Below are 54120 nucleotides of genomic sequence, written 5' to 3'. Positions count from 1 at the left end.
ATGGATCTCCTTGGTCGCTTTCCAGACCAGGAACAGGCCACCAGCGATCAGGATCATGTCGCGCCAGGAGAAGGCTTTGCCGAAGACCGAGAACACCGGCGCGGTGAGCTGCACGATGAAGGCTACGGTCGAGAGCAGAGCAAGGCGCAGGATCAGCGCCAAGCCGATGCCGATCCGGCGGCCGCGCGCACGCTGATGCTCCGGCAGCTTGTTGGTCAGGATTGAGATGAAGATGAGGTTGTCGATACCGAGGACGACCTCCATGGCGATCAGGGCGCCGAGCGCCGCCCATATGGCTGGGTCGGCGGCGAGCGTCATAAGGGCATCCATGGAAATCGTGAACCTCGCGGGAATGGCGCGCCGGGACGGGCGCCTCTGGCGAGGTCGAGATGGAAAGCGACTAGCTGCTTCGCAAGCGGCTGCGCGAATTAACAATAAAAAAGAGCCCCGGAGGGCTCTTTTCTGTCTCTCGTGCCTGGCGGATGCCGCTCAGGCGTTCGGAGCGCCCTGCTGCGCCTGCATCTCCTCGAGACGCTGGCGGTAGAGCTGGGCGAAGTCGATCGGGTCGATATACAGCGGCGGGAAGCCGCCATTGCGCACGGCATCGGCGACGATCGCGCGGGCGAAGGGGAAGAGCAGGCGCGGGCAGTCGATCATCACGACCGCATGCAGCTGCTCCTGCGGCACGCCGAGGATACGGAAGACGCCGGCATAGCTGAGCTCGAACGCAAACAGCGTCTCGTCGTTCAGCGTCGCCTTGCCTTCGAGCGTCAGGATCGTCTCGATGTCGTTCTCGCCGAGCGCGTTGGCGTGGACATTGACCTGGAGGCCGATCTGCGGCCCGCCCTGCTGTTGCTGCTGCTGGGTCAGCGAGCGCGGAGCATTGGGGTTCTCAAAGGAGAAATCCTTGATGTACTGGACCAGCGTGTTGAGGCTGGGCCCCTGCTGGTCGGCGGCGCCGGCGCCGTTGCCGTTTTCGTTGGCCATCGATCCCATCATTATCTGCACAAAACCATCGGGAAATTCCGTGCCGTGGCCGGAACTGCCCGGGCAAGGCGGCAGCGCCGGGCCCGCGTCGGCTATCATGGCGGCGGGGCCGGCACAAGCGAAGCGCGCTTTCGCGCCCTTGTCGCACCCCGGGGGTGGATGTTACGAGCCTCCTTCACCATATCCGTTCGATGACGGGCGACGTAAGTGCGCTCGCGCGGGAACGAGTTTTCGAGGTTCGGATCAGCCGGCGATGCAGAATTTCGATATGACGACCCTGGTCTTCCTGGCCCTGGCCGTTTTCGTCGCCTGGAAACTGCGCTCGGTTCTGGGCCAGAAGACCGGGCACGAGAAGCCGCCGGTCGATCCGTTCGCGCGGCGCGAGGCGCCGCCGATGCGGCCCGACCAGCCGGGTAATGGCGAGCGACGCGACAATGTCGTCCGGCTGCCGGGCGCCGCCAACGATGCTGCGGCTGCCCCAGTGGCTGATGGCGAACGCTGGAAGGGCATTGCTGAGCCGGGCTCGCCAATCGCCCTCGGCCTCGATGCGCTCGTCCGGCAGGAGCCGAGTTTCGAGCCTCAGGGCTTTCTCGGCGGCGCGAAATCGGCCTATGAGACCATCGTCACCGCCTTCGCCCGCGGCGACCGCAAGACCTTGAAGGGTCTGCTTGCCAAGGAAGTCTATGACGGCTTCGAGCAGGCGATCGCCGATCGTGAAAAGCGCGGCGAGAAGGCCGAATCCAACTTCGTCTCGATCGACAAGGCCGAGATCACCGGAGTCGACGTCAAGGGCAAGACAGGTCAGGTCACGATCGCCTTCGTCTCGCAGCTGATCAGCGTGGTCCGCGATGCGCAGGGCAATGCCGTCGACGGCAGTGCCGATGCGGTCTCCGAGGTCAACGACGTCTGGACCTTCTCGCGCCAGCTCGGCAGCCGCGATCCGAATTGGTTGCTGGTCGCCACCGAATCGGCCGCGTGATCCGTGCCGCCGGCTTCGTTCTGGGGCTCATGGCCGCAGGCATGGCGATGACCGGCGTGGAAGCTTCACCTCCACCTCTCCCGCAGGGCGCCCGGGCCGAACCCGTGGCGCCCGCTGTGCTTGCTGGCTGGAGCGCCGACGATCAGCGCGTCGTCCTGCGCCTTTTCGCGCAAGGCTGCGAGACCGACCCGCCACTGCGGCAGGGCGTGGTTCCACCTCCCGCTTTGCCGGCCTTGTGCACGAAAGCTGCAAGCCTGCTAGCCGGAGGCGAACCAAGCGAGGACGCGGCGCGTCGCTTCTTCGAGGACAACTTCACCTTCTGGCGCATCCGCCCGGCCGGCGCCGAGCGCGGCTTCATGACCGGCTATTTCGAGCCGGAGTTCGAAGGCACGCTGACCCGCTCGGACGCCTTCCCGACACCGCTCTACGGCCGCCCGGCCGATCTCGTAACCAAGATGTCGGGCGACAACTGGCCCGGCCTCGATCCCAGCCTGACCTCGGCGCGCCGGACGGCCAAGGGGCTGGAGCCCTTCCCCGACCGCGGGGCGATCGAAGAGGGTGCGCTCGCCGGCCAGGGGCTCGAAATCCTCTGGATGCGCGATCCCGTCGATCGCTTCGTCCTGCAGGTGCAGGGCTCCGGCCGGATCCGCTTGCCGGACGGCAAGGTGACGCGCCTCGTCTATTCCGGGCGGAACGGCCATCCCTATACCTCGCTCGGTCGCGAGCTCAGCCGGCGTGAGAGCATCCCGCCCGAGCAGATGACGATGGACAAGCTCATCGCGCGACTGAAGGTGGATGCCGGCTTTGCCCGCGAGCTGATCCGCCTCAACCGCTCCTTCGTTTTCTTCGCTCGTAACGATGCACTACCGGCCGATTCGGGTCCGATCGGCGGCGCCGGCCTGTCGCTGACGCCGCTCCGCAGCGTCGCGATCGACCGCTCGCTCTGGCCCTATGGCATGCCGGCATGGATCGACACCGAGATTCCCGACGGCAAGGGCGGCAGCGAAAAGCTCGCCCGGCTCGTCCTGGCCCAGGATACCGGCACGGCGATCGTCGGCCCGGCCCGGATCGATCTCTTCGTCGGCTCCGGTGCAGAGGCCGGCCATCGTGCCGGCCTGATCCGGCACCCCTTCGATTTCGTCGTACTCTGGCCGCGCTGAGCCATGCGGCGGCGTGGCAAGCTCCTCTCCGAAGCGGAACTCGCGCTCTGGCGTCAGGTCGCGCGTACGGTCAAGCCGCTGGCTGGTCGCGCGCCCGTCGAAGCCGAGCCGGAAGCGAACCCGGAAAAGCCGGCCCCGCCAGTGGAGAGCACCCAGCCTTCCCCAGCGCCGGCGCTCAAGGGCCGCCCGACGAAGCCCGCTCCGCCGCCGCTTGTGCCGCTGGAGCGGCGCATGCGCACGCAATTGCGCCGTGGCCAGCAGGGCGTCGAAGCGGTGATCGACCTGCATGGGCTGCGCCAGGACGAAGCGCATTCGGCCCTGCGCGGCTTCCTGCGCTTGCAGCAGCAGCGCGGCGCCAAGCTCGTGCTGGTGGTGACCGGCAAGGGTATCGCCGGCGATGTCGGATATGGTGAGGAACGCGGCATCCTGCGCCGCAATGTCCCGCACTGGCTGCGCCTGCCCGATCTGCGGCCGCTGGTGCTCGGCTTCGACGAGGCCGAGCAGCGCCATGGCGGCGCCGGCGCGCTCTATATCCGCCTGCGCCGCAGCCGGGAGCTGGACCGATGACGCCCTTCGGCCGCCGCGTCCGCGAATTGCGTGCAGCTCGCGGCGTCACCTTGGCGCAGATGGCGCAGGCGCTTGGCGTCACCCCCGCCTATCTCTCCGCGCTTGAGCACGGCAAACGCGGCCAGCCCACCTTCACCCTGATCCAGGGTGCGATCCATGTCCTCGGCGTGATCTGGGACGAGGCCGATGAACTGATCCGTCTCGCCGAGCTCTCCCATCCGCGTGTCGTGATCGACACCGCCGGCCTTGAACCGGAAGCGACCTTGTTCGCCAATCGCCTTGCCCACGAGGTGGAATGGCTCGGCCCGTCCGATATGGCCGCCCTGACCTCGATCCTCGACAGCGCCGCGCGCCGCCGCGGCAGCGCTTGACCCCGCCCGCCGGCAATGCCACACGCCGCCATTCTCCCGCCATCACGGACATCTCCATGACCTCAAAGCGCTATGACGTGCTCGCCCTCGGCAATGCCATTGTCGACGTCTTCGCCGCGGCGGAGGAAGACTTCCTGGCGCAGTATGCGCTCGTTAAAGGCTCGATGGCGCTGATCGACGAGCCGCGCGCGGAATTGCTCTACGGCGCAATGGGACCGGGCAAGGTGGTCTCGGGCGGCTCGGCCGCCAACACGATCGCCGGCCTCGCCTCCTTCGGCGGCAAGGGCGCCTTCATCGGCAAGGTCAAGGCCGACGAGCTCGGCAAGCTCTACCGACACGACCTGGCTTCGCTCGGCGTGGCTTTTGGTACGGAAGCTGCGACGGACGGCCCGGCGACGGCGCGCTCCTTCATCATCGTCACGCCCGATGGCGAGCGCACGATGAACACCTATCTCGGCGCCTGCCAGGGCCTGTCGCCGGCCGATGTCGACGCCGCAACGGTCGAGAATGCCGATATCGTCTATCTCGAGGGCTATCTCTGGGATCCGCCGGCGGCCAAGGACGCCTTCCGCAAGGCCTCCGAGCTCGCCCACAAGGCCGGCGGCCGTGTCGCCATCACCCTGTCGGACTCCTTCTGCGTCGACCGCTATCGCGACGAGTTCCTCGGCCTGATCCGCAATCGTATGGTCGATCTCGTCTTCGCCAACGAGCACGAGCTGAAGAGCCTCTACCAGAGCGCCGATTTCGACACGGCGCTGGCGGCCCTGCGGGCCGAGAACGTGCTTGCCGTCATCACCCGCTCGGAGAACGGCGCGCTGGCGCTGACGCCCGACGGCGTCGTCGCCGAGCCGGTCTTCCCGATCGAGCGCGTGGTCGATGCGACCGGCGCCGGCGATCTCTTTGCCGCCGGCTTCCTGCATGGCCTGACGACGAACCGCGAGGCGCGCGATTGCCTGCGGCTCGGCGCGATTGCCGCCGCCGAGGTCATCAGCCATGTCGGCGCGCGCCCGGACGTCAACCTGAAGACGCTCGCGGGCAATAACGGCCTGCTCTGAGGCAGAAAGGCGGCTGCTCAGGCCGCCCGCTTCAGCCCAACGGCGCCCCAGATCTCGCTGAGGGCGCCGACCAGCACGGCGATGTCTTCGTCCGAATGCAGCGGCGTCGGCGTGATCCGCAGCCGCTCGCTGCCGCGCGCTACGGTCGGATAGTTGATCGGCTGGACGTAGATCGAAAAGCGCTCCAGCAATTCGTCGCTGATCCGCTTGCACAGCGCGGCATCGCCGACCATCACCGGCACGATATGGCTCGGATTGATCAGATGCGGGATGCCGGCGTGGTCGAGTTGGCCGCGCAGCTTGCGCACCCGGTCCCGCTGGCCTTCGCGCTCGGCCGAGCTCGCCTTGAGATGCCGGATCGCGGCCAGCGCCCCGGCTGCCAGCGTCGGCGGCAGCGAGCTCGAGAAGATGAAGCCCGAGGCGAAGCTGCGGATGAAGTCGCACAACGCCGCCGAGCCGGTGACATAGCCGCCCATCACCCCGAAGGATTTCGCCAGCGTGCCCTCGATCAGGTCGAGCCGGTGGCTGAGCCCGTCGCGCTCGCTGACGCCGCCGCCGCGCGGGCCATACAGCCCAACAGCGTGGACTTCGTCGATATAGGTCATCGCGCCGAACTCATCGGCGAGATCGCAGAACTCGGCGATTGGCGCGATGTCGCCATCCATCGAATAGACCGACTCGAAGGCGATCAGCTTCGGGCGGCCAGGGGCGATACTCGCGAGCTTGCGGCGCAGGTCCTGCGCATCGTTATGGGCGAAGATCAGTTTCTCGGCGCGGGAATGCCGGATACCTTCGATCATCGAGGCATGGTTGGCGGCATCGGTCAGCACGACGCAACCGGGAATGCGCGCGGCCAGGGTCGAGAGCGAGGCCCAGTTCGACATGTAGCCCGAGTTGAACAGCAGCGCCGCCTCCTTGCCGTGCAAGTCGGCGAGCTCGCGCTCCAGGAGGACGTGATAGTGGTTGGTCCCGGCGATGTTGCGGGTGCCGCCGGCGCCGGCGCCGCAGCTGTCAAGCGCTTCGCGCATCGCCGCAAGCACGGCGGGATGCTGGCCCATGCCGAGATAATCGTTCGAGCACCAGACGGTGACCTCGCGCGGCCCGTCCGGACCGTGGAAGGCGGCGCGCGGAAAGCGGCCGGCGCGGCGCTCGAGATCGGCGAAGACGCGGTAGCGGCCCTCGGCCCTCAGGCTGTCGAGTTCGCTGCGGAAAAAGGCTTCGAAATCCATCGTGACGCTCCTGGCGGCACCTTTTAGGGATTCCAGGCGCTGCGTAAAGGCGCGCCAATGTCGCGCCGCAGCAAGCCACGGCAGCCCGATCCTAGCGCAGGCCGCGTCGCATCGTGCAAGGTGCTTTTCGTTTCCGGGCGGGAATGGGTCTTTCCCTTTGGCGCGATGGCCCGTTAGATCGGGACAAAGCTGACGAGGACAGGCCATGGCGGTAACGATCGACGGACGGACCCTGAAGGGCAAGCAGGTGCTGCGCGTGGCCCGGCCTGGCGCCTCCGGCCGCTATGAGAAGGCGAATCTCGCGCCGGCGGCGCGCGCAGCGATCGCGGCGACGCGCGCTCATATCGACGCCAACTTCATGAACGACGAAGCGCCGTTCATGTATTCCTTCAACACCGGCGTCGGCCTGTTCAAGGACCAGCGCGTGCTGATGTCGGAGATGACCGAATATCAGCGCAAGAGCGTCTACGCCCACGCCACCGGCATTGGCGAGCCCTTTGCGGAGGATGTGACGCGCGCGACGATGCTGTTGCGCGCCAATGCCTTCGCCTCGAACTATTCCGGCCCGCAGGTCGCTCTGGTCGAGCGCCTGCTCGCCTGTCTCAATGCCGGCGTCCATCCGGTGATCCCGCAAAAAGGCTCGGTCGGCGCCTCCGGCGACCTCGCCCCGCTTGCCCATATGTCTGCGGCGGTCTGCGGCTTCGAGGAAGGCGAGGCCGTCTATAAGGGCAGGCGGATGAAGGCGCGCGAGGCCCTCGCCAAGGCCGGTCTGGAGCCGGACTTCAAGCTCGGCGCCAAGGATGCGTCCGCTCTGATCAACGGCTCGACCGTCTCGCTGGCGCTCGGTGTGCTCGCCACGGAAGACGCAAAGCGCCTGATCAAGGCCGCGGATATCGGCCTCGCGCTCTCGCTCGAAGCCATGCGCGGCGAGCTCGCCGCCTTCGATCCGCGCGTCCATGCCGCCCGCCCGCATCCCGGCCAGGCGCTGGTCGCACGCAATCTGCTCAAGATCACGCAAGGCTCGAAGCGCTGCTCGGCCTCGGCCCGCGAGACGATCTACCCCGACGAGATCGGCCGCACGCCGGGCAAGCCGCCGGCGCCGCGCGTGCAGGACGTCTATTCGCTGCGCTGCGCCCCGCAGGTGCATGGCCCGGCGCGCGAGGCGCTCGACTATGTCAGCCGCATCATCGCGACTGAGACCAATTCGGCGACCGACAACCCTCTGATCTTCCCTGAGGATGATGGCTACTGCGTTATCTCCGGCGGCCATTTCCACGGCCAGTATGTCGCGCAGGCGATGGACCTGCTCGCCATCGCCATGACCGATCTCGGCTCGATCTGCGAGCGCCGCCTCGCCCGGCTGGTCGACCCGACCATGAGCTACGGCTTGCCGCGCAACCTGCTCGCCGGCAAGCGCGGCCTCAATACCGGCTTTGCCACCGTGCAGTGCTCGATGTCGGCGCTGGTGATGGAGAACCGTACGCTGTCCTCGCCCGGCTCGGTCGATTCGATCCCGGGCAAGTCCAACGCCGAGGACCATGTCTCGAACTCGACCTGGTGCGGTCGCAAGGCGCGCACCGTCGTCGAGAATGTCGAGATGATCATCGCCGCCGAGATCCTGATGGCCTGCCAGGCCCTCTCGCTGATCGCCGAGACCGCCAAGGCCCATCCGCTCGGCAAGGGCACGCAAGCCGCGCTCGACGCGTTGCGCGAGACGATCCCGCCGGCCCTCGATGGCGACCGCTGGTATGCCGCCGAGATGAACCAGGCGACGGCGCTGGTCCGCTCTGGCGCGATCGTCGAGGCGGTGGAGGCGGTGGTGGGCGCGTTGGAGTAAGGCACCGTCTAGCCGCGCGCGTCATGCTCGGCCTTGCGCCGAGCATCTCAGCCCAGACGAGGCTCCAGCCGGCGCCCTCTCGTCATGAGATTCTCGGGCCTGCGCTTCGCTCCGCCCGAGAATGACGCCTCCTAGTACAACGTCGCCCGGACCCGCTCCGGCAGCGCCTTGTCATAGGCCTCGCCGTCGAACGCTTCTGTCGCTGCTCGCGCCGAAATCTCTCGCAGGATCGTGCCGGCGCTGGGCAGCGCGCGCTTGTCGACCTGCGCCGCCGGGTTCCAGAGATCGGCGCGCACCACCGCCCGCGAGCACTGGAAGTAGGCGGCCTCGACAGTGACCACGATCACGCAGGCCGGCAGCTTCCCGGCCATTTCGAAGCGCGCGCACAGCTCCGGCTCGGTCGAGAGCACCGCGGTGCCGTTCACACGCAGCGTTTCGCCGTAACCGGGGATCAAAAAGAGCATTCCGATTCGATTGTCGGACAGAAGATTCTTCAATGAATCCAGACGGTTATTGCCTCTTCGGTCCGGAATCAGCAGCGTTTTCGCGTCGCTCACGGTGACAAAGCCCGGCAGATCCCCGCGCGGTGAGCAATCCAGGCCGTCCGGACCGTTGGTCGCGAGCACGAAGAATGGCGAGGCCGCGATCAGCGCGCCGTAGTTGGCGTCGATGTGATCGATCTCCTTGATCACCGAGGCCGGCGCAATCGGGTTCGGATAGAGCGCGGCAAGCTGTTCGGGCGAAGTGATGCGGTGCGCGGTCATGCTGGCCTCCAAAGCAATAAGTCTAGACTATTCGACTTTGCTGCAGCGCACCAGAGGGATCGGCAAAAGAAAACGCCCCGCACCTTTCGATGCGGGGCGTCTGATTCACGTGAAACGCGGATCGCGTATCAGTCGTCGGCGTTCTGGCGCTCGCGGGACTTCTCGGCCTCGCGCTCGGCCTTCAGCTTCTCGGTGATGTCCTCGCCGGTGGCCTGGTCGACCACCTTCATCGACAGGCGCACCTTGCCGCGCTCGTCCATGCCGAGGAACTTGACCTTGACCTTGTCGCCTTCCTTGACGACGTCCTGCACCTTCTGGACTCGCTTGGCAGCGAGCTCGGAGATATGGACGAGGCCGTCCTTGGCGCCAAAGAAGTTCACGAAGGCGCCGAACTCCATGACCTTCACGACGGTGCCGTCATAGATCATGCCCGGTTCGGCTTCCGAGACGATCGACTTGATCCACTTGATCGCCGCTTCGATCGACTTGCCGTCGGCCGAGGCGATCTTGATGGTGCCGTCGTCCTCGATGTTGACCTTGGCGCCGGTCTTCTCGACGATCTCGCGGATGACCTTGCCGCCCGAACCGATGACTTCGCGGATCTTGTCGACCGGGATCTTCATCGTCTCGATGCGCGGCGCATACTCGCCGAGCTGACCGCGCGCCACCGAGAGCGCCTTGTTCATCTCGCCGAGGATGTGGTCGCGACCGCCCTTGGCCTGGTCGAGGGCGACCTTCATGATCTCCTCGGTGATCCCGGCGATCTTGATGTCCATCTGCAGCGAGGTGATGCCCTCGGCCGTGCCGGCGACCTTGAAGTCCATGTCGCCGAGATGGTCCTCGTCGCCGAGGATGTCGGAGAGCACCGCGAAGCGCTCACCCTCGAGGATCAGGCCCATGGCGATGCCCGCGACCGGCGCCTTCAGCGGCACGCCGGCATCCATCAGCGCCAGCGAGGTGCCGCAGACGGTGGCCATCGAGGAGGAACCGTTCGACTCGGTGATCTCCGAGACGACGCGGATCGTGTAGGGGAACTCCGACTTCGCCGGCAGCATCGGGCGGATGGCGCGCCAAGCGAGCTTGCCATGGCCGATCTCGCGACGGCCGGGCGAACCCATGCGGCCAGCTTCACCAACCGAATAGGGAGGGAAGTTGTAGTGCAGCAGGAAGGTCTCCTTGTAGGTGCCTTCCAGCGAGTCGATGAACTGCTCGTCGTCGCCGGTGCCGAGCGTGGTCACGACCAGCGCCTGGGTCTCGCCGCGGGTGAACAGCGCCGAACCGTGGGTGCGCGGCAGGATGCCGGCTTCCGAGACGATCTTGCGGACAGTCTTCAGGTCACGGCCGTCGATGCGGACGCCGTCGTCGAGGATGGTCCAGCGCACGACCTTGGCCTGCGCCTCCTTGAACTGGCCGCCGACCTGCTCCTTGGTGAAGGTGGTCTTGCCGTCCGGCGTCTCCGAGATCAGCTCAGCGACCTTGGCCTTGGCGGCGTCGAGAGCCTTGTAGCGCTCGGCCTTGGTGGTGATCTTGTAGGCGGCGCGGATATCCGCATCGACCAGCTTGAGCACGGCTTCGAGCACGACGGAGTTGTCGGCCGGGGTGTAGTCGCGCGGCTCCTTGGCGGCCTTCTCGGCCAGGCGGATGATCGCGTCGATCACCGGCTGGAAGTGCTTGTGGCCGAACATCACGGCGCCGAGCATGACCTCCTCGGAGAGCTGCTTGGCCTCCGACTCGACCATCAGGACGGCGTCGGGCGTGCCGGCGACGACGAGGTCGAGCTGCGATTCCTTGATCTCGTCGACCAGCGGGTTGAGCTTGTAGGCGCCGTCGAAATAGCCGACGCGGGCAGCGCCGACCGGGCCCATGAAGGGCACGCCGGAGAGGGTCAGGGCAGCGGAGGCGGCGACCATGGCGACGATGTCGGGATCGTTCTCGAGGTCATGCTGCAGCACGGTGCAGACGACCTGCGTCTCGTTGCGGTAGCCCTCGACGAAGAGCGGGCGGATCGGCCGGTCGATCAGGCGCGAAACCAGCGTCTCCTTCTCGGTCGGGCGTCCCTCGCGCTTGAAATAGCCGCCCGGAATGCGGCCGGCGGCGAAGGTCTTTTCCTGGTAGTTCACGGTCAGCGGGAAGAAGTCGATCCCGGCCTTCGGCGACTTGGCGGAGACGACGGTCGCGAGCACGACGGTCTCGCCATAGGTCGCGAGCACGGCGGCGTCGGCCTGGCGGGCGATCTTGCCGGTTTCGAGGACGAGCTTGCGGCCGCCCCAGATCAGTTCTTCGGTTTGGATGTCGAACATCGGTTTTCTTTCGGTCGGATGCGATCCGTCCGGCGTCGCTCGAGCCCATGGGCAAGACGGCAAAACGTCCGGGATATGCTCGAAAGAAGCGGCGCCCGGGCGCTCGGCGATCCTGCCATGGACGTCGCTGACGCCGGCGGATCATGCGGTGCGCCGCCCCATGCGGCTGCCGCACTGAAGGGGGAACGTCGCGTCATTGCGGCGCTCCCGGAATAAGGCCGGTTACTCGGCCTCTAGTAGAACCGCCCGGAGCAGCGAGGCACCGGGCGGAAATTCGGTCTCGATCAGCGGCGGATGCCGAGCTTCTCGATCAGCGTCTTGTAGCGCGCTTCTTCCTTGCCCTTGAGGTAGTCGAGCAGGGAGCGGCGCTGCGAGACCAGCTTGAGCAGGCCGCGACGCGAATGGTTGTCCTTGGTGTGGGACTTGAAGTGGCCGGTCAGGTTGTTGATGCGCTCGGTGAGGATCGCGACCTGGACTTCCGGCGAACCGGTGTCGTTCGGCTTGGTGGCGTGTTCGTTGATGAGCGCGGTCTTGCGCTCGGCAGTGATCGACATCGTCATGTCCTTTGGTTGGGTGTTGATCTGGCGGGCCAGGCCGGGATGTCGTCCAGCAAGGTCCGAAGCCCGCATCCGCCTCATCGCGGAAGGGATGCGCAGCCGGCTGTTGGGCCGGTTGCCCGGGCATATACACGAAACTGGCGGAAAGGCTAGGGTTCTGGCGTCGTGGTTTGGAGAAGAGCATGCAGCAGGTTGAGGAAAGACAGGCTGTGCGCGCGCTTATCCTCACGCCGGACCGGGAGACCTTGCTCTTTCGCCTGCGGCCGCCGGGAGAGACGAGATGTTTCTGGATCGCGCCGGGCGGCGGGCTCGATCACGGCGAGACGATCGAGGACGGGTTGAAGCGCGAACTCCGCGAAGAACTCGGGCTGGTCGAATTCCGGATCGGAGCATTGGTCTGGCGCCGCCACCATACCTTCGACTGGGGCGCCCGCCGGATTTCGCAGCGCGAGGAATACCGCATCGTCGAGGTCGCCCGCTTCGATCCGGTCATGACCGACGAGGTCGAGGCGCAGAACGTCGTCGAGCACCGCTGGTGGCCGATTGCTGAGTTGGGCGAGGTCCGCGAACCGCTCACACCGTTGAGCCTGCCGGCAATCCTGGCGCGATATCTCGCCGAGGGCGCGCCCGATCCGGTCCCGCCGGAGGAAGTCCTGATAGACGACGAGCCTACTCGCTGACTCCGAGGCACTGCCCGCCGGAACCTCTGTCGGCTCCACAGGTTGACTCGCCGCAGGTCTCCAAACCGGGGTCGAGTATCATGCCAGCCATGCCGAAGGACCGTCTCATCGCCGCACTCGGCGCCCAGCTCAGGGCCGAGCGCGAGACCCGCGACGCGCTTGCCGACGTGATCGCCAATGGCCGGCTCGATCGCGAGGTCCTGCTTGCGATTCTCTCCGACCCGGTGCCGGTCGTGACTCTTGACGAGATCGTCCGCGCCGAAGCCTGGCTGCGCGGCCTGCCGCCGGCCTTCCCGGCCCGCCCGGCACTGAGGGCGGCCTGATGGCGCCCCGGCCGGCCTGGAAGGGCTATCTCAAGCTCTCGCTAGTCTCCTGCGCGGTCGAGTTGACCTCGGCGACCGACCATAGCGAGAAGGTCTCCTTCCGCGTCATCAACCGCAAGACCGGCAACACCGTGCGCCGTCAGTACATCGACAGCGTCAGCGGCAAGCCAGTCGACAGCGATGATGAGGTCAAGGGCTATGAGATCGGCGGCGACGAGTATCTCCTGATCGAAGAGGACGAGATCGACGCGGTCCAGATCGAGAGCTCGCACACGCTGTCGATCGAGCAATTCGTCGACCGCGCCGCGATCCCGCAGATCTATTTCGACCAGCCCCACTATCTCAGCCCATCCGACGAGATCTCGGAGGAGGCCTTCGCCGTGATCCGCGAGGCGATGGCGAAGCAGAGGAAGGCCGGCATCGCCCGCATCGTGCTCTATCGGCGCGAGCGCCCGGTGATGATCGAGCCTTTCGACAAGGGGCTGCTGCTGACCACGCTGCGCTACGACAAGACCGTGCGCCAGCCGGACGAGGTCTTCGATGGCCTGCGCAAGGGCAAGCTCGACGAGGAGCTGGTCGACCTCGCCACCCACATCATCGAGAAGAAGCAGGCGACGTTCGATCCCAGCGGCTTCGAAGACCGCTATGAGGAGGCGCTGCTCGACCTGATCGAGGCCAAGCGCAAGGGCAAGAAGCCGCCGGTGGCGAAGCCCGCAGAGCGTCCTTCCAATGTCGTCAACCTGTTCGAGGCGCTGAAGAAGAGTCTTGGAGAGGAGGGCGGCTCGTCCCGCAAATCATCCACTCGCGACAAGAAGCCAGCCGGCACCCGAAAGCCGACCAAAAAGCCCGCTGCCGGCAAGGCCAAGAAGAGCGCCTGACGCGCGTCGGAGGGCGCCATGGCCAATCTCGACCTCTACCGCTCGAAACGCGATTTCTCCCGCACCCGCGAGCCGAAAGGCGCCGCCAGCCGTCGGAAGGCAGCACAAGCCGGCGGTGCCTTCGTATTCCACAAGCACGCCGCCCGCCGCCTGCATTACGATCTCAGGCTCGAGCATGCCGGCGTGCTCTGGTCCTGGGCGGTGACGCGCGGGCCGAGCCTCGACCCGAGAGAGAAGCGCCTCGCCGTCCATGTCGAGGACCATCCGCTCGAATACGGCTCCTTCGAAGGCACGATTCCTGAGGGCGAGTACGGTGCCGGCTCGGTCGTCATATGGGACGAAGGCAAATGGATTCCGGAAGGCGATCCCGTTCGCGGCATGGAGAAGGGCCACCTCGCCTTCGCGCTCGAAGGCCATAAGCTCGCCGGCCGCTGGCATCTGGTGCGTTTGAAGCCCCGCCGCGGCGAGAAGCGCGACAACTGGCTGCTGATCAAGGTCGACGACGATTTCGCCCGCGACGACGAGGACATCTTGGAAACGGCGCCGGATTCGGTGAAGTCGGGCAGGAGCGTCGAGGAGGTCGGCGAGGATCCGGGCGGCGACGTCTGGTCGACCGACGAAAAGCCCGCGAAAGGCCGCAAGCCCAGTGTTGCCAAGCCCAAGACCGCAAAAGCTAAGACAGCAAAGGCCAAGGCTACTGGGCGTTCGGCAAAGACCGAAGGCGAGCCGCTACCGCGCTTCATCGAACCATGCCTCGCGACCCTGCAGGACAAGCCACCGGCCGGCGAAGCCTGGCTGCACGAGGTCAAGTTCGACGGTTACCGGCTGCAGGCGCGAATATCCGCCGGACAGGTCAAGCTGCTCACCCGCACCGGGCTCGATTGGACCGAACGCTTCGGCAAAACGATCGTCGACGCCTTCGCCGCGCTGCCCTGCGAGACGGCGCTGATCGACGGTGAAGTCGTTGCGTTGAGCGAGAACGGCATCTCGTCCTTTTCCGCGCTCCAGGCAGCGCTGTTGGAGGACAAGACCGCGAACCTTGTCTTCTTCGCCTTCGACCTGCTCTATCTCGACGGTGAGAACCTGCAGCCCGAGCCACTGCTCGCCCGCAAGGGACGGCTGGAGGAGCTGCTGAGCGCTGCGGGAGCGGATGCGCCTTTGCGTTATTCCGAGCATTTCATCGAGCCGGGCCAGACCATGCTGCGCCATGCCTGCCGCATGGGGCTGGAGGGCGTGATCTCCAAGCGCGCCGAGGCGTCCTATCGCAGCGGCCGCGGGCGCGACTGGATCAAGTCGAAATGCACGCAGCGCCAGGAATTCGTCATCGCCGGCTATGTCCCGTCCAAGGCCTCGCGCAACCAGCTCGGCTCGCTCGTTCTCGGCTATCATGAGGATGACGAGCTGAAGCCCGCCGGCCGGGTCGGCACCGGCTTCACCCGCAACTCAGCTGCTGCGCTGAAGAAAAAGCTCGATGCGATCACCGCGAAGGCCTCGCCTTTCCGGGGCGAAGCCGGACGCGAGCGTGGTATCGTCTGGGTGAAGCCCGAACTCGTCGCCGAGATCGCCTTCGGCTCCTGGACGGCCTCGAAGACCCTGCGGCACTCGGCCTTCCTCGGTCTGCGCGAGGACAAGCCGGCTGAGGAGGTGGTCGAGGAGAAGCCTGCCAAGGCTAAGTCGGACAAGGTGGCGAAGAAAACGGCGCGCAAGCCTGCAACTGGGCCGGAGACCACCGTGACGCTGAGCAATCCCGACAAGCCGCTCTGGCCCGATATCGGCTTCACCAAGCAGGATCTGCTCGACTATTACGCCAGCGTTTGGGAGCGCATGGCCCCCTTTGTGGTCGAAAGACCGCTCAGCCTGCTGCGTGCGCCAGATGGCGTCGGCGGCCAGGTCTTCTTCCAGAAGCATGCCGGCGCCGGCCTCCATAAGGCGGTCTCGCGGATGAAGGACAAGGATGGCGAAGAGCTGCTCTTCATCCGCGATTTCGACGGGCTCGCTGCACTCGTCCAGCTCGGCACGGTCGAAGTCCATGTCTGGGGCGCGACAATCGACGCGGTCGAGACGCCCGACCAGATCATCTTCGATCTCGACCCCGACCAGGGCGTGCCGATGGAGCGGGTGCGCGAGGGGGCACTGACCGTGCGCCAGCGCTTGGATGAGCTCGGCTTCGAGAGCTTCCTCAAGACCTCCGGCGGCAAGGGCTTCCACGTCGTGCTGCCGCTGAAGCCCAAGGCGGATTGGGACGAGGTCAAGGGCTTCGCCCGCGACTTCGCCAAGGCGATGGAGCAGGCGCAGCCAAAACTCTACACCGCGACCCTGTCGAAGAAGGCGCGCAAGGGCCGCATCTTCATCGACTATCTCCGCAATGGCCGCGGCTCGACTGCGATCGCGCCGTTCTCGACAAGAGCCCGTCCCGGCGCCGCCGTCGCCATGCCGGTCGCTTGGGAACTGCTGGAGAAGAGTCTGGCGCCCGATGCCTTCAAGGCGCCGGAGGTTACGAAGAAGGGCCCGCCCGACGACGCCTGGGCTGCATTCTTCAAGCCGAAGCGGTCGCTGAAGCGCTGATCAAGCGGCGATCTCACCTCGGTCATAGCGCCGCTGTGCCTCCTCGACCTCGCCGATATGAGCCTCCGCCCACTGTGTCAGCGCCGCAACCGTGCCGGCGAGCGTGCGCCCAAGCGGCGTCAGCGAGTACTCGACTGTGACCGGTACCGTCGGGAAAGCGCGGCGTGAGATCAGCCCGTCGCGTTCGAGGCTCTTCAGCGTCTGCGACAGCATTTTTTGCGAGATGTTCTCGATCTTGCGGCGCAGTACATTGAAGCGCAGCGTCTCCCGCTCGAGCAGGATCAGCACCAGCACTGCCCATTTGTCGCCGATCCGGTCGAGCACCTGCCTTGTCGGGCAGCGGGCGTCGAATGCGTCGGGGCGGTGCAGCATGGCGGTTTCCGGTAGGTGACCTTGTGGCGTGAAAGTGCCTTCTTGAGCAAAAATCGCACATGCGCCATCTGGTGTCCATTGGGATGTTGGTTCCCGTTGGATACCTAAGGACACTCGTCATGAAGATTGCTCTTATCGGCGCCACCGGTTTCATCGGTTCGCGCCTGCTCGCCGAGCTCACCAGCCGCGGCCATCAGGTCACCGCCATCGTCCGCAATCCGGAGAAGGTGGCGCCGGGTGCCGGCATCACCGCGAAGAAAGGCGATGTCTATGACAAGGAGGGGCTCGCGACCCTGCTTGCCGGCCATGATGCGGCGATCAGCGCGGTGCATTTCTCAGCGAGCGATCCGGCGACGCTGCTGGCGGCGGTGAAGCAGTCCGGTGTGAAACGCTATCTCGTCGTCGGCGGCGCAGGCAGTCTGGAAGTCGCCCCCGGCGTGAAGCTGTTCGACACGCCCGAATTCCCGGCGATCTATCTCGACGAGGCCAGGAAGGGGGGCGCCTTCCTCGATCTGCTGAAGGGCGAGAGCAGCCTCGAGTGGACCTTCCTTTCGCCCTCCGCCTTGATCGAGCCGGGCGTGCGAACCGGCCAGTTCCGGCTCGGCAAGGACCAGCTCCTGGTCGACGGCAAGGGCCAGAGCCGGATCTCGGCCGAGGACTATGCCGTTGCCCTGGTCGATGAGCTGGAGACGCCGACGCATGTGCGCCAGCGCTTTACGGTCGGCTATTGAGGCGGAACGCTGGGTCCCGCCTCAACGTTGTGTGAGCTTACCGGTCAGGTTGGATCAATCTGACCGGGTTCAACTGCATGGTCCGGCGGAAGCGCTTCTCGCCGAATGCAAGCTGGCCGCGGCGCAGTTCGCCGCTCCAGACATGGCCGGCGTCGCTCTCGAAATAGAGCTGCGCCGCATCGACCTCGTAGCGGCCGCCATGACCTGGCGACTGGTCGCGCTGCTTGCCGAAGCGACCATTGGGGCGAAGGTCGAGCCGGATGGCGCCGTCTTCGCTGATCCAGCGGCCGAGCACGGCAAGCTCGGCCTTGGTCAGCGGCTCCGGAACCTCGAGATCGATCTCGAGCGGGCGGATCGACCGCTTGGCCGGCGTGATGATTGACGCGATCGCGCCGAGCGACTGGATGACCTGGCTGAAGGGCATGATGTCCTCCTTTTGTTCAGGGTGTTGGGCGGTGCAGATAGCGCCGCCTCTGACAGGAACATGTCAGTAGTGACCGGCACGGGACGCCGGGGCGTTCGCCCTATGCGTCCGTTGTTCAGCAACGCTGCCGGTATGGTTGGACAATGCACCTGCGCCGGCGAGAAGCGGTAGACCGATCCGCCGCGATCATTGCCTGATCCTCCAGCGATAAGGCTAAGCCATCGCAAAACCCCGGCGCTTCCTTATATGAAAGTCCGAAGTCGAAGCGGCCGCCCGTCTCAGGTGAAGGAGGATTCCCGCATGCGCCAGGTCGAGGAACTCGCCGTGTTGATCGCGCGCTTTGCGCCGACCGACGGCGTTCACGCGACGCCGATCCCGCGCCTGAAGGTGGTCCGTCTCTCGCAGCCGAGCGAGCCGATGCACGGCCTGCACGAGCCGGCGCTCTGCATCATCGCCCAGGGCGCCAAGCAGGTGATCCTGGGGGACCGGATCTATCGCTACGATGCGGCCCACTGCCTCGTCGTCTCGCTCGATCTGCCCGTCATCGGCCAGGTGATCGAGGCGACGCCGGACAAGCCTTATCTCTGCGTCAAGCTCGAGCTCGACCCGCTCGCCATCAGTGCGCTCATGCTGGAGTCGGCGCCTCTCGCCGAACGGGAGCTGCCGCCCGGCCCGGGCATGACGGTCAGCCCGATGACGCCAGCCCTGCTCGATGCCGTGCTCCGGCTGACCGGCCTGTTGGCTAATCCTGCGGACGTTCCGGTGCTTGCGCCTATGGCCGAGCGCGAGATTCTCTATCGTCTATTAACCGGCGAGCAGGCGGCACGCCTGCGCCAGATCGCGGTGGCGGAGAGCAAGCTGCAGCAGGTCAACCGCGCCATCGGCTGGATCAAGCGTAATTATCGCAAGCCCTTCAGCGTCGAGATCGTCGCTGCGGAGGCGCGGATGAGCCCCTCCGCGCTGCACCTGCATTTCAAAGCGGTGACGACGATGAGCCCGCTGCAATACCAGAAGCAGCTCAGGCTACAGGAGGCACGCCGGCTGATCCTGGCCAATGCGCACGACGCAGCCTCGGCCAGTTTCGAGGTCGGCTATGAGAGCCCCTCGCAGTTCAGCCGCGAATACAGCCGTCTGTTCGGCGCCCCGCCGTTGCGCGATGTCGCGCGACTGCGCGGCGGCGAGGCCGTTTTCAGCGGCTGAGAGAGCGCTCAGAACTCCTCCCACCCGGCATCGCTGGCGCGGCCATTGACGGCCTTGCGGGCTGGAGCGCTCTCGCGCTGGGGCGCGGCCTTGCTCTGGGCGAAGGCGGCCTCGGCGAGTTGGCGCAGGCGTTCGGGTTCGGAGTCGCCACCGCGAGCGGCCAGGCCGGCCGATCGCGGTGAGGCGCTGACAGGGCGTGCGGGCGCTCGCATTGCTGGGCGGGCCGCAGGGCCGGCGGAAAGCGATCCGGTCGCCGCGGCAAGGGCGTTGCCGCTCCCCGTCCGGAAGCTCGCCACCAGCGTGTTGAGCTCGCCGATGCGGCCCGACAGCGCGCCGGCCGAGGCGGCGCTCTGTTCGGCAAGCGCCGCGTTCGCCTGGGTCATCTCGTCGAGATGGGCGACCGCCTGGCTCATCTCGTCGATGCCATGGGCCTGCTCGGCCGAGGCCGCCGAGATCTCCTGGATCGTGCCGGTGACCTTCTGCGAGGCCGACAGGATCTTCTCCAGCGAGTCGCCGGCGCGGCGGACCAGCTTGACGCCGGTCTCGACCTCGCTGTTCGACGAGGAGATCAGGCCGGAAATGTCCTTGGCCGCCTCGCTGGAGCGCTGCGCCAGCGTACGAACCTCGCTCGCCACCACCGCGAAGCCCTTGCCGGCATCGCCGGCGCGGGCGGCTTCCACCGCTGCGTTCAGGGCGAGCAGGTTGGTCTGGAAAGCGATGTCGTCGATCACGCGGATGATGTCGGAGATCTTCTTCGAGGCCTCTTCGATCCGGGCCATGGCCGCGACCGCCTCGCCGGCGATGGCGCCGCCGTCTTGCGCTGCCTTCATCGCCTCCTCGGCGATCGCCGCCGCCTGGCGCGCGCCTTGCGCCGAAGCCTTCACCGAGGCCGCCAGCTCTTCGGTCGTCGCCGCGGTCTCCTCCAGCGAGGAGGCCTGCTCCTCGGTCCGCTTCGATAGATCGTCAGCGCCCGTGTTGATCTCCCGCGCCGCGACACCTACATCGGCCGCGGTCGACTGGATCGTCGACACCGTCGCCGAAAGGCGATCGACGGCTTCGTTGAAGTCGGCGCGCAGCTGCTCGTATTCCGCCGGGAAGGCATCCTCGAGCCGGCAGGTCAGATCGGCCTGGGCGAGCCGCTCCAGTCCGTTAGCAAGGGCGCGAACGATCGCTTCCTGCTGCCGAGCATGGTCGCGCTGCTGCTCCGTCGCGCGCTCACGCTCGGCCTGGTTGCTGCGGCGCTCGGAGTCGCTGCGTTCCGACTGCTCTGTCGCTTCGGTTTCCAGCCGCGCCTTCTCAATCGCGGCTTCGCGCAGGATGGCGACCGCATCGGCCATGGCCGCGACCTCGTCACCGCTACGCAGCTTCGGCGGCTCGCTGGCGAGGTCGCCGGCAGCCAGCTTCAGCATCGTTTCCTTGAGCTGGCCGAGCGGTTTCAGCATCCGGCGCGTCAGCCAGAACAGCAGTGCTCCGCCGATCGCAGCGATCGCGAGCCCTGCGACGATGTTGTTGCGGATCATCTCGTCGATGACGGTGAGGAAGTCCGATTGCTTGATGCCGACATAGAGAATGCCGATCACTGCGTTGTTCGACGTCTGGACGATCGGCTCGTAGATGGTGAAATAGGGAATGCCGAGGATATCGGCGGCGCCCGAGTAAGTCCTGCGATCCTTGAAGACGGCATCGTGGGCCGGGCCCTGTGCCAGCTTGGTGCCGACCGCACGCGAGCCGTCCGGCTTCTGCACATTGGTCGAGACGCGCGTGTCGCCCATGAACACGGTCGCCGTGCCGCCGGAGAGCGCCTTGACCTTGTCGACCGCGGCGAAGTTGCCGTTCACCAGTTCGGGGCCGAAATAGAGCTTGTCCCCTTCGAGCCGTGGTTCGCCCTTGGACGCGAGGACATCGCGCAACAGGTTGCTGTTGACGATCAGGCTGGCCTGAGCCCGTTCGCGCATCGCGCTGTCGGCAGCGCGGATCGACAGGACGACCGACGCAGCCACTGCGGCGGCGATGATGATGATCCCGAGGATGGCGAGCCGGTTCGAGATGGGTAGCCAGAGCGAGGCGAGCTTCTTCACGAGTGGCTCCTTGGGTTGCCGGGGCAGGCTGGCACTCAAGGAGGTCTCTAAACTGGTAAATTTCGTTTTAAAGGGGGGTATTTCGGCCCGAAAACCACGGCTTTCAGGCAATTTAGGTACTGTTTCCGAGCGTTTTCCGGACGTGTGCGTGTAGGCCGGAAGCGGGCTCGCCTACAGGTTGAAGACGCGATGCGGGACGAATTCGCCCTGCGCAATCGAGCCGGTGGCGATCAAGACGCCGCCACTCACGGCATAGACCGCCTCCGCTTCCAGCGGTGCGTCGCGACCGCGCAGCAGCACGCTCTGGCCGCGCTTGAGCCTGAGCGCGGCGTCGCGGTGCACGGTGATCTCGGGGATCAATGCCAGCGCCGCGGATACCGGCAGCAGCGCCTCTGTGGCGTTGTCGCCATCGCGCAGCGCCTCCACGGTCGCCGCATCCGCCACCGCGAACGGCCCGACGCGGGTCCGGCGCAGATGCGCGACATGGCCGAGGCAGCCGAGTGCCAGACCGAGGTCGCGCGCGATGGCGCGGACATAGGTGCCCTTGCCGCATTCGGCTTCGAAGGTGGTGGTTGGGCCGTCGTGCTGGACGATGCGTAGCGCGGTGATCTCGACCGGGCGCGCCTGCAGCGTCACCTCCTCGCCGTCGCGGGCGAGGTCGTACGCGCGCTCGCCGGCGATCTTGATCGCAGAAAACTTCGGCGGCACCTGCTGGATCGTGCCGGTGAAGCGCGGCAGGAGCGCGACGATCGCAGCCTCGTCCGGCCGCTTCTCAGAGGTCGCGACGACCTTGCCCTCGGTGTCGTCGGTATCGGTCTGCGAGCCCCAGGCGACGGTGAATTCATAGGCCTTACGCCCGTCCATCACGAAGGGGACGGTCTTGGTCGCTTCGCCGAGCGCGATCGGCAGGAGGCCTGAGGCGAGCGGATCGAGCGTACCGGCATGGCCGGCCTTCTTGGCGCTGAAGGCGCGCTTGACCACGGCGACAGCATGGGTCGAGGTCATGCCGACCGGCTTGTCGAGCACGACCCAGCCATGCACGTCGCGCTTCTTCGGGCGCGGCGCGGGCGCCTGCTGCGGCTCCTCCGCCGCGGGGTTGCTCGTGGCCTCAGTCATCACTCTGATCGTCCTGCTGAATCCGCAGCGGCTGCTTCAGGATGTCCTGGCGTACCTTGTCCGAATAGAGCAGCGCATCGACGCGCTCGGCCTCGGCGAAGCTCTCATCCTGCAGGAAACGGACGTTCGGCGCGTATTTCAGGTTCACGCGATGGGCGATCTCGCCGCGGATATAGCGCGTATGCGAGGCTAGCGCCTTCAGCACCGGCGCGACGTCCTGGCCGCCGAGCGGCATGATGTAGCAGGTCGCGAGCTTGAGATCGGGCGAGAGCCGGACCTCGGGCACGGTGATGACGTACTTGGCCAGCACATCGTCATGGATGTCGCCGCGCGCCAGCATTTCGGCGAGCGCATGTCGGATCAGCTCGCCGACGCGCAATTGCCGCTGTGAGGGCCCGGAGCCCTGTGAATTGGGTTTCTTTGCCATGGTTCTCGTTCTCCGGGATCGGACCGGACGGACGGGTTTGAAACGTCATGGCCGGGCGAAAGCCCGGCCATCTGGAATATCCGGGGAGCAAGCGGGCCGATCAGAGCGTCCGCTTGATCTCCTCGACGCGATAGCACTCGATCACGTCGCCGGCGCGCATGTCCTGGTAGTTCTCGAAGGACATGCCGCACTCCTGGCCCGCCACCACTTCCTTGGCGTCGTCCTTGAAGCGCTTGAGCTGGCTGAGCTTGCCCTCGTGGACCACGACGTTGTCGCGGATCAGGCGGACATTGGCGCCGCGCTCGATCGTGCCGTCGGTGACGCGGCAGCCGGCGATCTTGCCGACCTTCGAGACGTTGAAGATCTCGAGGATCTGGGCATTGCCGAGCATAGTCTCGCGCAAGGTCGGGGCCAGCAGGCCCGACATCGCCGCCTTAACGTCATCCACGAGGTTGTAGATGATGTTGTAGTAGCGGATTTCGACGCCGGCCCGTTCGGCCGCCTCGCGCGCTTCCTTGTGGGCACGGACATTGAAGCCGATCACGGCAGCGCCCGAAGCCTGGGCGAGTGTGATGTCGGATTCGGTGATCCCGCCGACGCCGGACGAGAGCACGCGGGCGCGGACCTCGTCATTGCCGACCTTCTCGAGCGTACCGACGATGGCCTCGACCGAACCCTGCACGTCGCCCTTGACGACGAGCGGGAATTCTTTGCGGCCAGCGCCTTCCTTGAGGTCGCGCATCATCTCGGCGAGCGAGCGACCTGCGCCCGATCCGCCGCCGCGGGCGGCGATACGGTCGCGCTTCTGGCGTTCGCGGTAATCGGTGATCTCGCGGGCGCGCGCCTCGGATTCGACCACCGCGACGCGGTCGCCGGCCTCGGGCGTGCCGTTGAAGCCGAGCACCTCGACCGGAAGCGATGGCAGCGCCTCCTTGATGTGGGCGCCGGTATCGCCGATCAGCGCGCGGACGCGGCCCCATTCCGAGCCGGCGACAATGATGTCGCCGGTGCGCAGTGTGCCGCGCTGGACAAGTACGGTCGCGACCGGGCCGCGGCCGCGGTCGAGCTTCGCCTCGATCACGGTGCCTTCGGCGGCGCGCTCAGGATTGGCCTTCAGATCGAGCAGCTCGGCCTGCAGGGCGATCGCCTCGAGCAGCTTGTCGAGGTTCTTGCCGGTCTTGGCCGAAACCTCGATCTCCAGCGTCTCGCCGCCGAGCGTCTCGACCTGGATCTCGTATTGCAGCAGCTCGGATCGCACGCGATCTGGATTGGCGTCCGCCTTGTCGATCTTGTTGATCGCCACGATCAGCGGCACCTTGGCCGCCTTGGCATGGTTGATGGCCTCGACCGTCTGCGGCATGACGCCGTCATCGGCCGCGACGACGAGCACCACGACGTCGGTCACCTTGGCGCCGCGGGCGCGCATCGCCGTGAAGGCGGCGTGGCCGGGCGTGTCGATGAAGGTCACCTTCGAACCATTCGGCGTCGTCACCTGATAGGCGCCGATATGCTGGGTGATGCCACCGGCTTCGCCGGTCACGACATGGGTCTGCCGGATCGCGTCGAGCAGCGAGGTCTTGCCGTGGTCGACATGGCCCATGATGGTCACGACCGGCGGACGCGAAACCAAAGCCTCGTCGGTGTCCGGCGTGTCGAACAGGCCTTCCTCGACGTCGGATTCGGCGACGCGCTTGACGGTGTGGCCCATTTCCTCGGCCACGAGCTGGGCGGTGTCGGCGTCGATCACATCGGTGATCTTGTGCATCGCGCCCTGCTTCATCAGCAGGCGGATGACGTCGACGCCCCGCTCGGTCATGCGGTTGGCGAGTTCCTGGATGGTGATCGTCTCCGGGATGATCACCTCACGCATCACGCGTTCCTTGGCGACGTCCGAAGCGCGATGGCCGGTCATGCGCTGCACGCGGCGGCGGAAGGAGGCGAGCGAACGGGTCCGCTCGTCGTCTCCACCGGTCGCGGTCGACAGCGTCAGGCGGCCGCGTGGCTTCTCGCCGACTTTGGGGGTCTTGGGCGCAGGGGCCGGTGCGCCTCGGGGCGCGCCGGGAGCTCCACCCGGGCGGCGGAAAGCGGGACGCGCCTCGCCGTCATCGGGGCGGCTGCGCGGGGCGCCAGCTGAAGAGGGCGCCTGCCGAGCGGGCCGCGCGATGAGCGGCTCGGCCGTTGCATTGGCGTCAGGGCGCGGCGGCCGCGGCGTGTCGGCGCGCGGACGGCGGACATCGAGGCTCGGAGGCCTTGCGCCGACATCGCGCATCGGCGGACGCGGTCCGCCGAATTCGCGCGGGCCCGACGGAGCGGGGCGCGGCGTCTGTACGTAGGTCGAGGCCGGGGGAGCGCTGGCAGGTGCTGCATCGCGCACCGGCGCGGGCCGCGGCGGCGCAGCCTCTTCGTTCATGCGTTGGCGGGCCGCGCTCTCGGCCCGGCGCTTGTGCTCGTCTTCCTGCCGGCGGCGGTCTTCTTCCTCGCGCTGGCGGGCCTGGGCGGCGTCGCGCTCGGCGCGCTCACGCTGTTCGCGGGCGGCGCGCTGACGCGCTTCCTCCTCGGCGTGGGAGCGGGCTTCGGCTTCGCTGGCGCGGGCATCGGAGAGGGCGCGCTGACGCGCATCCTTCTCGTCGTCCGAGAGCGTGCGCAGCAGCATGCCGCTGGCCGGTCGGTTGACCTGTGGCGCCGCCTGGGGCGGTTGCGGCCGTGGCGGCGTCGGAGCCTGAGGCGGCTGGGGCGCGCGCACTACGGGAGCCGGAGCCGGCTCGTGACCGGCGGCGCGGCGCTTGACTTCGACGACGACCTGCTTCGAGCGCCCATGCGAGAAGCTCTGCCGGACCGTGCTCTGTTCGACAGGCCGCTTCAGCGACAACGTCTTGGGAGGCGTCACGCTCAAGGTCTTGTCGCCTGGGGTCTTGGTATCACTCATTCCGCGTTCGGTCCTACCGGTTCGGTCTTCGTCTGGTCACGTGCGTCGGATTCAGTCGGGTCCATGAACGCCGTTTCGCCAGCATCGTTCGTCCGATAGCGGACGAGCCGACGCCAGCGCGCGAGGAAACCCTCAGTCGCCGGACCCGGAGCAAGCGCTGCATGTATCACATGCTCACGCCCGAGCGCCAGTTCCAGTTCAGCCGCAGCGAAAATCGCTACGACCGGTATCTCTTTCGGCGTCGAGGCCCGCCGGAGTGCCTGGCCGATCTTGCGTCTGCCGTCCTCGGCGCCGTCGCTGGCGGCGATCACCGCAGCAGGGCGTCCAGATTCCGCCTGTGCCTCGACCTTGGCAAAGCCGGTCGAGACCAGTCCCGCCTTGTTCGCCATGGCCAGCGCCTGGATCGCGTCCCTGGACAAAAGGGCGTCGACCTCGGCAGCGAGATCAGGCGAAACCGTCACCTTCGTCTTCAGCGAGCGCTCGAAGGCGCGCCGCTTCACGGCTTCACCGACCGCAGCGACGCTGAGCGAGACCCAGACGCCGCGCCCCGGAAGCTTGCGCCTGATGTCCGGCACCAGCACGTCGCCAGGGCCGACCACGAAGCGGATCAGATCCTCCGGCGCCCGCGCCTGCCGCGTCAGCGCGCAGGTCCGCTCCGGACCTTCGCGCAGGCCGCGCCGGCTCATCTCGCGCCGTTCGGGGTTCAGGCCTGCGACTCCTCGGCCTCAGCTTCGATCTCGGCATCGGGCTCCGGTGCCTCGACCCAGCCCGCCTTGATGCGCGCCGCCATCACGATCGCCTCGGCGTCTTGCCGCGACAGGTCGAAGCCGTCGAGATAGCCGGCATGACGGGTGCTCTCGCCATCCTTGCGCTCGGTCCAGCCGACGAGATCGTCGGTGGCACAGCCAGCGAGATCCTCGACGTTCTTCACATCGTTCTCACCGAGCGCCACCATCATCGCGGTGGTGATACCCTCGATCTCACGCAGCTCGTCTTCGACACCGAGCGCCTTGCGCTTCTCGTCGAACTCGGCCTCGATCGCGGCAAGATACTCCTGGGCGCGGTTCTGAATCTCGGCAGCGGTGTCCTCGTCGAAACCCTCGATCGAGGACAGCTCGGTCGGCTCAACATAGGCGACCTCCTCGACCGAGCGGAAGCCTTCCGAGGCGAGCAGCTGGCCGACCGTCTCGTCGACGTTGAGCGCGTTCATGAACAGCTCGGTGCGCTGCAGGAATTCCTTCTGGCGGCGCTCCGATTCCTCGGCTTCGGTCAGGATGTCGATATCCCAGCCGGTGAGCTGCGAGGCGAGGCGGACGTTCTGGCCGCGGCGGCCGATGGCGAGCGAGAGTTGCTCGTCCGGCACGACGACCTCGATCTTGTCGGCTTCCTCGTCGAGCACGACCTTGGCGACCTCGGCCGGCTGCAGCGCGTTGACGACGAAGGTCGCGACATCGGGCGACCACGGGATGATGTCGATCTTCTCACCTTGCAGCTCGCCGACCACGGCCTGCACGCGCGAGCCGCGCATGCCGACGCAGGCGCCGACCGGGTCGATCGAGGAATCGCGTGATATCACCGCGATCTTGGCGCGCGAGCCCGGATCGCGGGCGACGGCCTTCACTTCGACGATCCCGTCATAGATTTCCGGCACTTCCTGGCCGAACAGCTTGGCCATGAACTGCGGATGGGTGCGCGACAGGAAGATCTGCGGGCCGCGCGGCTCGCGGCGCACATCGTAGACATAGGCGCGGGCGCGGTCGCCGACCTTGAAGGTCTCGCGCGGGATCATCTCGTCGCGGCGAATGATCGCCTCGCCGCGGCCGAGATCGACGAAGACATTGCCATACTCGACGCGCTTGACCGCACCGTTGACGATCTCGCCGATTCGGTCCTTGTACTCGTCGTACTGCCGGTCACGCTCGGCCTCGCGCACCTTCTGCACGATGACCTGCTTGGCCGACTGGGCAGCGATGCGGCCGAAGTCGAAGGGCGGCAGCGGGTCGGCGATCACATCGCCGACCTGAGCGGCCGGGTTGTGGCGCTTGGCCTCATCGACCGTGATCTCGACTGCGCCGTTCTCGACGAGATCGACGACCTGGAGATGGCGCGCCAGCCTGAGCTCGCCCGATTTCGTGTTGATCTCGGCATGGACGTCGGTCTCAGCGCCGTAGCGGGAGCGCGCCGCCTTGGCGATCGCGTCCTGCATCGCGTCGATCACGATCTGGCGGTCGATCGACTTCTCACGGGCGACCGCCTCGGCGATCTGCAACAGCTCGAGCCGGTTGGCGCTCACAGCCATGGCGCTCACTCCTCTTCCTGTGTGTTCTGCACCGGTCCCTTGCGGCCCTTGCCCGGCTTGCGGGCCTTGGGGTCGCGGGGGCCGAGCGACTTGCCGCGCCCGGGCGCGGGTTGGGCGATCTCGTCGGCGGGCGGCATCTGCGGCGCCAGGCCGGATTTGCCGCGCCTGAGCGATTCAGTGATGAGCGCGTCGGTCAGCATCAGACGCGCCTCGACGATCAGCCGCATCGGGATCGCGACATCGCGATCCTCCTCCGCTTTGGCGTCGTCACGCGTCAGCAGGGCATCGGTGCCACTGGCACCGCGCAAGATGCCACGGAAGCGCTTGCGGCCGGCATGGGGCTCGCTGGTCTCGATCTTGGTCAGATGGCCGGCCCAGCGCTCGAAGTCGCTGGGCCTGACCAGCGGCCGGTCGATGCCTGGCGACGACACTTCCAGATGATACGCCGCCTGGATCGGATCGTCGACATCGAGCGCCGGCGAAACCGCCTGGCTCACGGCCTCGCAACCTTCGACGTTCATGGTGCCGTCGGGCAGCTCGGCCATGATCTGGACGGTGCAGCCGTTCTGGGCGGTGACGCGCACGCGCACCAGCCGGTAGCCGAGATCCATGATCGCCGGCTCGATGATCGTGGCAACGCGCGCAGCGACGCCGCTCTCGACGACGATCCGCGCTTCCTGATCCTGGCTGTTCTGCTCGCCCATCCGTATGGCTCGCCCATCTCCCGCGGCGCGCGCGTTCTCTAGCAAAAGTTTAGAGGCGGATTCACCAATCAGGTTGTTCCAACCTGATTGGATCCGGCTCCAGGCTCGTGGAAGGGTTCGGCCAATAAAAAAGAGCGGGCCGGTGGGCCCGCTCTTGATCGCCGGCTTACACCGAAACCAGAGCTGTTGGCCGCTATCTAGTCCTGTTTCGACGATCTTGCAAGCGTCTCCGCGATTGCGGCGATCCCGCTAACCCACTGGTCATTCTTCGCTGTTACGACACAGGGATGGTGTGTCGCGAGGTTGCGTGATGAGTCCTGTCGGTACATTGCTGCGCGATCTCGAGACGACGATGGCGCGCGGCTCGAACAGCGAGCGCGCCACGATCCTGGCGCGGCTGACCGATCTCTTCCTCAGCACGGCCCACAATATGGGCGAGGACCAGGTCGGCGTCTTCGATGTGGTCATCGGCCGCCTCGCGCGTGCGATTGAGATCAGGGCGCGCATCGAACTGGCGGAGCGGCTGGCGCCCGTCCCCAACGCACCGAGCGGCGTCGTCCGCCAGCTCGCCCTCGACGAGATCGCGGTCGCTCGACCGGTTCTCGTCGGCTCGGCCCGCCTCAGTGACCATGATCTCGTCGCCGTCGCGGCGGCGAAGGGGCGCGATCACATGCTCGCCATCACCGAGCGTCCCGATCTCGGCGAGCCGGTCACCGATTTCCTGATCCTGCGCGGCGGTCGTGTCGTGACGCATGCCGTCGCTGCCAACCAGAGCGCTCGCTTCTCGCGGCATGGCATGGGCGTCCTGGTCATGCGGGCTGCTCAGGACGATGCCCTGCAGGCGACGCTCGGCGCCCGCGCCGACATCCCGGCCGATCTCGCCGAACAGCTGATGGCTGCGGCCAAGAGCTCGGTCCGCCGCCGGCTCGAAGCTTCGCTCGAGCCGTCTTTGGCGGGTGCGGTCGCCGGCGCGGTCGAACGCGGCGCCGAGGCCGTCTCGGTCCAGGCGACCATCGGGGACGAGCTCGGCCGGTTCGGTAAAGCACTGGCCGACGTCAAGGCCCTCGACGAGGCCGCCAAGCTCGACGAATCCGTGATCGCGCAATATGCGACGTCCGGCGCAGTGGAGCACGCCATCTGCGGCGTCGCCACTCTGGCTCGCCTGACCCTGCCGGCGACCGAGCAGATCGTGTTTGGCCCGGATCGAGACGCCGTTCTGCTGGTGGCGCGCGGCATGGGCTGGTCCTGGGAAACGACCAAGGCGCTGATCGGTCTGCGCAAGGGCGATGGCAAATCGACGGCACTGCTGGAGCGGGCCCGCCAGAGCTTCCGCAACCTCACGCCGACGACGGCCCAGCGCGTGCTTGGCTTCCTCAGGATGCGCGACGGTGCGCAGTCAGATAGCTCGGCACCCGCCCGGCCTTGACCGCCTTGGCCTCGTAGCGCGTGCGGACCCAGCCGGGATAGGGCCGGCGCCAGTCCTCGGCGCTTTCGTCGGCCCAATCGAAATCGGGCGAAACGATGAGCCGCGCTAGTGTCCAGCCGACATAGTCGTCGATATCGCTGGCGAAGCGGAAGCGGCCACCCGGCCGCAGAACCCTGGCGAGCAGCGCCAGTGTCCGCTCGGAGACGAAGCGGCGCTTGCGCTGACGGCGCTTGGGCCAGGGGTCCGGATAGAGCAGATCAGCCGCGTCGATGCTCCCGGCCGGTAGCAGCGGCAGGAGCAGCGCGGCATCGCCGTCCCAGAGCCGGATGTTGCGCAGGCCCTCCTGCTCGATCACGGCCAGGAACTTGGCCATGCCGTTGACGAAGGGTTCGACGCCGATGAAGCCGATCTGCGGGCTCTCGCGCATACGGGACAGGAGATGCTCGCCGCCGCCGAAGCCGATCTCAAGTCGGACTGCCTCGACGGGAACGGGGAAAAGCACTCCCAGATCCGGGATCGGTCCTTCAGGCAGGCGGAGCGCCGGCAGGGTCTCGGCGATGCGCTCGGCCTGGCCCTGGCGCAGCCCCTTGCCCTTGCGCCGGCCGAAGAAGGCCCGTTCTGAATCGTGCTGGTCTGCTGTCATGAGGGACGCCTTTACGGCGCGCGGGAAAAAAGAAAAAGGCCGGGGTGTTGCCCCGGCCTCGATTCATGCGGTGACGGCTGGATCAGGCGACGGCCTTCTTCAGCGCATCGACCAGATCGGTCTTCTCCCAGGAGAAGCTGCCGTCGCGACCGGCCTTGCGGCCGAAATGGCCATAGGCTGCCGACTTGGCGTAGATCGGCTTGTTGAGGCCGAGATGGGTACGGATACCGCGCGGCGTCAGGTCCATGACCTCGCCGAGCACGCCCTCGAGCCGGGCCTCGTCGACCTTGCCGGTGCCGTGCAGGTCGACATAGATCGACAGCGGCTTGGCGACGCCGATGGCGTAGGAGAGCTGGATCGTGCAGCGGTCGGCGAGCTTGGCGGCGACGACATTCTTGGCGAGGTAGCGCGCCGCGTAGGCCGCCGAGCGGTCGACCTTGGTCGGATCCTTGCCCGAGAAGGCGCCGCCGCCATGCGGAGCCGCGCCGCCATAGGTGTCGACGATGATCTTGCGGCCGGTCAGGCCGGCGTCGCCGTCGGGGCCGCCGATCACGAACTTGCCGGTCGGATTGACGTGCCAGACGGTGTCCTTCGAGATCCAGCCATCAGGCAGGGTCTGACGGATATAGGGCTCGACGATCTTGCGGACATCGGCCGAGGACAGCTTCTCGTCGAGATGCTGGGTCGAAAGCACGATCTGGGTGACGCCCACTGGCTTGCCGTTCTCGTACTTGACCGTGACCTGGCTCTTGGCGTCGGGGCCGAGCTTGGCCGCGGCGCCTTCGCCGGCATGGCGGGCCTTGGCGAGGACCTCGAGGATCTTGTGGGCGTAGTAGATCGGAGCCGCCATCAGTTCCGGCGTCTCACGGCAGGCATAGCCGAACATGATGCCCTGGTCGCCGGCGCCGACATCCTTGTTGTTGCCTTCGTCGACACCCATGGCGATGTCGGCTGACTGCGGGTGCAGCAGCACGTCGATCTTCGCCTTCTTCCAGTGGAAGCCGTCCTGCTCGTAACCGATCGCGCGGACCGCCTTACGTGCCGCCGACTTCACCTTCGACTTGATCTGCTTCTCGTCGAGATGGGTGCGGACCTCACCGGCAATGACGATACGGTTGGTGGTCGCAAGCGTCTCGGCGGCGACGCGCACCTGCGCCGGATCATGGCCAGCCTTGATCGCTTCCTTGAAGAACAGATCGACGATCTCGTCGGAGATCCGGTCGCAGACCTTGTCCGGATGACCTTCGGAGACGGATTCGCTGGTGAAGAGATAGTTCTGGCGGGACACGGTTGGGGGATCCTTCCCAGGCTGCGATGCGACGCCGGCGGATAGCCGGGTGCAAATAAAAAAGCGCAGCGTCTTTTGCAGCGGAAAGGTTCGCCGTCAAGGCAAGAAATTCTTTTCACCGACATTTCGTTCGTTGAGGCGAACAAAAAAAAGCGGAATCAGGCAATTTCCCCGGAGTCATGCGCCAGAGCTTCGACCAAGTCGATGACCCGTCGACGCACGCGCGGGCTCTTGATGCGCACGAACGCCTTCGACAGCTGTATGCCCTCGCTCGTGGCCAGGAAGTCGGCGACATAGGCAGTGGCGGCCGCATCGGTGAAGCCGCCGGCGGTCACCTCTCCAGTTGGCGCACCCTCGAAGAAGAAAGCGACGGGCACGCCCAGCATCTTGGCGATCTGCTGCAGGCGGCTGGCACTGATGCGATTGGTGCCCTTTTCGTATTTCTGGACCTGCTGAAAGGTTAGGCCGAGCGCCTCGCCGAGCTTTTCCTGGCTGATTCCCGCCAGCATGCGCTGCATGCGCACACGGCTGCCGACATGGCGATCGATCGGGTTCGGGAGTTTCTTCAGCATGGGCCGTTCACCTCGTTGACACACTCAACCGCACTTCCGATCTCGCGTCCACCGCCGCCTCTTTCAGGAAATAGACGGGTGTTCGTTGGTATGCGTTGATTCTTGGCCGCTCTAGGCCGAAACTGGCATCGTCAGGGAAGGCGGGACATGTCGGGACGGCATTTCAACGCGGGACGGGACGCGCTCGATTTCATCGACCGGCTGAGCACTCTCACCGATCCGACCGCGGTCGTCGGCGCTCTGCGCGACAAGCTTGCAGGCTATGGCTTCCACGCCTTCCTGATCACCGGGCTACCGGAGATCGGGGACCGGATCGATCCGCTCGTCCTCCTCAATGGCTGGCCGCCGGGCTGGTTCGAACTCTATCTGGAAAGATCGTTCTCGGATTGGGATCCGATCGCGGCCTATTGCAAGACGACGATCGATCCCTTCGCCTGGGGCGACGTCTATCAGGAGGATGAGGCATCTGCTCGCCAGCGCGAGGTGATGCATCGGGCGCGCGACTTTAACATGGTCGAAGGCTTCTGCGTGCCGATCCATGGCGAATCCGGCTTCCAGGCCGTCGTCACCATGGCGGGTGATCGGCCGGACTTGTCGCGCCAGGCCCGCTCGGCCATCCATCTGATGTCGATCTACGCGCATGGCAAAGCGGCGGATTGCTTGCGACCGGCGCGTCTCGATCACGTCCTGACCGTCCGCGAGCGCGAGGTCCTGACTTGGTTCGCGACCGGCAAGACGACCGAGGGCGTCGCGGAACGCCTCGGCGTTTCGGCCGGAACGGCGGAGGCGCATTTCGAAAACGCCGCCCGGAAGCTTGGCGTGCGCGGACGCACGCGCACTGTCATCGAAGCCTATCGCCGCGGCGAGATCAGCATCTAGCGCGAATTCGACCGCTTCTTCCGGAATTCCGGAATACCCATGAAACCTGAAAGGAGCCAGCTTGCATCCCTCAAGAATGGGGGAGGCGGCGATGATCCATGTTGTCGATGCCGGCAATCGGCATCTCTACGGGGCCGAAGTCGAGCAGCATTTCAGGATTCGGCACCAGATCTATGTCGGCGAGCGCAAATGGATGGCGCTCGAGCGGTCCGATGGTCGGGAGGTCGACCAGTTCGACACCGAGGACGCGACTTATCTGCTCGCGATCGAGAACGGGCGCGTGATCGGCGGCACCAGACTCGTCCCGACGCTGGGTCCGCATCTGATGGCGGATGTATTTCCTTTCCTGGCCGATGTGCGCGGGCTTCAGCGCGGCAGCGACATCGTCGAGTGGACGCGCATCTTCGTCGTGCCGGACCGGCGCGGTGGCGACAGCAAGGTGCTGCACACTGTCCTCGCCGGCATGTTTGAGTATTGCCTGGCCAATGACATCGCCGCGATCACGGTGGTGATGGAGACCTGGTGGATGCCGCGTTTCCTGGAGCTGGGCTGGGAGGTCCGGCCGCTTGGCTTGCCGACTATGATCGACGGCATGAACTGCGTCGGCACGATCATCACGGTAAACGAGGCGGCCTATCGCCGGACGCTCGCCTTCAAGGACATCGATGCGCCCGTCATCGCGCCGCGCCGCGCCGCGAAGCAGGCGCCGGGCGAGCGGAGGATCTCGCATGGCTAACCAGCATGATACCGGCAGTAGCCGTGACAAGATCGAATATGCGCTGGGATTGCTGACCAACCTCCTGCGCAATCGGCCCGTTCATCAGGAATTGGTTGATGTCGCCTACCGCATGGACCTGCCGGACGAACTCTGGCTCGCCGTCCAGATTCTCTCCATGTCGGAGCCGGATCAGGTGAAGCTCCGGGATTTCCTGTTGGTGAATCCCAATCCGCAGCTACAGCGGGTCAACCGGAGCACGCTTGTCTTGACGCAAGATATGGCGCCGGTTCTGCACTGAAGCAGGTCGGCAACGATCTCGAGCCGACTGTGCAAGGCAGATTTACCGGTCAGGTCATCTCGGCCTGACCGGTCCACTACCGCGTTCCGCGTAACCGAGCACTATTGCTCGATAGTCTCGGCCGGGGTGTCGGCGAGCGAGTCGACCAGATCGACGATACGCCGGCGCACGCGCGGGTTCTTGATGCGCACGAAAGCCTTGGTCAGCTGCACGCCCTCGCTGGTGGCGAGGAAGTCGGCGACATAGGTCGTGGCGGACGCATCGGCGAACCCGCTTTCCATCGTGTCGTCGTTCGGAGCCCCGTCGAAGAAGAATGCAACCGGAACGCCCAGCATCTTCGAGATCTGCTGCAGGCGGCTGGCACTGATCCGATTGGTGCCCTTCTCGTATTTCTGCACTTGCTGAAAGGTCAGGCCGAGCGCTTCCCCGAGCCTTTCCTGGCTGACACCGGCAAGCATGCGACGCATGCGGACGCGGCTGCCGACATGGCGATCGATCGGGTTGGGTACTTTCTTCAGCATTCTCGCAGGCCCCTTTGCTGTTCTTCGTTCAGACCTGTCGGCGGCCCGCTGAAGGCCCGGTACGGCCGACTGTTCGGCGGCCTTCCCGGAAGAAAGTTCCAAATGGGATCACCGTCTCCGCATTAATACTCCAGCGAGCATTGAGCTGGCAACTACACCTGCAAAGAAAACATCGCCGAAGCGGGAATAGGGCGTGGCCGGCCCCACTCGGGGCAGTGAAGTGTCGAGGACGCCGGTCTCGCCGAGGGGCAGGGCCGCGCGGATTCGCCCATAGTGATCGACGACCGCCGAGATTCCGGTATTGGCGACGCGCACCAGCGGCAGCCCCTCCTCGATGGCGCGCAGGCGCGCCTGGGCGAGATGCTGATAGGGCCCGCTCGTCTGTCCGAACCAGCCATCATTGGTCAGGTTGAGGATGAAGCCCGGTCGTGGACCGCTCGGCATCGCTTCGCCAGGAAAGATCACCTCATAGCAGATCAGTGCGGCGGCTGGTGGCAGACCGCGGATCGGCAAAGGCGTGCGCCGGCTGCCCGAAGCGAAGCCACCGGGAACCGAGACGAACTCCGAAAGGCCAACAGCGCGGATCAACCGGTCGAGGAAAGGCGGCAGGTACTCGCCGAACGGCACCAGATGCACCTTGTCGTAGCTGCCGGTGATCACGCCCTCGTCATTCACCACCTGGATCGAGTTGTAGATCGGCGGCCGGCTCTCGCCGGGCAAGGTTTCGCCGGCGCGGGCGGCGCCCGTGATCAACGTCGCGTTCGGAGGCAACAAGGCGGCGATCCGTGCCAATGCCTGCGGCGTGCGCCCGAGCAGGAAAGGGAAGGCCGATTCGGGCCAGATCAGATGCGTGACGTCCTGCACGCCCGTCGTCGCCGGGCTGGTCGCGCGATCGCTCAGCGCGAGGTAGTGCGACAGGATCATCTCGCTGTTGCGTGGGCTGAACTTCGCATCTTGCGGCAGGTTCGGCTGCATCAGGCGCAGCTTCACACCGCTGACCGCCGCGACCGGCTCGCTGGGAATCCGCCAGGCGCCGAAGCCGGCCATGACCGCGAGCATGGCGACAGCCAGGATCGGAGCCCGCCAGCGCGCCACACCCTCCTCGCTTGTCCCGAGCACTGCCGGCGCCGCGCCGATCGCGACCGCGAGCGCCGTCAGTCCGTAGAGCCCGATCAGGCTGGCGCTCTGGGCGAACCAGGCGGGGCCGGCCAGCATCATGCCGTAGACGTTCCAGGGGAAGCCTGTGAGGATATGGCCGCGCAGCCATTCGCTCACGGCCAGCATGGCGGCCAGCACCAGGATGCGGCCGGCGCCGGTCGGCCAAATCGCGCGCGCCAGCACGAAGCCGAATGCCGGGAAGAGCGCCAGGAAGGCGGGGAGCGCCACGACGCCGAGCGGCATCGCCCAGGCGAATTTGTCGGCCTCGACCAGGAAGGCGGCACCCAGCCACCATAAGCCGGCGAGGTGGTAACCGAAGCCCCACCACCAGCCCGCCGTCGCAGCCGCCCAGAGGCGGCCGCGGCGGCTCTCGGCGACCGAGCCGTCTATCAGCCAGACTGCGGCCGTCATCGGCACGACCACGAGTGGCCAGAGGTCGAGCGGCGCCAGCGCCAGCGCCCCGCAGGCTCCGCAAAGGAGCGCGATCAGTCTGCGCGGCCAGCCCCAGGCGAGGATGACGCGGTCGGCCAGCGCCGGCAGGCTTGTCATGCAGCGTCCGGCGTTGCTGGCGGTTCGGCGGTGACGGGGTCGCGGCGATGGATCCGCAGGCGCTTGACCCGACGCGGATCGGCGTCGAGCACCTCGAATTCGAGTTCTTCCGGGCCCTTGATCAATTCGCCTCGCACCGGCACGCGGCCGGCCAATGTCACGATCAGCCCGCCGAGCGTGTCGACCTCTTCGGCGACCTCGGCACTCGACAGATCGATCCCCGTTGCCTGTTTCAGCTCGTCGAGCGTGGCGCGGGCATCGGCGATGAAGCGGTTCTCGCCGGCGGGTGCGATCGCCGGAGCTTCGTCGAGATCATGCTCGTCCTCGATGTCGCCGACGACGATCTCGACCAGATCCTCGATCGAGATCAGCCCGTCGGTGCCGCCGTATTCGTCGATCACCAGGGCGATATGGGTGCGCGTCGCCTGCATCCTGACCAGAAGGTCGACCGCCGGCATGGACGGCGGCACGTAGAGCACCGGCCGTAGGATCTTGGCCTGGGCCAGCGTCATCGACAGGTCGATGGCCCCCAGACTCGGCCCGGCATTGACCTCCGCTTCGCCGCGCGCTCTCCGGCCCGGCTTGGCGCGGGCGGCGATGAAATCGAGGAAGTCACGGATGTGAATCATCCCGCGGGGGTCGTCGAGCGTCTCGCCATAGACCGGCAGGCGCGAATGGCCGGCGGTACGGAACAGCGCGAGCAGATCGCCGAGCGTCGCCTCCGACGAGACCGCGATGATGTCGGCGCGCGGCACCATCACATCGGCGACGCGCCGCTCGCGCAGGCTCAGCACGTTCGAGAGCATCGCCCGCTCTTGCGGGGAGAGGTCGGTAATCTGACCGCTGTTCTGCGCGAGCGCCTCGGTGATGTCCTCGCGGATCGAGCCGCCATGGCGCAGGCCGAGTTTGTCGAGGAACTGGCCGAGCCAGTGTGACAGCCCGCGGCCGGTCGGTTCCGACGATGAAGTGGATCGGGTGTCGTCGCTCATGACGCAGGCTGGGGGCTCGGGTTTTTCACGGTCTTCGGGCGAGGTTCAATCGGTTCGGGGTCCGAGCCGGCATAGGGGTCGGCAATGCCGAGCCGGGCGAGCGCCGCGGTCTCGAGCGCCTCCATGCGCTGCGCCTGCTCCTCGGTCTCATGGTCTTCGCCGACGAGATGCAGCAGGCCGTGGATAACGAGATGGCTGAGGTGGTCGCCGAAGGATTTCTCCTCGGCTTCAGCCTCGTGGGCGACCGTCTCGAAGGCGAGCACGATGTCGCCGATGATCGGGCTGGAGGCGATCTTCTCCGGCGGCGCGGCCGGGAAGGAGAGCACGTTGGTCGCCTTGTCGAAGCCGCGCCAGTCGCGGTTGACGATGCGGATGCGCTTGTCGTCGGTCAGGAGCAGGCTGAGCTCTGCGCCCGGCAGGGTCTTGACCGGCGCGAGCGCCAGCCCCGCCTCGATGGCGGCGGCGATACGAGGCCGCAAATCTGCGACCTCGCGCCACCGCCGCGACTGGGTACGGATATCGAGCGAAGGCCCGCTTATGGCGGGCTCCGATGTCCCGGTTCGCGGCGCCGCGCGCCGCGATCGAGGTCGGTCGTTCATCGCGGCCGCTCCCGCGACAGCATGCGCTTCAGCCCATCGGCATCACCCTCTACGGGCGCGTCCGGTGCAGGCAAGGCGGCGAGGCGGGCTTCACGCTCGTCGCGCTCCCTCCGGGAGGCGTCCTCATAGGCCATGACGATGCGGCGCACGAGCTCGTGGCGCACCACGTCGCCTTCTTCGAAGCGGGCATGTCCAACCCCCTCGACGCCGGACAGGAGCCGGACCGCTTCGACCAGGCCCGAGCGCTGGCCCGGCGGCAAGTCGACCTGCGAGGGGTCGCCGGTGATGATCATGCGCGAGCCCTCGCCCAGGCGGGTGAGGAACATCTTCATCTGCACCGAGGTGGCATTCTGCGCCTCGTCGAGCAGGACGACGGCGTTGGTCAGCGTCCGCCCGCGCATGAAGGCAAGCGGGGCGATCTCGATCATACCGGTCTGCAAAGCGCGCTCGACATGGCGCGGCTCCATGAAGTCATTGAGCGCATCGTAGATCGGCCGGAGATAGGGATCGACCTTCTCGCGCATGTCGCCAGGCAGGAAGCCGAGTCGCTCGCCGGCCTCGACGGCCGGCCGCGACAGCACCATGCGCTCGACCACGCCCTGCTCGATCAGCGAGACGGCGTGGCCGACCGCGAGCCAGGTCTTGCCGGTGCCGGCGGGACCCTCGGCAAGCACGAGCTCGTGGCGCTTGAGCTGGCGCAGATAAGCGTCCTGCGCCGCGTTGCGGGCCCGAACCGGGCCGCGCTTGCGTGTCACCACCGCGTCGAAGGCGGCCTTGCCGGCGTTATCGGAGGGAAACAACGAGCGCTGCACATTGCTCTCCTCGATCGCGCCGTCGACCTCACCGAGATTGACGGCCGCACCGGTCTTGGCACGGGCATAGAGGGTCCGCAGCACGCGGCTCGCCTGCTCGGCGGTCTCGCGCGGGCCCTTGATGGTGACGTGGTTGCCGTTCGGGCTGACGACGACGCCGAGGCGCCGTTCCAGATGCGCCAGATTCTGGTCGTAATGGCCGAAGACCAGGCCAGCGGTCTGGTTGTTGTCGAAGGTGAGCTCGACTTCAGCGCCGGGCAGGCCTTCGCGCGTCAGCGCTTCGTCGCGGCGTGGGCCGCGCTCGGCTTTCGGATTGAATTGATCGGCCTGGGCCAATGCCATTGTCTCCATTGGGAATGAGTCGGACAGGCGCAGTCAAAAAGTCTTCACCGCAACGCCGACGCTATCCTGACGCTACGCACCCCAACCTTCTTCAAGCAGCCAAACCCGGCCGCTCCACCGCGCGGCCAAACAGCGAATTCGAGCCGGCGCGCTCGATCTCGACCAGTACACGGTCGCCGATGCGATGCGTCGTATTCTCGATTTGCACGGCCTGCATATAGGGCGTCTTGCCGGCGAGCTGGCCGGGATGCCGGCCTGTGCGCTCGATCAGGATCTCGACGGTGCGGCCGACCATGGCGTGGTTGAAGTCCTGCCGGTGTTCCTCGACCAGAGCCTGCAGCCGGTGCAGCCGCTCGTCCATCACCGCGAGCGGGATCTGGTGGGCGAGCTCTGCCGCCGGCGTGCCGGGGCGCGGCGAGTACTTGAACGAATAGGCGGAGGCGAAGCGCACATCGGCGATCAGGCGCAGCGTCTCCTCGAAATCGGCATCGCTCTCGCCCGGGAAGCCGACAATGAAGTCGGAGGAGAGGGCGATATCCGGCCGCGCCTCGCGAATCCTGTCGATCAGGCGACGATACTCGTTGCCGGTATGCTTGCGGTTCATTGCGGCAAGTATCCGGTCGGACCCGGCCTGCACCGGCAGGTGCAGGAACGGCATCGCCTGCGGCAGGTCGCGATGGAGGCCGATCAAGTCCTCGTCCATGTCGCGCGGATGGCTGGTCGTATAGCGGATGCGGGCGATGCCCGGCACCTCGGCGATACGCCGCATCAAGCGCGCTAGCGTCCAGACCCGGCCATCGGGGCCATCGCCATGATAGGCGTTGACGTTCTGGCCGAGCAGCGAGACGTCCTGCACGCCGGCTTGCGCCAACCGCTCGACTTCGGCCAGCACCTGGGCGACCGGGCGCGAGAACTCGGCGCCGCGCGTATAGGGCACGACGCAGAAGGCGCAGAACTTGTCGCAACCTTCCTGCACGGTGACGAAGGCCGAGACGCCGCGGGCCACGATCGCCGCTGGCTTCGGCGCCGGCAGGTGATCGAACTTGTCCTCCGGCGGCAGCTCCGTATCGACGACGCGGCCGCTTTTCGCCTGCGCCAGTAATTCGGGCAGGCGGTGATAGGTCTGCGGGCCGATGACGAGGTCGACGGCCGGCTGGCGGCGCTGAATCTCGGCCCCTTCCGCCTGGGCGACGCAGCCGGCGACGACGAGCGTGGTCTCGCGCCCTTCCGCCTTCCGCTCACGCTTCAGGTCGCGCAGCTTGCCGAGCTCGGTGTAGACCTTGTGCGCCGCGCGCTCGCGGATATGGCAGGTATTCAGCAGGATGAGGTCGGCGTCGTCGGGCGTCGCAGTCTCGACATAGCCCTCCTGGCCCAGGACGTCGGCCATGCGCTGGCCGTCATAGACGTTCATCTGGCAGCCATAGGACTTGATGTGGACTTTCTTCATCAACGCTGATCCGGCCTCAACCGCGTCTCCTTATCCCAATCGCCCCGACCATGGGAATCATATCGCCGTCGCTGGTCGACACGCAATATCCGGGCCGCAACAGTCCGCAGCCGATACGAATCTGGCTCAGGCGCGTGACCGGCCGGTGACGGCTTCCTGCCGTGCCCGGCGGATCGCGATCTCGGCGAGGCGCGTCGCCTCCTTGCGCGAAAGCTTGCGGCCCATGCGGATCGGCTCGCCCCAGGTGAGTTCGACATCGATGGCGCCGGAATTGATCATCGCCTGGAAATGCGGCGCGAGTTCGGTGTCGCCACACCAGGATAGCGCCGAGCGTTCCACGCGACCCCCTCGAAGACCGTGAAAGCCGGTATAGGTGACGCACAGCGGATAGACCGTGGTCTCGGCCTCGTCCGCCTCGCGCACCGCTTCGTGAGCGGCCCCGAGCAGCGAGGAACGCAGCGGCAGGATGCGCGTGCCGTCGCCGGTCGTGCCCTCGGCAAACAGCACCACTGACTGTCCGCCCTGCAGGCGGCGGCCCATCTCGCTGGCGACGCCGGCGGTGGCGCCGCGGCGCATCCGGTCGATGAAGACGGTGCGCTGCAGGGTCGAGAGCCAGCCGACTACCGGCCAGGTCGCGACCTCGGCCTTGGCGACGAAGGAGAGCGGGCCGGTCGTGCCGATGACGGGGATGTCGAGCCAGGAAGTGTGGTTGGCCACGATCAAGCCGCCCTGTCCGACCGGCGGAGCCGCGCCGCGCGTGGTGATGCGCACGCCAAAGCAGCGGCAGCCCAGTTTCTGGAACAGCCGTGTGAAATAGAACGGCCGCCCGAGGCGCATCGCGACGAGCTGCGGCGGAATCAGGACGAGCGTGCCGAGGACGAGCAGCGCGAGCCGAACCATGGCGCCGGGGCGGAGGCCTTTCATGCTGAGCCGTTCATTCTCTGCGTTGGCGCCCCGCTAGTGCGGCACCGGCTATAGTCGGACCTCCGACGGCAGTCTATGCCGCCGGCACGAGGAGGCTCAGCCGAGATCGCGCCGCATCACCAGCGCCGCGACGCGGCTGCCGTCTGGCATCGGGTAATAGCCCTCGCGTCGCCCCACGGTCTCGAAGCCGAGCCGACGATAGAGGGCGATCGCAGGCGCATTGCCCTCCTCGACCTCGAGGAAGAGTCGCGCCGCTCCGCGCGCCGCCAACTGCGCCAGATGGGCGGTGAGCAGCGCCTGCCCAAGTCCGGATCGACGCCTGGCGCCGCCGACGACGATGCTGAGGATTTCTGCTTCGTCGGCGGCGATCCGCGACATCACGAAGCCGCAAGGCTCGCTGGCGCTGCCGATGAACACGCCCTCGGTCACGACCGCCCGGTCGGCGAGCAGGGCCGCACATTCACTGGGGTCCCAGAGCCGCGCGAAGCCGCCCTGATGGTGCAGGGCTGCGACCTGCCTGGCATGGCGGACGTCGAGAGGTCCGGTCCGACCCGTCGCCGGCCGGCGCCTGAACAGGGATTGGAGCCAATTCATCGCTTTTTAGCGCCGCGGCAGGCGGGCGCGATCCTGCGGCGTCGTTTCCGGCGCCTTGAGGTAGAGTGGGCGCGGCGGCGCGCTCTCGGGATCTGCGATCAACCCCAGCCGGGCCACCCAGATCACGTCGGGCGCCTTGGCATCGTCGACGACCAGCGCGTCGAGCCCGATCGCCCAGGCCTCGTTGGCGACGGCGAGCGCGGCCGAGCCGACCAGCGAGACCGGACCTGCGCCGATGGCGCGGGCGGCGTCGCGGTGGTTGACTTGGCGAATCGAGACGAGCTGCTTGCCGTGCGCGTTCAGCGCCTGGAACCAGACTTGGCCGTGCCTGGCATCGACCGCAGCGGCAACGACGCGTCCGCCCTCGCGGCCGATGAAGGGCGCCGCGCTGGCAGCCAGTGTCGAGATGCCGACGGCGGGGATGCCGGCGGCGAGCGCGATCGCCCGGGCGGCGCTGATGCCAACGCGCAGGCCGGTATAGCTGCCGGGGCCGATGGTGACGGCGACGCGGTCGAGTGAGGGGAAGCCGCCCTCAACCTTGGCCATCACGCGCTCGATCATCGGCATCAGCGCCTCGGCATGGCCGCGCTCCATCGCGGTCTGTTCGATCGCGAGGGGGGACGGGTCGCTGGTGTCGAGCACGCAGGCCGAGCAGGCGCCGAGCGCGGTATCTATCGCGAGGATGCGCACGAGCTGTTTCCCGGCCTTCGGAGCGCTTCGATCATCTCCCCGGCCGAGGCGACCGGGGAGTGAGAAGAATCAAACAATAACGGTCGGGGTCAAACCGCCTCGACCTCGCGCACCTGCGGCAGGAAATGGCGCAGCAGGTTCTGGATGCCGTGCTTCAGCGTCGCGGTCGAGGAGGGACAGCCTGCGCACGAGCCCTTCATCACGAGGTAGACCGTGCCGTCCTTGAAGCCACGGAAGGTGATGTCGCCGCCATCGCCGGCGACGGCGGGGCGGATGCGGGTCTCGAGCAATTCCTTGATGGTCTCGACGGTTTCGGCGTCCTCATCCGCGAAGAACTCATCCTCGCTTTCGGCAAGTTCGTCGATCGGGGCGCCCTCGCTCATCAACGGCGCGCCCGACATGTAATGTTCCATGATCGCGCCGAGGATGGCGGGCTTGAGATGCGGCCATTCGCCCTCGGCCTTGGTCACGGTGATGAAGTCCGAGCCGAAGAACACGGCAGAAACGCCCTTGACACCGAACAGGCGGGTGGCGAGCGGCGAGCGCTCGGCAAGCGCCGGGTCGCGCAATTCGACCGGACCTTGCGGCGAGACGCTGCGGCCGGGCAGGAACTTCAACGTGGCGGGATTCGGTGTCGCTTCGGTCTGGATGAACATGTCTTTGTCTCCGGCGCCGGCGGGTCAAGGCCGCCGTTCCTGACACCGATATAGGCCTACAGCTGGAATCATTCCAGCCGCGGCACATGCATCAGGCCAGCGCGTCGATCTCCTCGTCGGCAAGATGGCCGGGCACGATCGCGACCGGGATAGGGAAGCTGCCGGCGCCCTTGCCCGCGAGCGCGCTGACGAGCGGGCCCGGCCCATCGCGGCCGGTGCCGGCCGCGAGCACCAGCAACGAGATGTCCTCGTCCGCCTCGATCAGCTTGACCATTTCGTCGGCTTTGATGCCGGTACGCACGACTTTTTCGGGCTCCAGCCCGGCCAGCGAGCGCACGGCGGCGGCTGCCACGTCGATCAATTCCTCCGCTTCGGCTTCAGCGTCGGCTTGCACCATGTCGCCGACTCCGAGCCAGGTCTCGTCCGGCGGCGGAGTCACCACGCCAAGCAGCACGATCGATGCGCCCAAGCGGGCGCAGCGCCGCGCCGCGAAGCGCACCGCCTTGGCGCATTCGGGACTGTCGTCGACGACAGCGAGGAATTTCGGGCGATGGCCCGTCTCGTAGGACCGCCGTCTCTTCACCATTGCTATCGCCTGCCGCCGGTTTCAGGACGTCTCATGGTGACAGGCGTCGCAAGGTCAGCGCAAGCCTCCCTGCGGTGCCTGCCGGATCAGCGCCGGCGCACGAAGCCGGTGATGTCCTTGACGTCGCGCATGATCGGCGCGGCGATCTCGGCGGCGCTGTCGGCACCGTCGCTGAGAATGCCGTCGATATGGCTGGGGTCGGCCAGCAGGCCGCGCATCTCCTCAGCGATCGGCGCGAGCTTGGCGACGGCGAGCTCGACCAGAGCCGCCTTGAAGCCGGAGAACTGGCTGCCGCCGAACTGGCTGAGCACCTCCGTCTTGGTCTCGCCAGAGAGACCGGCATAGATTCCGACGAGGTTTTCGGCCTCGGACCGGCCCTCCAACCCCTTCTCCTCGGAAGGCAGCGCTTCGGGGTCGGTCTTCGCCTTGCGGATCTTCTGGGCGATCATGTCGGCATCATCGGTCAGGTTGATGCGCGAATAGTCCGATGGGTCCGATTTCGACATCTTCTTGGTGCCGTCGCGCAGGCTCATCACGCGCGGCGCCGGCCCCTGGATCATCGGCTCGGGCAATGGGAAGAAGCCGAGCTCGCCGGTGCCGACCCCGAGGTTGTCGATCTGCTCGGCGAAGTCGTTGTTGAACTTCTGGGCGATGTCGCGGGTGAGTTCCAGATGCTGCTTCTGGTCCTCGCCGACCGGGACATGCGTCGCCTTGTAGAGCAGGATGTCGGCGGCCATCAGCACGGGATAGTCGTAGAGCCCGATCGAGGCGTTCTCGCGGTCCTTACCGGCCTTTTCCTTGAACTGGGTCATGCGGTTGAGCCAGCCGAGGCGCGCGACCGTGTTGAATACCCAGGTGAGCTCGGCATGGCCGGCGACCTGGCTCTGGTTGAAGATGATGCTCTTCTTCGGGTCGACGCCGGCGGCGATATAGGCGGCCGCGACCTCGCGCGTGGCGCGGGTCAGTTCGGCGGGGCCGCCCCAGACGTCGAAGCCCTGCGTGATCGCGTGCATGTCGACGACGCAATAGATGCAGTCATGGGTCTTCTGCATCGCGACCCAGTTGACCAGCGCGCCGAGATAATTGCCGAGATGGAGCGTCGAGGTCGGCTGCATGCCGGAGAAGACGCGGGGAGAGAAAGCGGCCATGGGGCGCTCCGTCGTCAGGGCGAAAAAAGTCTTGAGTCGGCGGTCGATCCGCTCAGGAACGCGGCGTTCTGACGGAAGCGCCGCGAAGGCGCAAGAGCCGCGGCGGCAAGAGCGCGTCGAAGGCGCCGAGCAGGAAGCCGGCGAGGGCGTAAATCGCAGCGCCAGCGCAGCACAAGAGCGTCAGCGCGCAAGCGCGCCGCAATACCGGCTCGCCGGGGTCCAGCGCAGAAAGGAACAATCCGATCAAGGCATTAAGCGCCAGCACCATGAGCGCCGCGGCGGAGAGGATGGCGAGGACGGGTTTGACATCCGCCCAGCGCGGCCGCCACAGCCCGGTTCGCAGGAGATCGGTCGCGAGCAGCCCCGCTTGGACGATGAAGGCGAGACTCGCCGCTAGAGCGCCGATCATTGCCGCGTCGCGCCAGCCGAGCAGGGCATAGCCGGCGAGCGCCGTGACGGCGACCGCGACGAAGCCGGCGATCAGCGGCAGACGCGGCAGCCGGCGCACGAAATAGACCTGTCCGAAGACCTTGGCGGCGAGCGCGAAGGGCAGGCCGCAGGCGAAGGCCGCCAGCGCGGCGGCTGTGCGCTCGCGATCGGCCACGCCGAACTGCCCGTTCTCGAACAGCACCGAGACGATCGGCTCGGCCAGTACGATGAGCGCGGCGGCGGCGGGGGTCGCCAGTGCCAACCCGAGCGCCAATGCCCGGCCGAGCAAGGCATCGTGGTCCGCCTGCGATACTTCGCCTGCCATCGCCGAGAGCACGACCGTGCCCATGGCGACACCGAAGAAGGAGAGCGGCAGCTGGAAGACGCGGTCGGCGTAATACAAGGCCGAGACGGAGCCGGGCTCGGTCGAGGCGATCTGCGTCGAGACCAGCAGGACGAGCTGGGCGGCGGAAGCGGCGAGCAGCGTCGCCCCACCGGTCCTGACCAGCCGTGTCATGTCCGGCGACCAGCGCAGGCTGAGGCGTGGCAGGCCGATGCCGCGCAAGCGCAGCAGGATCATGACAAGGTGGGCAAGGCCGGCCAGGCTGAGGCAGGCGGCAAGCAGCGTCGCGCTGGCATGGCTGTCGCTGCCGCGGAATAATTCGACCAGTAGCGCTGCGAGCAGGATCGCGTTCATCAAGGCCGGCGCCAGCGCCGCCACGGTGAAACGCCCTTCGGCATTGAGCAGCGCCGCGAGCAGGGCGGCGAGCGTCGTCAGCAGCACGAAGGGCAGCATCAGCCGCATGTAGAAGGCGGCGAGCGCCAGCGTCTGCGGCTCGTCGGCGAAGCCGCCGGCGAGCCCGAGCACGACCCAGGGCGCGAAAATCTCCGCCAAGGCGACGAAGCCGATCAGCAAAAGCCCGAGCTGGCTCGCCGCTGCGCCGGCGAAGCGCTTTGCCGCCTCCTCGCCGCGTTCAGCCCTGATCGCGAGGTAGAGGGGCACGAAGGGCGCGTTCAGCCCGCCTTCGCCGAGCACCCGCCGGACGAGGTTCGGTAGCCGGAGCGCCGCCAGAAACGCATCGGCCACTGGCCCGGCGCCGAGCAGGCGCGCGATCAGCACGTCGCGGGCAAAGCCGAGCAGGCGCGATAGGATCGTCGCTGCGCCGACGATGAAAGAATCGCGGGCGAGGCGGGAGGGTGGAATCTCTGCCTCGCCCGGATGGCTCACAGAATGAACCGGCTCAGATCGGCATTCCTGGCGAGATCGCCGATCCGCGCCTCGACATAGGCGGCGTCGATCGTCACGCTCTCGCCGCCGCGGTCGGTCGCGGTGAACGAGATCTCGTCGAGGATGCGCTCGATCACGGTCTGGAGCCGGCGCGCGCCGATGTTCTCAACACTCGAATTGACCTCGACCGCGATACGCGCGATCGCCGCGATCGCGTCCGGCGTGAACTCGATCGCGACCTGCTCGGTAGCCAGCATCGCCACCGACTGCTTGATCAGGCTGGCCTCGGTCTCGGTCAGGATGCGCTTGAAGTCCTCGACATCGAGCGGCGAGAGCTCGACCCGGATCGGCAGGCGACCCTGCAGTTCCGGCAAGAGGTCTGACGGCTTCGAGACATGGAAGGCGCCGGACGCGATGAAGAGGATGTGGTCGCTCTTCACCGGCCCGTGCTTGGTCGCGACCGTCGTGCCCTCGATCAACGGCAGGAGGTCGCGCTGCACGCCCTCGCGCGAGACGTCGGCGCCGCCGCGGCCCTCACGGGCGCAGATCTTGTCGATCTCGTCGAGGAAGACGATGCCGCTGTTCTCGACCTCGCGGATCGCCGCCTGGATGATCGCATCCTGGTCGATCAGCTTGTCGCTCTCCTCGGCGAGCAGCGGGCCATAGGCGTCCTTGACCTGGACGCGCCGGGGCTTGCCCTTCTGGCCGAAGGCCTTGCCGAACATGTCGGAGAGGTTGATCGCGCCGATCGAGGCGCCGGGCATGCCGGGCACCTCGAACATCGGCTGGGTCGAGCCGCCGGAGGCAACTTCGATCTCGATCTCCTTGTCGTCGAGTTCGTTGGCGCGCAGCTTGCGGCGGAAAGCGTCGCGCGTGGTTGCGCTCGCCGTCGGTCCGACCAGCGCGTCGAGCACGCGCTCCTCGGCGGCGACATGCGCCTTGGCCTGGACGTCCTTGCGCCGGCTCTCGCGCACCAGCCCGATCGCGACTTCGACCAGGTCGCGCACGATCGATTCGACGTCACGGCCGACATAGCCGACCTCGGTGAACTTGGTCGCCTCGACCTTGAGGAAGGGCGCATTCGCCAGCTTGGCGAGGCGGCGGGCGATCTCGGTCTTGCCGCAGCCGGTCGGCCCGATCATCAGGATGTTCTTGGGAGCGACTTCCTCGCGCAGCGGGCCTTCGAGCTGCTGCCGGCGCCAGCGATTGCGCAGCGCGATCGCGACGGCGCGCTTGGCGTCGTTCTGGCCGACGATGAAGCGGTCGAGCTCGGAGACGATCTCGCGGGGGGAAAACGACGTCATCAAACAGGTTCCTGGATCATGATCAGCGCGGGACCGTCGCCGGTCTCGCGGATATCGAGGGCCATGAAACCGGCCTTTCCATAGGCGCGGATCGCGGCGAGATTCTCCGGATCGGGGTCGATCACCACTCGCGGCGCGCCCTCCGCGAGCAGGTGCCGGGCGAAGGCGCCGATGAAGCGGGTGCCATGGCCCTGGCCGAGCATGTCGGGCTCGCCGATGAACTGGTCGATGCCGCGCGTGCCCGCCGGCTGATCCTGCAGCGGATAGTCCGGCCAAAGCGAGGGATCCCAACTCTGCTGATGCGCGAAGGGCCGCCCGTCATGGCTGACGATCAGCGCCTCCATGCTGGGGTCGCCGAAGATGCGCGCGATCTCGGCGAGCTCCTCGTCGGGATCGCCCCACCAGCGTCGGACATGGTCCTGTTCGAGCCAGCGCGCCAGCAGCGGGAAATCGTCGGGCGTCGCGGGCGCGAAGGCATAGCCGTCGGCGACGAAATTCATGCGCTCTCCAGGGTCTCGATGACGAGCGAGTGATTGGTGTAGACGCAGATGTCGCCGGCGATCTTCATCGCCTTGCGCACGATCGCCTCGGCATCGGCCTCGCCATCGACCAAAGCGCGGGCCGCGGCGAGCGCGTAATTGCCGCCTGAGCCGATCGCCATCACCGAGCCATGCTCGGAAGCTTCCGGCTCGAGCACGTCGCCGGTGCCGGAGATCAGCAGCGAGACCTCCTTGTCGGCGACGAGCAGCATCGCTTCGAGCCGGCGCAGATAGCGGTCGGTGCGCCAGTCCTTGGCGAGTTCGACGCAGGCGCGCAGCAACTGCGTCGGGAACTGCTCCAGCTTGGCTTCCAGCCGCTCGAACAAGGTGAAGGCGTCGGCGGTCGCGCCGGCGAAACCGGCGATCACCGCGCCCTTGGCGAGGCGGCGCACCTTCTTCGCATTGCCCTTCATGATCGTCGGGCCGAGCGAGACCTGGCCGTCGCCGCCGATCACGACACGGCCGCCCTTGCGCACCATCAGGATGGTGGTCGCGTGCATGACGGGGGCGTTGTTAGTCTCGGACATCGCGATTCGATCTCGGTCAATGGCAGTCAGGAACCGCCAACATGTTCAGGCTGAGGCCCGGTATCAAGAGCGACCCGGTCAAACGCTGGAATCTCTCCGAGCGGGTTTTCTTCGCCTGCGGCGCCTGCCACATCCTCGCCTACGCCTTCCTGGAGGCCTATCCGGAGCATGGTTTCCATGCCCTCTGGATCAGGCCGGCTGAGGGCTTCACCGGCAACCACGTCTTCGTCACCAATGGCAAGACGGCTTTCGATTTTCACGGCTATCGCTGCGAAGAGGCCTTGGTCGCCCATCATTGGACCAAGGGCCGGCTCTGGTGGCCGGGCTGGGACGGCACGCTCGTGCCCTTGCCGCAAGACGTGCTGATCAGCGAAGTGAAATCGAAGACCTATGACGGCCTCTGGCTGCGCGAGCCCGGCCAATTCCTCCACGACGCCTTGCCGCGGGCGCAGGCGTTTTTGGCGCGCTTCGGGCCGCCGCCGTCAGGCGCCGGCCAGGCTGGCGGCACATTGCTCGACGAAACGGGCCTGCGCCGCCAGATACGGTCCCGGGCCGTAGCTGATCCGTGACACGCCGAGCCCGGTCAGGGCCTCGCGATCGGGCGCGTCGCCCATCACCATCACGTTCACGGGAAGCGTCAGCGCATCGCAGATCGTCGCGATGCCGCTCTCGTCGAGCAGTCCGGGAATGAAGAAGCCGCTGCAGCCCGCCTGCTGATAGGCCTGCGCCCGCTCGATCGCCACATCGACGAGGCTTGCATGGCGCGCCTTGTCTGCCTCCAGCAGGAAAAGATCCGTCCTGGCGTTGATGAACACGGCGATGCCGAGATCATCCGCCGCGCTCCGGATCGCCTTGATCCGCTGCACTTGGTCGGCGATGGCGTAGAGCGCACCAGTCCCGACGATCTGGTCCTCGAAGTTCAGACCGACCGCGCCGGCGGCGATGATCCGTGCGGCATTTTTCGCGACGCCGTCGGGGTCTTGCGCGTAGCCGCCTTCGAAATCGACGGTAAGCGGCAGTGCGACGACCGACGCGATGCGGCCGACGATCGTCTCGATCAGGTCGAGCGGGATCGCCTCGCCGTCGTCGAAGCCATGGGCCGCCGCCATCGACCAGCTCCCGGTGGCGATTGCCTTGCTGCCGGCCTTGGCCGCCGAGCGGGCGCTGCCGGCATCCCAAACATTGTAGAGGACCAGCGGTCGGCCTTTGACATGAAGTGCGGCGAGCTGGCTTGCTTTGTCGGCCTGTGTCATCGAACCTCTCCTTGCCTTGGCGCGCCGCTCGTAGCGGACCCGGCAGTCGCCTTCTGTCAGCAGGCCCGCCTCGATCGCCATGGCCTTCCGGCCGGTCGCCTGCTAAAGCGACGCGAAATTCCGCAAGCGACAGAGACGATCATGCGTTCTGGCGAAGTGAAGCGCCGCACCAACGAGACCGATATCGCGGTCAAGCTTGTGCTCGACGGCACGGGCAAGGCCGAGATTTCGACCGGGGTCGGCTTTTTCGACCATATGCTCGATCTCTTCGCCCGCCATTCGCTGATCGACACCACGGTCACCGTGAAGGGCGACACCCATATCGACGACCATCACTCGGTCGAGGATGCCGGCATCGCGCTCGGCGAGGCCCTGAAGCAGGCGCTCGGCGACAAGAAGGGCATCCGCCGCTATGCCGACGTCCACCTGCCGATGGACGAGACGCTGACCCGCGTCGCGGTCGACGTTTCCGGCCGGCCCTTCCTGGTCTTCCGCACGCAGTTCAAGGCCGAGAAGATCGGCAGCTTCGACACCGAGCTGGTGCGCGAGTTCTTCCAGGCTTTCGCCATGAATGCGGGCATCACGCTGCATGTCGAGACGCTCTATGGCGACAATGCCCACCATATCGCCGAGAGCTGCTTCAAGGGCCTGGCGCGGGCGCTGCGCAGGGCGATCGAGGTCGATCCGCGCGAGGGCGGCCGCGTGCCCTCGACCAAGGGCGCATTGTAGGGGATCGCTGCGATGGCGTTCTATCAGGCTCTGATCCCGCCGCCGGATGCGGGAGGCTTGCGCGAGGAGATCGAGCAGGCCCGTCTCCTGCCGGAGAGCTTCACCTGGCCGGCCCTGATCTTCGGCGGCGTCTGGCTGCTGTTCAAACGGCTCTGGCTCGCCTTCATTGTTTACGCCCTGGTCTGGGTTGGGTTGATCTACCTTCAGCGCCAGATGGGCTTTTCCTTTCTCGCGGTGATGCTCTCGCATACCGCCCTTGCGGTTTTCCTTGGCCTCGAGGGCCAAAACCTGATCGCGCGCAAGCTGCTGCGTAAGGGCTGGCGGCTGGTCGACGTGGTCGAGGCGCCAGATCTCTCCAGCGCCGAGCGCCGCTTTTTCGAGCGGGCGCTGCCGGCCGGCGCGCCGCCGCGCGTCGTCGAGACCGCGCCAGCTCCGGCCCGCTTCGCAGCCGGCCCCGCGCCGGTGATCGGCCTCTTCCCCGAGGCGAACGGACGATGAGCCAGACCGTCGCCATCGTCGATTACGGCTCGGGCAATCTGCACTCGGCCGCCAAGGCCTTCGAGCGCGCCGCCACTGAATCCGGTATCCCCTCAACCATCCGGGTCACCAGCGATCCGGCCGAGGTCCGCGCTGCCGACCGCATTGTCCTGCCCGGCGTTGGCGCCTTCGCCGATTGCCGGCGCGGGCTCGACGCCGTCCCCGGCATGGTCGAGGCGCTCGAGGAGGCGGTTCGGAGCAAAGGCCGGCCCTTCCTCGGCATCTGCGTCGGCATGCAATTGATGGCGAGCCGCGGGCTCGAATACGTCACCACGCAGGGCCTCGGCTGGATCGCCGGCGACGTCGCACTGATCCGGCCGCAGGACGATGCCCTGAAGATCCCGCATATGGGCTGGAACACGCTGCATCCGCAGGACGAGCACCCGCTGCTCGCCGGCATCGAGACCGGCCCGTCCGGCTGGCACGCCTATTTCGTGCACTCCTATGCATTGATAGCCGAGAACCCGCAGGAGGTTCTGGCGCTGACCGATTACGGCGGCCCGGTCACCGCGATCGTGGCAAAGGGCAACATCGCCGGCACGCAGTTCCACCCGGAGAAGAGTCAGAGGCTCGGCCTCAAGCTGATCGGCAATTTCCTGAGATGGGCGCCGTGATCCTCTTTCCCGCCATCGACCTCAAGGAAGGCCAGTGCGTCCGGCTGAAGCAGGGCGATATGGGTCAGGCCACGATCTTCAACGACGATCCCGCCGCCCAGGCCGCGACCTTCGAGGCGCAAGGCTTCCAGTGGCTGCATGTCGTCGATCTCGACGGCGCCTTCGCCGGCAAGCCGATGAATGCGACCGCTGTCGAGGCGATCCTCAAGCGCGTTGATTTCCCGGTGCAGCTCGGCGGCGGCATCCGCGACATCAGGACGGTCGAGGGCTGGCTCGCCAAGGGCGTCGCCCGCGTCATCATCGGCACGGCGGCGGTGCGCGATCCCGGCTTCGTGCGCGCGGCGGCCAGGGCCTTTCCGGGCAAGGTCGCGGTCGGCATCGACGCGCGCGACGGCTTCGTCGCCGTGGAAGGCTGGGCTGAGACCTCGGCGCTGGCGGCGGACGATCTCGGTCGGCGCTTCGAGGACGCCGGCGTTGCCGCGATCGTCTACACCGACATCGCCCGCGACGGCATGCTCCAAGGCATCAACTGGGACGGCACGATCGGCTTGGCGCATGCGCTCTCGATCCCGGTGATCGCCTCCGGCGGCCTCGCCTCCATGGCCGATATCGAGCGGCTCTGCGCGCCCGATGCGGCGATCCTCGAAGGCGCGATCACCGGCCGCGCCCTCTATGACGGCCGCATCGACCCGGCAGCGGCGTTGGCGCGGGTCGCGGCGGCCTGAGCGAAGGCCGCCAGCAGCATGGCTCAAAGTATCTAGACCAGCTCGACCTTGCCTGTTGCCAGATCGTAAACGCCGCCGACCACGGAAAGCTGCTTCTGCGCGAGACGCTGCGACAGGATCGGCGTGGCCTTCTTCAGCTTGGCGACGTTGAGCCGGACATTGGCGATGGTGGCCGCCTTCAGCAGATCCGCCGCTCCCTCCTTCTGCGCCGCGAGCACGGCCGGCCTGATCGCGTTGATCAGCGAGGGCAGGTGCCCCGGCAGCTGCGTCTTCTCCTTGACGACGTTGATCGTCGCCGAGACAGCGCCGCAATTGCTGTGGCCGAGCACCAGGATGAGCTGCGAGCCCAGTACCTGCGCGCCGTATTCGAGGCTCGCCAGCACGTCCTCGTTGACGAAGTTGCCGGCGACGCGGGTGACGAAGAGTTGGCCGGGCCCCTGGTCGAAGGCGAGTTCCGGCGCGATGCGCGAATCGGCGCAGCTCAGGATCGAGGCGAAGGGAGCCTGCGAGGCGGCGCGCGCCGCCCGGCCGGCCGAGAAATCGCGCTCGTTCAGCGTGCCCGCGACATAGCGGGCATTGCCGTCCACCAGTCGCTTCAGAGCTTCATCGGCGCCGACCACGGTCGATTGCGCCCGCACGGGCGTGGACAGCGCGCCAGCCAGGGCCAGGCCGGCACCGGCCGCAAACAACCCGCGGCGCGAGAGCCCGGTCTTGCCGGCGGCCGAGACACAGTGATCGCACATCGTTGCAATCCTCGCAGGGGCAGCATGTGTTCCGGCGCAGCCGGCCTGACGGATCAGCGCACGAACTGGTTGTAGATCGTGGCGAATTCGCCGGTCGCCTTGGCGAGATGCAGCCACTGGTCGA

Annotated in this window: 58 protein-coding genes (2 of these 58 only partly in view); 21 read left to right on the top strand and 37 right to left on the bottom strand. The window is 66.8% G+C overall.

Annotated features, from left to right (window positions below; all coding sequences use genetic code 11):
* Together BLM15_RS21535 and secB are read right to left on the bottom strand one after the other, a co-directional pair.
* Positions 1–330: the 5' end (the start) of a TerC family protein gene (locus tag BLM15_RS21535; protein ID WP_126114679.1), read on the bottom strand. It extends 414 nt beyond the left edge of the window; only the first 330 of its 744 coding nucleotides appear in the window; the start codon lies at positions 328–330; its stop codon lies beyond the left edge, outside the window.
* Positions 331–489: 159 nt separating this feature from the next.
* Positions 490–987: a protein-export chaperone SecB gene (gene secB, locus BLM15_RS21530; RefSeq protein WP_126114678.1), complete on the bottom strand. Its 498-nt coding sequence runs from the start codon at positions 985–987 to the stop codon at positions 490–492.
* Positions 988–1240: 253 nt separating this feature from the next.
* Here secB and BLM15_RS21525 point away from each other — a divergent pair, with 253 nt between their 5' ends.
* Genes BLM15_RS21525 through BLM15_RS21505 form a run of 5 tightly spaced genes read left to right on the top strand, consistent with a single transcriptional unit; the run spans position 1241 to position 5119 of the window.
* Complete coding sequence (locus BLM15_RS21525; RefSeq protein ID WP_126114677.1) at positions 1241–1966, top strand: Tim44/TimA family putative adaptor protein; 726 nt, start codon at positions 1241–1243, stop codon at positions 1964–1966.
* Entirely contained in the window at positions 1963–3126 is a 1164-nt protein-coding gene (mltA, locus tag BLM15_RS21520) for a murein transglycosylase A (protein ID WP_126114676.1), read from the top strand. The genes BLM15_RS21525 and mltA overlap by 4 nt, the downstream gene beginning before the upstream one ends.
* Before the next feature lie 3 nt (positions 3127–3129).
* Entirely contained in the window at positions 3130–3693 is a 564-nt protein-coding gene (locus tag BLM15_RS21515) for a Smr/MutS family protein (protein ID WP_126114675.1), read from the top strand.
* Complete coding sequence (locus BLM15_RS21510; protein ID WP_126114674.1) at positions 3690–4064, top strand: helix-turn-helix domain-containing protein; 375 nt, start codon at positions 3690–3692, stop codon at positions 4062–4064. The genes BLM15_RS21515 and BLM15_RS21510 overlap by 4 nt, the downstream gene beginning before the upstream one ends.
* 56 nt (positions 4065–4120) lie before the next feature.
* Complete coding sequence (locus BLM15_RS21505; RefSeq protein WP_126114673.1) at positions 4121–5119, top strand: adenosine kinase; 999 nt, start codon at positions 4121–4123, stop codon at positions 5117–5119.
* A 17-nt stretch (positions 5120–5136) separates the two neighbouring features.
* On the opposite strand, the gene hemA is transcribed toward BLM15_RS21505, so the two are convergent.
* The gene (hemA, locus tag BLM15_RS21500; RefSeq protein ID WP_126114672.1) at positions 5137–6348 is read right to left on the bottom strand and encodes a 5-aminolevulinate synthase; all 1212 of its coding nucleotides are present in this window, start codon (positions 6346–6348) and stop codon (positions 5137–5139) included.
* A gap of 205 nt (positions 6349–6553) precedes the next feature.
* Between hemA and BLM15_RS21495 the strand changes: the two genes are divergently transcribed.
* Positions 6554–8185, top strand: coding sequence for an HAL/PAL/TAL family ammonia-lyase (locus BLM15_RS21495; protein ID WP_126114671.1), 1632 nt, complete (start codon positions 6554–6556; stop codon positions 8183–8185).
* A 131-nt stretch (positions 8186–8316) separates the two neighbouring features.
* On the opposite strand, the gene BLM15_RS21490 is transcribed toward BLM15_RS21495, so the two are convergent.
* The 3 genes from BLM15_RS21490 to rpsO all read right to left on the bottom strand — a co-directional run bounded on the left by BLM15_RS21490 (position 8317) and on the right by rpsO (position 11803).
* Positions 8317–8949: a pyridoxamine 5'-phosphate oxidase family protein gene (locus BLM15_RS21490; RefSeq protein ID WP_126114670.1), complete on the bottom strand. Its 633-nt coding sequence runs from the start codon at positions 8947–8949 to the stop codon at positions 8317–8319.
* Positions 8950–9077: 128 nt separating this feature from the next.
* Positions 9078–11249, bottom strand: coding sequence for a polyribonucleotide nucleotidyltransferase (pnp, locus tag BLM15_RS21485; RefSeq protein ID WP_126114669.1), 2172 nt, complete (start codon positions 11247–11249; stop codon positions 9078–9080).
* Between the two features lie 284 nt (positions 11250–11533).
* Positions 11534–11803, bottom strand: coding sequence for a 30S ribosomal protein S15 (rpsO, locus tag BLM15_RS21480; RefSeq protein ID WP_126114668.1), 270 nt, complete (start codon positions 11801–11803; stop codon positions 11534–11536).
* Positions 11804–11988: 185 nt separating this feature from the next.
* Here rpsO and BLM15_RS21475 point away from each other — a divergent pair, with 185 nt between their 5' ends.
* The 4 genes from BLM15_RS21475 to ligD all read left to right on the top strand — a co-directional run bounded on the left by BLM15_RS21475 (position 11989) and on the right by ligD (position 16252).
* Positions 11989–12486 carry an NUDIX domain-containing protein gene (locus BLM15_RS21475; RefSeq protein WP_126114667.1) on the top strand — a complete coding sequence of 166 codons (498 nt, stop codon included), beginning with the start codon at positions 11989–11991 and terminating at the stop codon, positions 12484–12486.
* An 80-nt stretch (positions 12487–12566) separates the two neighbouring features.
* Positions 12567–12809, top strand: a complete 243-nt coding sequence (locus tag BLM15_RS21470) for a hypothetical protein (protein WP_126114666.1) — start codon at positions 12567–12569, stop codon at positions 12807–12809.
* Positions 12809–13687, top strand: a complete 879-nt coding sequence (gene ku / locus BLM15_RS21465; protein ID WP_126114665.1) for a non-homologous end joining protein Ku — start codon at positions 12809–12811, stop codon at positions 13685–13687. The genes BLM15_RS21470 and ku overlap by 1 nt, the downstream gene beginning before the upstream one ends.
* A gap of 18 nt (positions 13688–13705) precedes the next feature.
* Positions 13706–16252, top strand: coding sequence for a DNA ligase D (gene ligD / locus BLM15_RS21460; protein WP_126114664.1), 2547 nt, complete (start codon positions 13706–13708; stop codon positions 16250–16252).
* Here the strand turns inward: ligD and BLM15_RS21455 are convergent, their stop codons facing one another.
* Positions 16253–16624, bottom strand: coding sequence for a winged helix-turn-helix transcriptional regulator (locus BLM15_RS21455; RefSeq protein ID WP_126114663.1), 372 nt, complete (start codon positions 16622–16624; stop codon positions 16253–16255). It lies immediately after the preceding gene.
* A gap of 119 nt (positions 16625–16743) precedes the next feature.
* Between BLM15_RS21455 and BLM15_RS21450 the strand changes: the two genes are divergently transcribed.
* Positions 16744–17355, top strand: a complete 612-nt coding sequence (locus BLM15_RS21450) for an NAD(P)-dependent oxidoreductase (RefSeq protein WP_126114662.1) — start codon at positions 16744–16746, stop codon at positions 17353–17355.
* Positions 17356–17392: 37 nt separating this feature from the next.
* On the opposite strand, the gene BLM15_RS21445 is transcribed toward BLM15_RS21450, so the two are convergent.
* Positions 17393–17779, bottom strand: coding sequence for an Atu4866 domain-containing protein (locus tag BLM15_RS21445; protein WP_126114661.1), 387 nt, complete (start codon positions 17777–17779; stop codon positions 17393–17395).
* Positions 17780–18079: 300 nt separating this feature from the next.
* Here BLM15_RS21445 and BLM15_RS21440 point away from each other — a divergent pair, with 300 nt between their 5' ends.
* Complete coding sequence (locus BLM15_RS21440) at positions 18080–18979, top strand: AraC family transcriptional regulator (RefSeq protein WP_126114660.1); 900 nt, start codon at positions 18080–18082, stop codon at positions 18977–18979.
* 8 nt (positions 18980–18987) lie between these two features.
* Here BLM15_RS21440 and BLM15_RS21435 read toward each other — a convergent pair whose 3' ends face one another.
* From BLM15_RS21435 to rimP, 7 genes are all read right to left on the bottom strand, one after another.
* On the bottom strand, positions 18988–21057 hold the full coding sequence (locus tag BLM15_RS21435; RefSeq protein ID WP_126114659.1) for a methyl-accepting chemotaxis protein: 2070 nt from the start codon (positions 21055–21057) through the stop codon (positions 18988–18990).
* 171 nt (positions 21058–21228) lie between these two features.
* The gene (gene truB, locus BLM15_RS21430; protein WP_126114658.1) at positions 21229–22173 is read right to left on the bottom strand and encodes a tRNA pseudouridine(55) synthase TruB; all 945 of its coding nucleotides are present in this window, start codon (positions 22171–22173) and stop codon (positions 21229–21231) included.
* Positions 22166–22600: a 30S ribosome-binding factor RbfA gene (gene rbfA, locus BLM15_RS21425; RefSeq protein WP_126114657.1), complete on the bottom strand. Its 435-nt coding sequence runs from the start codon at positions 22598–22600 to the stop codon at positions 22166–22168. The genes truB and rbfA overlap by 8 nt, the downstream gene beginning before the upstream one ends.
* A 100-nt stretch (positions 22601–22700) precedes the next feature.
* On the bottom strand, positions 22701–25526 hold the full coding sequence (gene infB / locus BLM15_RS21420; RefSeq protein WP_126114656.1) for a translation initiation factor IF-2: 2826 nt from the start codon (positions 25524–25526) through the stop codon (positions 22701–22703).
* Positions 25523–26212, bottom strand: a complete 690-nt coding sequence (locus BLM15_RS21415) for an RNA-binding protein (protein WP_126114655.1) — start codon at positions 26210–26212, stop codon at positions 25523–25525. The genes infB and BLM15_RS21415 overlap by 4 nt, the downstream gene beginning before the upstream one ends.
* 17 nt (positions 26213–26229) lie before the next feature.
* Complete coding sequence (gene nusA / locus BLM15_RS21410; protein ID WP_126114654.1) at positions 26230–27825, bottom strand: transcription termination factor NusA; 1596 nt, start codon at positions 27823–27825, stop codon at positions 26230–26232.
* 5 nt (positions 27826–27830) lie between these two features.
* Entirely contained in the window at positions 27831–28529 is a 699-nt protein-coding gene (rimP, locus tag BLM15_RS21405) for a ribosome maturation factor RimP (protein ID WP_126114653.1), read from the bottom strand.
* A 310-nt stretch (positions 28530–28839) separates the two neighbouring features.
* Between rimP and BLM15_RS21400 the strand changes: the two genes are divergently transcribed.
* Positions 28840–29955: a DUF2336 domain-containing protein gene (locus tag BLM15_RS21400; RefSeq protein WP_126114652.1), complete on the top strand. Its 1116-nt coding sequence runs from the start codon at positions 28840–28842 to the stop codon at positions 29953–29955.
* Here the strand turns inward: BLM15_RS21400 and trmB are convergent.
* The 3 genes from trmB to BLM15_RS21385 form a co-directional block, all read right to left on the bottom strand.
* A complete protein-coding gene (gene trmB, locus BLM15_RS21395; RefSeq protein ID WP_126114651.1) occupies positions 29903–30598 on the bottom strand; it encodes a tRNA (guanine(46)-N(7))-methyltransferase TrmB in 696 nt (231 codons plus the stop codon). The genes BLM15_RS21400 and trmB overlap by 53 nt on opposite strands.
* Positions 30599–30680: 82 nt before the next feature.
* Positions 30681–31886 (bottom strand): methionine adenosyltransferase, encoded by a 1206-nt coding sequence (gene metK, locus BLM15_RS21390; protein WP_126114650.1) that lies wholly within the window; start codon positions 31884–31886, stop codon positions 30681–30683.
* Between the two features lie 158 nt (positions 31887–32044).
* Complete coding sequence (locus BLM15_RS21385; RefSeq protein WP_126114649.1) at positions 32045–32458, bottom strand: helix-turn-helix domain-containing protein; 414 nt, start codon at positions 32456–32458, stop codon at positions 32045–32047.
* Positions 32459–32605: 147 nt separating this feature from the next.
* On the opposite strand from BLM15_RS21385, the gene BLM15_RS21380 reads away from it, so the two are divergent.
* From BLM15_RS21380 to BLM15_RS21370, 3 genes are all read left to right on the top strand, one after another.
* Complete coding sequence (locus BLM15_RS21380; protein ID WP_126114648.1) at positions 32606–33337, top strand: LuxR family transcriptional regulator; 732 nt, start codon at positions 32606–32608, stop codon at positions 33335–33337.
* 91 nt (positions 33338–33428) lie between these two features.
* Positions 33429–34073 (top strand): acyl-homoserine-lactone synthase, encoded by a 645-nt coding sequence (locus BLM15_RS21375; protein WP_164547601.1) that lies wholly within the window; start codon positions 33429–33431, stop codon positions 34071–34073.
* Complete coding sequence (locus BLM15_RS21370; protein WP_126114646.1) at positions 34066–34353, top strand: hypothetical protein; 288 nt, start codon at positions 34066–34068, stop codon at positions 34351–34353. Before BLM15_RS21375 ends, BLM15_RS21370 begins: the two co-directional genes overlap by 8 nt.
* A gap of 101 nt (positions 34354–34454) precedes the next feature.
* Here BLM15_RS21370 and BLM15_RS21365 read toward each other — a convergent pair whose 3' ends face one another.
* The 16 genes from BLM15_RS21365 to hslV all read right to left on the bottom strand — a co-directional run bounded on the left by BLM15_RS21365 (position 34455) and on the right by hslV (position 49395).
* The gene (locus BLM15_RS21365) at positions 34455–34874 is read right to left on the bottom strand and encodes a helix-turn-helix domain-containing protein (protein ID WP_126116286.1); all 420 of its coding nucleotides are present in this window, start codon (positions 34872–34874) and stop codon (positions 34455–34457) included.
* A 108-nt stretch (positions 34875–34982) separates the two neighbouring features.
* Positions 34983–36581, bottom strand: coding sequence for an apolipoprotein N-acyltransferase (lnt, locus tag BLM15_RS21360; protein WP_126114645.1), 1599 nt, complete (start codon positions 36579–36581; stop codon positions 34983–34985).
* Positions 36578–37570: a hemolysin family protein gene (locus BLM15_RS21355; RefSeq protein ID WP_126114644.1), complete on the bottom strand. Its 993-nt coding sequence runs from the start codon at positions 37568–37570 to the stop codon at positions 36578–36580. Before BLM15_RS21355 ends, lnt begins: the two co-directional genes overlap by 4 nt.
* On the bottom strand, positions 37567–38049 hold the full coding sequence (gene ybeY, locus BLM15_RS21350) for an rRNA maturation RNase YbeY (protein ID WP_236846371.1): 483 nt from the start codon (positions 38047–38049) through the stop codon (positions 37567–37569). Before ybeY ends, BLM15_RS21355 begins: the two co-directional genes overlap by 4 nt.
* Positions 38050–38165: 116 nt before the next feature.
* Positions 38166–39323: a PhoH family protein gene (locus BLM15_RS21345; protein WP_126114642.1), complete on the bottom strand. Its 1158-nt coding sequence runs from the start codon at positions 39321–39323 to the stop codon at positions 38166–38168.
* A gap of 91 nt (positions 39324–39414) precedes the next feature.
* Positions 39415–40770, bottom strand: a complete 1356-nt coding sequence (gene miaB, locus BLM15_RS21340) for a tRNA (N6-isopentenyl adenosine(37)-C2)-methylthiotransferase MiaB (RefSeq protein WP_126114641.1) — start codon at positions 40768–40770, stop codon at positions 39415–39417.
* A gap of 126 nt (positions 40771–40896) precedes the next feature.
* The gene (locus BLM15_RS21335) at positions 40897–41694 is read right to left on the bottom strand and encodes a lysophospholipid acyltransferase family protein (protein ID WP_126114640.1); all 798 of its coding nucleotides are present in this window, start codon (positions 41692–41694) and stop codon (positions 40897–40899) included.
* 96 nt (positions 41695–41790) lie between these two features.
* A complete protein-coding gene (locus BLM15_RS21330) occupies positions 41791–42288 on the bottom strand; it encodes a GNAT family N-acetyltransferase (protein ID WP_126114639.1) in 498 nt (165 codons plus the stop codon).
* 6 nt (positions 42289–42294) lie between these two features.
* Positions 42295–42978 carry a tRNA (adenosine(37)-N6)-threonylcarbamoyltransferase complex dimerization subunit type 1 TsaB gene (gene tsaB / locus BLM15_RS21325; protein WP_126114638.1) on the bottom strand — a complete coding sequence of 228 codons (684 nt, stop codon included), beginning with the start codon at positions 42976–42978 and terminating at the stop codon, positions 42295–42297.
* An 89-nt stretch (positions 42979–43067) separates the two neighbouring features.
* Complete coding sequence (locus BLM15_RS21320; RefSeq protein WP_126114637.1) at positions 43068–43634, bottom strand: NifU family protein; 567 nt, start codon at positions 43632–43634, stop codon at positions 43068–43070.
* 91 nt (positions 43635–43725) lie between these two features.
* Positions 43726–44220, bottom strand: coding sequence for a universal stress protein (locus BLM15_RS21315; RefSeq protein ID WP_110491809.1), 495 nt, complete (start codon positions 44218–44220; stop codon positions 43726–43728).
* A gap of 86 nt (positions 44221–44306) precedes the next feature.
* Positions 44307–45368 (bottom strand): tryptophan--tRNA ligase, encoded by a 1062-nt coding sequence (trpS, locus tag BLM15_RS21310; protein ID WP_126114636.1) that lies wholly within the window; start codon positions 45366–45368, stop codon positions 44307–44309.
* 52 nt (positions 45369–45420) lie between these two features.
* The gene (gene murJ / locus BLM15_RS21305; protein WP_126114635.1) at positions 45421–47025 is read right to left on the bottom strand and encodes a murein biosynthesis integral membrane protein MurJ; all 1605 of its coding nucleotides are present in this window, start codon (positions 47023–47025) and stop codon (positions 45421–45423) included.
* Entirely contained in the window at positions 47022–48329 is a 1308-nt protein-coding gene (gene hslU / locus BLM15_RS21300; RefSeq protein ID WP_126114634.1) for an ATP-dependent protease ATPase subunit HslU, read from the bottom strand. The genes murJ and hslU overlap by 4 nt, the downstream gene beginning before the upstream one ends.
* On the bottom strand, positions 48329–48829 hold the full coding sequence (locus BLM15_RS21295; RefSeq protein ID WP_126114633.1) for a GNAT family N-acetyltransferase: 501 nt from the start codon (positions 48827–48829) through the stop codon (positions 48329–48331). Before BLM15_RS21295 ends, hslU begins: the two co-directional genes overlap by 1 nt.
* Positions 48826–49395 (bottom strand): ATP-dependent protease subunit HslV, encoded by a 570-nt coding sequence (gene hslV / locus BLM15_RS21290; protein WP_126114632.1) that lies wholly within the window; start codon positions 49393–49395, stop codon positions 48826–48828. Before hslV ends, BLM15_RS21295 begins: the two co-directional genes overlap by 4 nt.
* A 41-nt stretch (positions 49396–49436) precedes the next feature.
* Here hslV and BLM15_RS21285 point away from each other — a divergent pair, with 41 nt between their 5' ends.
* Positions 49437–49964: a hypothetical protein gene (locus BLM15_RS21285; protein ID WP_206438551.1), complete on the top strand. Its 528-nt coding sequence runs from the start codon at positions 49437–49439 to the stop codon at positions 49962–49964.
* On the opposite strand, the gene BLM15_RS21280 is transcribed toward BLM15_RS21285, so the two are convergent.
* Positions 49878–50648, bottom strand: coding sequence for an isocitrate lyase/PEP mutase family protein (locus tag BLM15_RS21280; protein WP_126114631.1), 771 nt, complete (start codon positions 50646–50648; stop codon positions 49878–49880). The two genes, BLM15_RS21285 and BLM15_RS21280, sit on opposite strands and share 87 nt — an antisense overlap.
* 141 nt (positions 50649–50789) lie before the next feature.
* On the opposite strand from BLM15_RS21280, the gene hisB reads away from it, so the two are divergent.
* Genes hisB through hisA form a run of 4 tightly spaced genes read left to right on the top strand, consistent with a single transcriptional unit; the run spans position 50790 to position 53253 of the window.
* A complete protein-coding gene (hisB, locus tag BLM15_RS21275; protein ID WP_126114630.1) occupies positions 50790–51377 on the top strand; it encodes an imidazoleglycerol-phosphate dehydratase HisB in 588 nt (195 codons plus the stop codon).
* A gap of 12 nt (positions 51378–51389) precedes the next feature.
* On the top strand, positions 51390–51875 hold the full coding sequence (locus tag BLM15_RS21270) for a DUF2628 domain-containing protein (RefSeq protein ID WP_126114629.1): 486 nt from the start codon (positions 51390–51392) through the stop codon (positions 51873–51875).
* Complete coding sequence (gene hisH, locus BLM15_RS21265; RefSeq protein ID WP_126114628.1) at positions 51872–52528, top strand: imidazole glycerol phosphate synthase subunit HisH; 657 nt, start codon at positions 51872–51874, stop codon at positions 52526–52528. Before BLM15_RS21270 ends, hisH begins: the two co-directional genes overlap by 4 nt.
* Positions 52516–53253: a 1-(5-phosphoribosyl)-5-[(5-phosphoribosylamino)methylideneamino]imidazole-4-carboxamide isomerase gene (hisA, locus tag BLM15_RS21260; RefSeq protein ID WP_126114627.1), complete on the top strand. Its 738-nt coding sequence runs from the start codon at positions 52516–52518 to the stop codon at positions 53251–53253. The genes hisH and hisA overlap by 13 nt, the downstream gene beginning before the upstream one ends.
* Positions 53254–53285: 32 nt before the next feature.
* Here the strand turns inward: hisA and BLM15_RS21255 are convergent, their stop codons facing one another.
* Both BLM15_RS21255 and BLM15_RS21250 read right to left on the bottom strand, forming a co-directional pair.
* Positions 53286–53996, bottom strand: a complete 711-nt coding sequence (locus tag BLM15_RS21255; protein ID WP_126114626.1) for a carbonic anhydrase — start codon at positions 53994–53996, stop codon at positions 53286–53288.
* A gap of 53 nt (positions 53997–54049) precedes the next feature.
* A protein-coding gene (locus BLM15_RS21250) for a transporter substrate-binding domain-containing protein (RefSeq protein ID WP_126114625.1) crosses the window boundary here: on the bottom strand, positions 54050–54120 show its 3' end. It continues 727 nt past the right edge of the window; the window shows 71 of its 798 coding nt (coding positions 728–798); its start codon lies beyond the right edge, outside the window — the gene reads right to left on this strand; it ends in the stop codon at positions 54050–54052.

Origin of the sequence: Bosea sp. Tri-49 (assembly GCF_003952665.1) — a bacterium.
In the GTDB taxonomy this organism is placed as follows: Bacteria; Pseudomonadota; Alphaproteobacteria; order Rhizobiales; family Beijerinckiaceae; genus Allobosea.
Note: the sequence above shows the minus strand (reverse complement) of the source record. Positions and strands in the feature narration are given on the sequence as shown.

Excerpts from the sequence above, each read along its gene's own strand:
- BLM15_RS21365 (WP_126116286.1), bottom strand. The coding sequence starts at position 34,874 with ATGCTGAAGAAAGTACCCAACCCGATCGATCGCCATGTCGGCAGCCGC.
- ku (WP_126114665.1), top strand. The coding sequence starts at position 12,809 with ATGGCGCCCCGGCCGGCCTGGAAGGGCTATCTCAAGCTCTCGCTAGTC.
- BLM15_RS21515 (WP_126114675.1), top strand. The coding sequence starts at position 3,130 with ATGCGGCGGCGTGGCAAGCTCCTCTCCGAAGCGGAACTCGCGCTCTGG.
- BLM15_RS21450 (WP_126114662.1), top strand. The coding sequence starts at position 16,744 with ATGAAGATTGCTCTTATCGGCGCCACCGGTTTCATCGGTTCGCGCCTG.
- BLM15_RS21470 (WP_126114666.1), top strand. The coding sequence starts at position 12,567 with ATGCCAGCCATGCCGAAGGACCGTCTCATCGCCGCACTCGGCGCCCAG.
- BLM15_RS21440 (WP_126114660.1), top strand. The coding sequence starts at position 18,080 with ATGCGCCAGGTCGAGGAACTCGCCGTGTTGATCGCGCGCTTTGCGCCG.
- rpsO (WP_126114668.1), bottom strand. The coding sequence starts at position 11,803 with ATGTCGATCACTGCCGAGCGCAAGACCGCGCTCATCAACGAACACGCC.
- BLM15_RS21375 (WP_164547601.1), top strand. The coding sequence starts at position 33,429 with ATGATCCATGTTGTCGATGCCGGCAATCGGCATCTCTACGGGGCCGAA.
- rimP (WP_126114653.1), bottom strand. The coding sequence starts at position 28,529 with ATGGGCGAGCAGAACAGCCAGGATCAGGAAGCGCGGATCGTCGTCGAG.
- BLM15_RS21445 (WP_126114661.1), bottom strand. The coding sequence starts at position 17,779 with ATGCCCTTCAGCCAGGTCATCCAGTCGCTCGGCGCGATCGCGTCAATC.
- nusA (WP_126114654.1), bottom strand. The coding sequence starts at position 27,825 with ATGGCTGTGAGCGCCAACCGGCTCGAGCTGTTGCAGATCGCCGAGGCG.
- BLM15_RS21385 (WP_126114649.1), bottom strand. The coding sequence starts at position 32,458 with ATGCTGAAGAAACTCCCGAACCCGATCGATCGCCATGTCGGCAGCCGT.
- BLM15_RS21510 (WP_126114674.1), top strand. The coding sequence starts at position 3,690 with ATGACGCCCTTCGGCCGCCGCGTCCGCGAATTGCGTGCAGCTCGCGGC.
- BLM15_RS21355 (WP_126114644.1), bottom strand. The coding sequence starts at position 37,570 with ATGAGCGACGACACCCGATCCACTTCATCGTCGGAACCGACCGGCCGC.
- BLM15_RS21495 (WP_126114671.1), top strand. The coding sequence starts at position 6,554 with ATGGCGGTAACGATCGACGGACGGACCCTGAAGGGCAAGCAGGTGCTG.
- truB (WP_126114658.1), bottom strand. The coding sequence starts at position 22,173 with ATGACTGAGGCCACGAGCAACCCCGCGGCGGAGGAGCCGCAGCAGGCG.
- hemA (WP_126114672.1), bottom strand. The coding sequence starts at position 6,348 with ATGGATTTCGAAGCCTTTTTCCGCAGCGAACTCGACAGCCTGAGGGCC.
- BLM15_RS21345 (WP_126114642.1), bottom strand. The coding sequence starts at position 39,323 with ATGGCATTGGCCCAGGCCGATCAATTCAATCCGAAAGCCGAGCGCGGC.
- hslU (WP_126114634.1), bottom strand. The coding sequence starts at position 48,329 with ATGACGTCGTTTTCCCCCCGCGAGATCGTCTCCGAGCTCGACCGCTTC.
- BLM15_RS21280 (WP_126114631.1), bottom strand. The coding sequence starts at position 50,648 with ATGACACAGGCCGACAAAGCAAGCCAGCTCGCCGCACTTCATGTCAAA.
- trpS (WP_126114636.1), bottom strand. The coding sequence starts at position 45,368 with ATGGCCGCTTTCTCTCCCCGCGTCTTCTCCGGCATGCAGCCGACCTCG.
- BLM15_RS21255 (WP_126114626.1), bottom strand. The coding sequence starts at position 53,996 with ATGTGCGATCACTGTGTCTCGGCCGCCGGCAAGACCGGGCTCTCGCGC.
- BLM15_RS21380 (WP_126114648.1), top strand. The coding sequence starts at position 32,606 with ATGTCGGGACGGCATTTCAACGCGGGACGGGACGCGCTCGATTTCATC.
- BLM15_RS21490 (WP_126114670.1), bottom strand. The coding sequence starts at position 8,949 with ATGACCGCGCACCGCATCACTTCGCCCGAACAGCTTGCCGCGCTCTAT.
- BLM15_RS21455 (WP_126114663.1), bottom strand. The coding sequence starts at position 16,624 with ATGCTGCACCGCCCCGACGCATTCGACGCCCGCTGCCCGACAAGGCAG.
- pnp (WP_126114669.1), bottom strand. The coding sequence starts at position 11,249 with ATGTTCGACATCCAAACCGAAGAACTGATCTGGGGCGGCCGCAAGCTC.
- BLM15_RS21285 (WP_206438551.1), top strand. The coding sequence starts at position 49,437 with ATGTTCAGGCTGAGGCCCGGTATCAAGAGCGACCCGGTCAAACGCTGG.
- BLM15_RS21475 (WP_126114667.1), top strand. The coding sequence starts at position 11,989 with ATGCAGCAGGTTGAGGAAAGACAGGCTGTGCGCGCGCTTATCCTCACG.
- BLM15_RS21505 (WP_126114673.1), top strand. The coding sequence starts at position 4,121 with ATGACCTCAAAGCGCTATGACGTGCTCGCCCTCGGCAATGCCATTGTC.
- BLM15_RS21415 (WP_126114655.1), bottom strand. The coding sequence starts at position 26,212 with ATGAGCCGGCGCGGCCTGCGCGAAGGTCCGGAGCGGACCTGCGCGCTG.
- hisH (WP_126114628.1), top strand. The coding sequence starts at position 51,872 with ATGAGCCAGACCGTCGCCATCGTCGATTACGGCTCGGGCAATCTGCAC.
- BLM15_RS21370 (WP_126114646.1), top strand. The coding sequence starts at position 34,066 with ATGGCTAACCAGCATGATACCGGCAGTAGCCGTGACAAGATCGAATAT.
- secB (WP_126114678.1), bottom strand. The coding sequence starts at position 987 with ATGGCCAACGAAAACGGCAACGGCGCCGGCGCCGCCGACCAGCAGGGG.
- BLM15_RS21295 (WP_126114633.1), bottom strand. The coding sequence starts at position 48,829 with ATGAATTTCGTCGCCGACGGCTATGCCTTCGCGCCCGCGACGCCCGAC.
- trmB (WP_126114651.1), bottom strand. The coding sequence starts at position 30,598 with ATGACAGCAGACCAGCACGATTCAGAACGGGCCTTCTTCGGCCGGCGC.
- rbfA (WP_126114657.1), bottom strand. The coding sequence starts at position 22,600 with ATGGCAAAGAAACCCAATTCACAGGGCTCCGGGCCCTCACAGCGGCAA.
- ligD (WP_126114664.1), top strand. The coding sequence starts at position 13,706 with ATGGCCAATCTCGACCTCTACCGCTCGAAACGCGATTTCTCCCGCACC.
- BLM15_RS21525 (WP_126114677.1), top strand. The coding sequence starts at position 1,241 with ATGCAGAATTTCGATATGACGACCCTGGTCTTCCTGGCCCTGGCCGTT.
- BLM15_RS21320 (WP_126114637.1), bottom strand. The coding sequence starts at position 43,634 with ATGTTCATCCAGACCGAAGCGACACCGAATCCCGCCACGTTGAAGTTC.
- infB (WP_126114656.1), bottom strand. The coding sequence starts at position 25,526 with ATGAGTGATACCAAGACCCCAGGCGACAAGACCTTGAGCGTGACGCCT.
- hslV (WP_126114632.1), bottom strand. The coding sequence starts at position 49,395 with ATGTCCGAGACTAACAACGCCCCCGTCATGCACGCGACCACCATCCTG.
- BLM15_RS21270 (WP_126114629.1), top strand. The coding sequence starts at position 51,390 with ATGGCGTTCTATCAGGCTCTGATCCCGCCGCCGGATGCGGGAGGCTTG.
- lnt (WP_126114645.1), bottom strand. The coding sequence starts at position 36,581 with ATGACAAGCCTGCCGGCGCTGGCCGACCGCGTCATCCTCGCCTGGGGC.
- BLM15_RS21400 (WP_126114652.1), top strand. The coding sequence starts at position 28,840 with ATGAGTCCTGTCGGTACATTGCTGCGCGATCTCGAGACGACGATGGCG.
- BLM15_RS21315 (WP_110491809.1), bottom strand. The coding sequence starts at position 44,220 with ATGGTGAAGAGACGGCGGTCCTACGAGACGGGCCATCGCCCGAAATTC.
- hisA (WP_126114627.1), top strand. The coding sequence starts at position 52,516 with ATGGGCGCCGTGATCCTCTTTCCCGCCATCGACCTCAAGGAAGGCCAG.
- miaB (WP_126114641.1), bottom strand. The coding sequence starts at position 40,770 with ATGAAGAAAGTCCACATCAAGTCCTATGGCTGCCAGATGAACGTCTAT.
- hisB (WP_126114630.1), top strand. The coding sequence starts at position 50,790 with ATGCGTTCTGGCGAAGTGAAGCGCCGCACCAACGAGACCGATATCGCG.
- BLM15_RS21330 (WP_126114639.1), bottom strand. The coding sequence starts at position 42,288 with ATGAATTGGCTCCAATCCCTGTTCAGGCGCCGGCCGGCGACGGGTCGG.
- BLM15_RS21335 (WP_126114640.1), bottom strand. The coding sequence starts at position 41,694 with ATGAAAGGCCTCCGCCCCGGCGCCATGGTTCGGCTCGCGCTGCTCGTC.